55 protein-coding genes (2 of these 55 only partly in view) are annotated in these 56228 nt (G+C 71.7%); 18 read left to right on the plus strand and 37 right to left on the minus strand.

The genetic code is table 11. The features are described 5' to 3' along the window. Both gltB and ACFCXS_RS12965 read right to left on the minus strand, forming a co-directional pair. Positions 1-582, minus strand: the 5' portion of a protein-coding gene (gltB, locus tag ACFCXS_RS12960; RefSeq protein WP_376643300.1) for a glutamate synthase large subunit. It extends 4026 nt beyond the left edge of the window; 582 of the gene's 4608 nt are visible here — the first part of the coding sequence; the start codon lies at positions 580-582; the stop codon falls past the left edge of the window. A 384-nt stretch (positions 583-966) separates the two neighbouring features. Further along, the gene (locus ACFCXS_RS12965; protein WP_376643301.1) at positions 967-1698 is read right to left on the minus strand and encodes a VIT1/CCC1 transporter family protein; all 732 of its coding nucleotides are present in this window, start codon (positions 1696-1698) and stop codon (positions 967-969) included. 240 nt (positions 1699-1938) lie between these two features. Between ACFCXS_RS12965 and ACFCXS_RS12970 the strand changes: the two genes are divergently transcribed. The 6 genes from ACFCXS_RS12970 to ACFCXS_RS12995 are packed head-to-tail and all read left to right on the plus strand — an operon-like array spanning position 1939 to position 9051. Further along, positions 1939-2961 carry an ADP-ribosylglycohydrolase family protein gene (locus ACFCXS_RS12970; RefSeq protein ID WP_376643302.1) on the plus strand — a complete coding sequence of 341 codons (1023 nt, stop codon included), beginning with the start codon at positions 1939-1941 and terminating at the stop codon, positions 2959-2961. Further along, positions 2958-4478, plus strand: coding sequence for an ADP-ribosylglycohydrolase family protein (locus ACFCXS_RS12975; RefSeq protein WP_376643303.1), 1521 nt, complete (start codon positions 2958-2960; stop codon positions 4476-4478). The genes ACFCXS_RS12970 and ACFCXS_RS12975 overlap by 4 nt, the downstream gene beginning before the upstream one ends. A 7-nt stretch (positions 4479-4485) precedes the next feature. Continuing rightward, positions 4486-5673 (plus strand): ADP-ribosylglycohydrolase family protein, encoded by a 1188-nt coding sequence (locus tag ACFCXS_RS12980; RefSeq protein WP_376643304.1) that lies wholly within the window; start codon positions 4486-4488, stop codon positions 5671-5673. Next, positions 5661-7022, plus strand: coding sequence for an ADP-ribosylglycohydrolase family protein (locus tag ACFCXS_RS12985; RefSeq protein ID WP_376643305.1), 1362 nt, complete (start codon positions 5661-5663; stop codon positions 7020-7022). Before ACFCXS_RS12980 ends, ACFCXS_RS12985 begins: the two co-directional genes overlap by 13 nt. Further along, entirely contained in the window at positions 7019-8242 is a 1224-nt protein-coding gene (locus ACFCXS_RS12990) for a CaiB/BaiF CoA transferase family protein (RefSeq protein WP_376643306.1), read from the plus strand. The genes ACFCXS_RS12985 and ACFCXS_RS12990 overlap by 4 nt, the downstream gene beginning before the upstream one ends. Then, positions 8239-9051, plus strand: coding sequence for an HpcH/HpaI aldolase/citrate lyase family protein (locus ACFCXS_RS12995; protein ID WP_376643307.1), 813 nt, complete (start codon positions 8239-8241; stop codon positions 9049-9051). The genes ACFCXS_RS12990 and ACFCXS_RS12995 overlap by 4 nt, the downstream gene beginning before the upstream one ends. A 346-nt stretch (positions 9052-9397) precedes the next feature. On the opposite strand, the gene lgt is transcribed toward ACFCXS_RS12995, so the two are convergent. The 11 genes from lgt to hisI form a co-directional block, all read right to left on the minus strand. Continuing rightward, a complete protein-coding gene (gene lgt, locus ACFCXS_RS13000) occupies positions 9398-10381 on the minus strand; it encodes a prolipoprotein diacylglyceryl transferase (protein ID WP_376643308.1) in 984 nt (327 codons plus the stop codon). Between the two features lie 84 nt (positions 10382-10465). After that, entirely contained in the window at positions 10466-11248 is a 783-nt protein-coding gene (locus ACFCXS_RS13005) for a DsbA family protein (protein ID WP_376643309.1), read from the minus strand. A gap of 86 nt (positions 11249-11334) precedes the next feature. Further along, on the minus strand, positions 11335-12153 hold the full coding sequence (gene trpA / locus ACFCXS_RS13010; protein ID WP_376643310.1) for a tryptophan synthase subunit alpha: 819 nt from the start codon (positions 12151-12153) through the stop codon (positions 11335-11337). Further along, positions 12150-13436 carry a tryptophan synthase subunit beta gene (trpB, locus tag ACFCXS_RS13015; protein ID WP_376643311.1) on the minus strand — a complete coding sequence of 429 codons (1287 nt, stop codon included), beginning with the start codon at positions 13434-13436 and terminating at the stop codon, positions 12150-12152. Before trpB ends, trpA begins: the two co-directional genes overlap by 4 nt. A gap of 79 nt (positions 13437-13515) precedes the next feature. Continuing rightward, the gene (trpM, locus tag ACFCXS_RS13020) at positions 13516-13716 is read right to left on the minus strand and encodes a tryptophan biosynthesis modulator TrpM (protein ID WP_376643312.1); all 201 of its coding nucleotides are present in this window, start codon (positions 13714-13716) and stop codon (positions 13516-13518) included. 20 nt (positions 13717-13736) lie between these two features. Continuing rightward, positions 13737-14546 carry an indole-3-glycerol phosphate synthase TrpC gene (gene trpC, locus ACFCXS_RS13025; protein WP_376643313.1) on the minus strand — a complete coding sequence of 270 codons (810 nt, stop codon included), beginning with the start codon at positions 14544-14546 and terminating at the stop codon, positions 13737-13739. A 139-nt stretch (positions 14547-14685) separates the two neighbouring features. Beyond that, positions 14686-15120: a DUF2752 domain-containing protein gene (locus ACFCXS_RS13030; protein ID WP_376643314.1), complete on the minus strand. Its 435-nt coding sequence runs from the start codon at positions 15118-15120 to the stop codon at positions 14686-14688. A 37-nt stretch (positions 15121-15157) separates the two neighbouring features. Further along, complete coding sequence (locus tag ACFCXS_RS13035) at positions 15158-15409, minus strand: HGxxPAAW family protein (protein ID WP_053671860.1); 252 nt, start codon at positions 15407-15409, stop codon at positions 15158-15160. A gap of 118 nt (positions 15410-15527) precedes the next feature. Beyond that, positions 15528-16160 (minus strand): TIGR02234 family membrane protein, encoded by a 633-nt coding sequence (locus ACFCXS_RS13040; protein WP_376643315.1) that lies wholly within the window; start codon positions 16158-16160, stop codon positions 15528-15530. 7 nt (positions 16161-16167) lie between these two features. Continuing rightward, positions 16168-17691, minus strand: a complete 1524-nt coding sequence (locus ACFCXS_RS13045; protein ID WP_376643316.1) for an anthranilate synthase component I — start codon at positions 17689-17691, stop codon at positions 16168-16170. Positions 17692-17702: 11 nt separating this feature from the next. Continuing rightward, complete coding sequence (hisI, locus tag ACFCXS_RS13050) at positions 17703-18089, minus strand: phosphoribosyl-AMP cyclohydrolase (protein ID WP_376643317.1); 387 nt, start codon at positions 18087-18089, stop codon at positions 17703-17705. Between the two features lie 81 nt (positions 18090-18170). Here hisI and ACFCXS_RS13055 point away from each other — a divergent pair, with 81 nt between their 5' ends. Continuing rightward, on the plus strand, positions 18171-18806 hold the full coding sequence (locus tag ACFCXS_RS13055; RefSeq protein WP_376643318.1) for a TIGR03085 family metal-binding protein: 636 nt from the start codon (positions 18171-18173) through the stop codon (positions 18804-18806). Between the two features lie 79 nt (positions 18807-18885). Here the strand turns inward: ACFCXS_RS13055 and hisF are convergent, their stop codons facing one another. From hisF to hisD, 8 genes are read right to left on the minus strand one after another with little or no spacing between them, the layout of a single operon-like run. Beyond that, the gene (gene hisF / locus ACFCXS_RS13060; protein ID WP_376643319.1) at positions 18886-19641 is read right to left on the minus strand and encodes an imidazole glycerol phosphate synthase subunit HisF; all 756 of its coding nucleotides are present in this window, start codon (positions 19639-19641) and stop codon (positions 18886-18888) included. 13 nt (positions 19642-19654) lie between these two features. Continuing rightward, positions 19655-20056, minus strand: a complete 402-nt coding sequence (locus ACFCXS_RS13065) for a RidA family protein (protein WP_376643320.1) — start codon at positions 20054-20056, stop codon at positions 19655-19657. After that, on the minus strand, positions 20053-20778 hold the full coding sequence (priA, locus tag ACFCXS_RS13070; RefSeq protein ID WP_376643321.1) for a bifunctional 1-(5-phosphoribosyl)-5-((5-phosphoribosylamino)methylideneamino)imidazole-4-carboxamide isomerase/phosphoribosylanthranilate isomerase PriA: 726 nt from the start codon (positions 20776-20778) through the stop codon (positions 20053-20055). Before priA ends, ACFCXS_RS13065 begins: the two co-directional genes overlap by 4 nt. Beyond that, positions 20775-21419 (minus strand): imidazole glycerol phosphate synthase subunit HisH, encoded by a 645-nt coding sequence (gene hisH / locus ACFCXS_RS13075; protein ID WP_376643322.1) that lies wholly within the window; start codon positions 21417-21419, stop codon positions 20775-20777. Before hisH ends, priA begins: the two co-directional genes overlap by 4 nt. After that, positions 21416-21580 (minus strand): hypothetical protein, encoded by a 165-nt coding sequence (locus ACFCXS_RS13080; protein WP_003989585.1) that lies wholly within the window; start codon positions 21578-21580, stop codon positions 21416-21418. Before ACFCXS_RS13080 ends, hisH begins: the two co-directional genes overlap by 4 nt. Then, the gene (gene hisB, locus ACFCXS_RS13085; RefSeq protein WP_376643323.1) at positions 21577-22170 is read right to left on the minus strand and encodes an imidazoleglycerol-phosphate dehydratase HisB; all 594 of its coding nucleotides are present in this window, start codon (positions 22168-22170) and stop codon (positions 21577-21579) included. The genes ACFCXS_RS13080 and hisB overlap by 4 nt, the downstream gene beginning before the upstream one ends. Continuing rightward, positions 22167-23279 (minus strand): histidinol-phosphate transaminase, encoded by a 1113-nt coding sequence (locus ACFCXS_RS13090; RefSeq protein WP_376643324.1) that lies wholly within the window; start codon positions 23277-23279, stop codon positions 22167-22169. Before ACFCXS_RS13090 ends, hisB begins: the two co-directional genes overlap by 4 nt. Further along, entirely contained in the window at positions 23276-24601 is a 1326-nt protein-coding gene (hisD, locus tag ACFCXS_RS13095) for a histidinol dehydrogenase (RefSeq protein ID WP_376643325.1), read from the minus strand. Before hisD ends, ACFCXS_RS13090 begins: the two co-directional genes overlap by 4 nt. Positions 24602-24779: 178 nt before the next feature. Between hisD and ACFCXS_RS13100 the strand changes: the two genes are divergently transcribed. The 4 genes from ACFCXS_RS13100 (at position 24780) to ybaK (ending at position 28782) form a co-directional block, all read left to right on the plus strand. Then, complete coding sequence (locus tag ACFCXS_RS13100; RefSeq protein ID WP_376643326.1) at positions 24780-26357, plus strand: oxidoreductase; 1578 nt, start codon at positions 24780-24782, stop codon at positions 26355-26357. A 121-nt stretch (positions 26358-26478) separates the two neighbouring features. Further along, positions 26479-27519, plus strand: a complete 1041-nt coding sequence (locus ACFCXS_RS13105) for a hypothetical protein (RefSeq protein WP_376643412.1) — start codon at positions 26479-26481, stop codon at positions 27517-27519. Positions 27520-27530: 11 nt separating this feature from the next. Next, positions 27531-28271, plus strand: a complete 741-nt coding sequence (locus ACFCXS_RS13110) for an LON peptidase substrate-binding domain-containing protein (protein ID WP_376643327.1) — start codon at positions 27531-27533, stop codon at positions 28269-28271. Between the two features lie 10 nt (positions 28272-28281). Further along, complete coding sequence (gene ybaK / locus ACFCXS_RS13115; protein ID WP_376643328.1) at positions 28282-28782, plus strand: Cys-tRNA(Pro) deacylase; 501 nt, start codon at positions 28282-28284, stop codon at positions 28780-28782. A gap of 66 nt (positions 28783-28848) precedes the next feature. Here the strand turns inward: ybaK and ACFCXS_RS13120 are convergent, their stop codons facing one another. From ACFCXS_RS13120 to ACFCXS_RS13135, 4 genes are all read right to left on the minus strand, one after another. Next, positions 28849-29538, minus strand: coding sequence for an AAA family ATPase (locus ACFCXS_RS13120; protein ID WP_376643329.1), 690 nt, complete (start codon positions 29536-29538; stop codon positions 28849-28851). A 56-nt stretch (positions 29539-29594) separates the two neighbouring features. Then, the gene (locus tag ACFCXS_RS13125; protein ID WP_376643330.1) at positions 29595-30416 is read right to left on the minus strand and encodes an ABC transporter permease; all 822 of its coding nucleotides are present in this window, start codon (positions 30414-30416) and stop codon (positions 29595-29597) included. Positions 30417-30519: 103 nt separating this feature from the next. After that, complete coding sequence (locus ACFCXS_RS13130) at positions 30520-31494, minus strand: ABC transporter ATP-binding protein (protein ID WP_376643331.1); 975 nt, start codon at positions 31492-31494, stop codon at positions 30520-30522. 123 nt (positions 31495-31617) lie between these two features. After that, positions 31618-32829 carry an NYN domain-containing protein gene (locus ACFCXS_RS13135; RefSeq protein ID WP_376643332.1) on the minus strand — a complete coding sequence of 404 codons (1212 nt, stop codon included), beginning with the start codon at positions 32827-32829 and terminating at the stop codon, positions 31618-31620. A 221-nt stretch (positions 32830-33050) separates the two neighbouring features. Between ACFCXS_RS13135 and ACFCXS_RS13140 the strand changes: the two genes are divergently transcribed. Continuing rightward, positions 33051-33215 carry a hypothetical protein gene (locus ACFCXS_RS13140; protein WP_376643333.1) on the plus strand — a complete coding sequence of 55 codons (165 nt, stop codon included), beginning with the start codon at positions 33051-33053 and terminating at the stop codon, positions 33213-33215. 90 nt (positions 33216-33305) lie between these two features. Here the strand turns inward: ACFCXS_RS13140 and dnaE are convergent, their stop codons facing one another. Further along, entirely contained in the window at positions 33306-36845 is a 3540-nt protein-coding gene (gene dnaE, locus ACFCXS_RS13145; protein WP_376643334.1) for a DNA polymerase III subunit alpha, read from the minus strand. 216 nt (positions 36846-37061) lie between these two features. On the opposite strand from dnaE, the gene ACFCXS_RS13150 reads away from it, so the two are divergent. The 4 genes from ACFCXS_RS13150 (at position 37062) to ACFCXS_RS13165 (ending at position 41900) form a co-directional block, all read left to right on the plus strand. Further along, on the plus strand, positions 37062-38411 hold the full coding sequence (locus ACFCXS_RS13150) for a DUF2252 domain-containing protein (RefSeq protein ID WP_376643335.1): 1350 nt from the start codon (positions 37062-37064) through the stop codon (positions 38409-38411). Between the two features lie 68 nt (positions 38412-38479). Then, positions 38480-39175: a hypothetical protein gene (locus ACFCXS_RS13155; protein WP_376643336.1), complete on the plus strand. Its 696-nt coding sequence runs from the start codon at positions 38480-38482 to the stop codon at positions 39173-39175. Positions 39176-39327: 152 nt separating this feature from the next. Then, positions 39328-40137 (plus strand): thioredoxin domain-containing protein, encoded by an 810-nt coding sequence (locus ACFCXS_RS13160; RefSeq protein WP_376643337.1) that lies wholly within the window; start codon positions 39328-39330, stop codon positions 40135-40137. Positions 40138-40229: 92 nt separating this feature from the next. Further along, a complete protein-coding gene (locus tag ACFCXS_RS13165; RefSeq protein ID WP_376643338.1) occupies positions 40230-41900 on the plus strand; it encodes an alkaline phosphatase D family protein in 1671 nt (556 codons plus the stop codon). A 6-nt stretch (positions 41901-41906) separates the two neighbouring features. Here ACFCXS_RS13165 and ACFCXS_RS13170 read toward each other — a convergent pair whose 3' ends face one another. Further along, positions 41907-42545 carry a dienelactone hydrolase family protein gene (locus ACFCXS_RS13170; protein WP_376643339.1) on the minus strand — a complete coding sequence of 213 codons (639 nt, stop codon included), beginning with the start codon at positions 42543-42545 and terminating at the stop codon, positions 41907-41909. A gap of 38 nt (positions 42546-42583) precedes the next feature. Here ACFCXS_RS13170 and ACFCXS_RS13175 point away from each other — a divergent pair, with 38 nt between their 5' ends. After that, positions 42584-43720, plus strand: a complete 1137-nt coding sequence (locus ACFCXS_RS13175; protein ID WP_376643340.1) for a mechanosensitive ion channel family protein — start codon at positions 42584-42586, stop codon at positions 43718-43720. Positions 43721-43797: 77 nt separating this feature from the next. Here the strand turns inward: ACFCXS_RS13175 and ACFCXS_RS13180 are convergent, their stop codons facing one another. From ACFCXS_RS13180 to ACFCXS_RS13205, 6 genes are all read right to left on the minus strand, one after another. Next, on the minus strand, positions 43798-44538 hold the full coding sequence (locus tag ACFCXS_RS13180) for an SDR family NAD(P)-dependent oxidoreductase (RefSeq protein WP_376643341.1): 741 nt from the start codon (positions 44536-44538) through the stop codon (positions 43798-43800). A gap of 63 nt (positions 44539-44601) precedes the next feature. Continuing rightward, positions 44602-46188, minus strand: a complete 1587-nt coding sequence (locus ACFCXS_RS13185) for a Na+/H+ antiporter (RefSeq protein ID WP_376643342.1) — start codon at positions 46186-46188, stop codon at positions 44602-44604. Positions 46189-46284: 96 nt separating this feature from the next. Further along, positions 46285-46752, minus strand: coding sequence for a GNAT family N-acetyltransferase (locus ACFCXS_RS13190; protein WP_376643343.1), 468 nt, complete (start codon positions 46750-46752; stop codon positions 46285-46287). Beyond that, the gene (locus ACFCXS_RS13195) at positions 46749-47693 is read right to left on the minus strand and encodes an RluA family pseudouridine synthase (protein WP_376643344.1); all 945 of its coding nucleotides are present in this window, start codon (positions 47691-47693) and stop codon (positions 46749-46751) included. Before ACFCXS_RS13195 ends, ACFCXS_RS13190 begins: the two co-directional genes overlap by 4 nt. A gap of 43 nt (positions 47694-47736) precedes the next feature. Continuing rightward, positions 47737-48396 (minus strand): signal peptidase II, encoded by a 660-nt coding sequence (gene lspA, locus ACFCXS_RS13200; RefSeq protein WP_376643345.1) that lies wholly within the window; start codon positions 48394-48396, stop codon positions 47737-47739. Positions 48397-48484: 88 nt separating this feature from the next. After that, a complete protein-coding gene (locus ACFCXS_RS13205) occupies positions 48485-49660 on the minus strand; it encodes a TraR/DksA C4-type zinc finger protein (protein ID WP_376643346.1) in 1176 nt (391 codons plus the stop codon). A gap of 613 nt (positions 49661-50273) precedes the next feature. On the opposite strand from ACFCXS_RS13205, the gene ileS reads away from it, so the two are divergent. Next, positions 50274-53450, plus strand: coding sequence for an isoleucine--tRNA ligase (gene ileS, locus ACFCXS_RS13210; protein WP_376643347.1), 3177 nt, complete (start codon positions 50274-50276; stop codon positions 53448-53450). Positions 53451-53647: 197 nt separating this feature from the next. On the opposite strand, the gene ACFCXS_RS13215 is transcribed toward ileS, so the two are convergent. From ACFCXS_RS13215 to ACFCXS_RS13230, 4 genes are all read right to left on the minus strand, one after another. Then, positions 53648-54769: a DivIVA domain-containing protein gene (locus ACFCXS_RS13215; protein WP_104779359.1), complete on the minus strand. Its 1122-nt coding sequence runs from the start codon at positions 54767-54769 to the stop codon at positions 53648-53650. A gap of 55 nt (positions 54770-54824) precedes the next feature. Further along, positions 54825-55112 carry a YggT family protein gene (locus tag ACFCXS_RS13220; RefSeq protein WP_062926337.1) on the minus strand — a complete coding sequence of 96 codons (288 nt, stop codon included), beginning with the start codon at positions 55110-55112 and terminating at the stop codon, positions 54825-54827. 59 nt (positions 55113-55171) lie between these two features. Next, positions 55172-55813, minus strand: coding sequence for a cell division protein SepF (locus ACFCXS_RS13225; RefSeq protein ID WP_102907744.1), 642 nt, complete (start codon positions 55811-55813; stop codon positions 55172-55174). A gap of 129 nt (positions 55814-55942) precedes the next feature. Continuing rightward, positions 55943-56228, minus strand: the 3' portion of a protein-coding gene (locus tag ACFCXS_RS13230) for a YggS family pyridoxal phosphate-dependent enzyme (protein ID WP_376643348.1). The gene runs 434 nt beyond the window's last position; the window shows 286 of its 720 coding nt (coding positions 435-720); its start codon lies beyond the right edge, outside the window; the stop codon is at positions 55943-55945.

Here is a 56228-nt window from a genome sequence, read left to right on the forward strand (position 1 = left end):
GGCCTCGCGCTCGGCGCGCTTGCGCAGCACGAAGGCCTTGCGGTCGAGGGCGATACCCGTGGGGGGCACTGCCGTGCCGTCAGCGACGAAGATCTGGCGGAAGACCGGCATGGTCGACCGGGCGGTGGCACCCAGCAGCTGGGGCGCGACCGGCACCTCGCGCCAGCCGAGGACGGTGAGGCCCTCGTCGGCGGCGATCGCCTCGATCTGCGAGACGGCGTCGGCGGTGGAGTCCTCCGGCAGGAAGGCGATGCCGACGGCGTAGGAGCCCGCGGCGGGCAGTTCGAATCCGGCCACGTCACGGAAGAAGGCGTCCGGGACCTGCGACAGGATGCCGGCGCCGTCACCGGAGTCGGGCTCGGAGCCGGTGGCGCCGCGGTGTTCGAGGTTGCGCAGGACGGTCAGAGCCTGTTCAACCAGGGTGTGGGACGCCTCGCCGGTGAGGGTGGCGACGAAGCCGACGCCGCAGGCGTCGTGCTCGTTGCGGGGGTCGTACATACCCTGCGCAGCAGGGCGAGCATCCATGAAGGACCAGTTCTGGCCATTCGCGGAATGCTGGGACGGCTGGCGCGGCGTACGCATCGGCTCTCCCGTCGTCGTCTGTGGCATATGCAAAAAGTGCCGAGGGACGACGTTGGCCCTCGCGTGATCGCAAAATTTCGTGCAGGTTACATGATGGAGCGGTTCTCGGGAACCGGGATAATCCGTTCCAGCATGCGGACACTGCGGGTTGGCGGCGGGGGTACCGCACCAGCAGTGGAAGCTGTGGAGGGACCGCACGAAACGATCGGGTCAGATCGGTTTGCGTCGGCCCGGGGAGCGGAGCGGGCGTCTTCACCCGACCCGCTGAGGGTGCGCGGCGAGCGTCGTTGCCCGCAGCGCTTACGGCTCATGCCCGGCCGTCGCACATCCGAAACCAACGAGTAACGACTACTTATGCAGCCCCTTGCATAAGTCCGAGCCGCGCTATCCTACGGCCGTTCCGAACACGGTGCCCAGGGCGTACGTCACACCGGCCGCCGCGCCACCCAGGAGCAGCTGCCGCAGCCCGCTGTACCACCAGCTGCGCGCCGTCACCTTGGCCACCACCGCGCCGCACAGGAAGAGACCCAGCAGCGCCAGCAACACCGCCGGCCACATGCTGCTCGCGCCGAGCAGGTAGGGCGCGACGGGAATCAGCGCACCCAGCGCGAACGAGCCGAAGCTCGACACCGCCGCCACGGTCGGCGAGGGCAGATCGCCGGGGTCGATCCCCAGCTCCTCCCGGGCGTGGATCTCCAGCGCCTGCTCGGGATCCCTCGACAGCTGCCGGGCCACCTCCTGGGCCAGCCGCGGCTCGACACCCCTCGACTCGTAGAGCGCGGCCAGCTCGGCCTCCTCGTCCTTGGGGTGCTTGCGCAGCTGGCGGCGCTCCACGTCCAGCTCGGCCTCGACCAGCTCGCGCTGCGAGGCGACGGAGGTGTACTCGCCGGCGGCCATGGAGAAGGCACCGGCGGCCAGGCCCGCGAGTCCGCTGAGGACGACGGTGTGCTGACTGACCGCACCGCCCGCCACACCGGTCATCAGAGCGAGGTTGGAGACGAGGCCGTCCATCGCGCCGAACACCGCGGGACGCAGCCAGCCGCCGTTCACGTCCCGGTGCGTGTGATTGTCCCGGTGCGCCTCGTGCAGCGTCGCCTCGGTCTCGATGATGGCCATGAGAAGAACCCCACTCCCCGTCCACGGACTGTCTCCGGAACACGCTCTTTGGACATGTTCCAGAGTTTTACAACGCCAAAACTACGTCGCGAATTCCGTCCCCGCCAGCAAGGAAAGGCTGGGCTAACCTGCAGGTTTACCCTTTTTCGCTCACCTGATCATCAGTGTGCGCAGATGTCGACCGGGTGATGCTGTGGCTGGTGAGGCTCGCCGGGGTCACCGGAGTGGGACACATCCCCCATGGCATCGATCGGGCTCCGGGCACGGGCACGGGGCGCACTGCTGGGCCTGGCCGTCGGTGACGCGCTCGGGGCCCCCGCCGAGAACATGAAGCCCTCCGAGATCCGCACCCGGTGGGGCCGCATCACCGGGTACGTCTCTGATAACCCGTCCGGCACGGATGACACCGAGTACGCGATCTTCTCCGGCCTGCTGCTGGCCCGGCACGGCTCCGCACTCACCCCGGGCCATGTGGAAGCGGCCTGGCACGAGTGGATCGCCGACCGCGACGAGGGGCCCTTCCGGGGTGCCGGGTTCAGCGAACGCGGCACCCTGGAGAACCTCCGCCGCGGCCTGGCCGCCCCGATCTCCGCCCAGCACCGGCACGCCTGGAGCGACGGCCTGGCCATGCGCGCGGCACCCTTCGGGGTGTTCGCGGCGGGCCGCCCGGTGGAGGCGGCCCGGCTCGTCGCGATCGACGGCTCGGTGAGCCACGACGGCGAGGGCATCCACGGCGGCCAGGCGGTGGCCGCGGGCGTGGCGGCGGCGATGGCCGGCGCACCCCCGACCGCGGTCGTGGCCGCGGCCCTGGCGGTCGTCCCCGACGACTCCTGGACGGCCCGCAGCCTGCGCCGCGCGGTGGCCGTCGCCCACCGCGGCGAACGCGCGGTCCGCTCCGCGGTCGTCATCGGCGGCTACCCCTGGACCGACCTGGCGCCCGAGGCCGTCGCCCTCGCCTTCGGCGCGTACGCGGCGGCCGACGGCGACTTCGAGCAGTCGGTCCTGACCGCGGTGAACATGGGCCGCGACGCGGACACGACGGCGGCGGTGGCGGGGGCACTGGCGGGCGCGACACGGGGCGTGTTGGCGATCCCGCAGGCCTGGGCGACCCCCATCGGCCCGGTCCACGGCAGATGCCTCCCGGCGATGGCCGGCTACCACGTCCTGGACGTGGCGGACCTGCTGACACCGGCGCCCGGCGACGCAGAGCCGGAACCGACGGACTTCGTCCTGGCAGCCGACGGAACGGAGGCCCCCTCATGACGACCCACGACGCGCCCGCACACGAGGTGACGACCCACGACGCGCCGGCGCACGGGGGGACGACCCACGACGCAACGGCACACGCCATGACGGCACCCAGCGGGCCGGTACACGACGTGACGGCGCCCGACGTGACGGCACACGACACGCCGGCACACGACACGACGGCACCCGGCGGGTCGGCACACGACGTGACGGCGCCCGACGTGACGGCACACGACACGCCGGCACACGACACGACGGCACCCGGCGGGTCGGCACACGACGTGACGACACTCGGCGTGAAGGCACTCGGCGTGAAGGCACCCGCGCCCGCGGCCGCCGACCGCGAGGGCGACGGCGAGGGCGCCCCACGGGAGACCAGGACCCCTCGGGTGACGGTCACGGGCGGTGCGCGGGTGGGGGACAGAAGGGCCGAAGGCCTCCTGCTCGGCCTGGCCGCCGGCGACGCCGCAGGCTGGCCCGCGGCCCGCCACCGAGCCGCCCGCATGCCCGACTGGACCCGCCGCCTCACCCGCGAACTGGACACCTTCGCCGAACACAACGCCACCACCACCCTCCCCGTCCCCATCGCCCTGAACCAGCCCCCCGAGCCTCTCCGCCTCGGCCCCTCCGACGACGCCGAATGGGCGGCCTTCGCCGCCGAAGCCCTCCTGCGCGCGGGCGACGACACCGTCCGAGACGACCTCAGCCGCGAACGCCGCACCCGAGCCGCCATCGACCTCACCTGGAACGCCCTCGCCGCCGAGGTCGCCGCCGCGGCGGACCGCGCCCCCGAGATCGAGTCCGCCGTACTCCCCCTGCGTGCCCGCATCTCCGTCCGCGCCGGCCTGGGCAACCTCGCCACCGGCCTGCGCCCGCCCGCCACCGGCCACGACAACCCGCACTACTTCGACGACGCCGCCTGCGTACGCGCCTGCGTCCTGGCCGTGGCCCACCCCGGCGACCCCCGCAGCGCCGCCGGCCTCGCGGAGTTCGATGCCCGCTACACCCAGGACGGCGACGGTGTCCACGGCGCCCGGGCGATGGCGGCCGCACTCGCCCTCGCCCTGGCCGGCGCGGACGTCGACGCGTGTGTCACCGCGGCTCTCGCCGAACTCCCCGAGCAGACGGAGATCGGCCGCAACGCCCGGCACGCCCTGCGGCTCGCCGCCGCAGCGGACAGCGCCTTCGCCCTGGTCCCGCCCCTGGAGCACCAGATCGTCGACCACGTCTACAGCTACGGCATCGCCGCCGCCGAGACGGTCCCGGTCGCCCTCGCCCTGGCCACAGCCGCCCGCGGCCGCCTGGCGGAGGCGATCCCCGCGGCGGCCTGTCTGTCCCGCGTCGCGGACTCCGCCCCGGCCCTGGCGGGCGCCCTCACCGGCGCGCTGGGCGGCGGCGCCTCCGTCCCCGAGCCCTGGCGGGAGACCTGCCGCACCCTCTCCGGCTGTGTCCTGCCCCGCCTCACCGGCACGGACCTCGTGGAACTCGCCGAACTCCTGGAAGCCGTACAACCGGTCCGCCCGGGTGGATGATGCGGCCATGCAGCCCAAACCCCCCATGTGCCCCAGACCTCCCCAAAGCACCCCACTGGACGAGCGGATCACCGGTGCCCTGGTCGGGGCGGCGGTCGGCGACGCGCTCGGCGGTCCCGTCGAGGGCTACTCGCCCGAGCAGATCCTCGAACGCCACGGCGGCCGCGTCCACGGCATCGTCGGCCCCTGGCACGGCGACGACTGGCGCACCGCCCGTCCCCTCGCCCCGTACCACAAGGGCGACGGCCACGTCACCGACGACACGTTGATGACCCACGCCCTGGTCCGCGTCTACGCCCGGGTCCGCGACCACCTCGACGCCTACGCGATCGCCGGCCACCTGGTCCCGGACCTGATGACCGAGCCCCGCTGGATCCCGGAGCTGGAGAGCGAGGCCCTCCCCCTCCAGCGGATCTTCCTGGCGGAGAAATGGCTGGTGACGAGGATCCACTACGGCCATGCCGACCCGCGCGAGGCCGGCACCGGCAACATCGTCAACTGCGGGGCGGCGATGTACATGGCCCCGGTCGGGCTGGTCAACGCGGCCGACCCGCGTGCGGCCTATGCCGAGGCCCTCGATATCGCCGGCGCGCACCAGTCGTCGTACGGCCGTGAGGCGGCGGGTGTCCTGGCCGCGGCCGTGGCGGCGGCGTGCACGCCCGGCGCGACCCCGGAGTCGGTCGTCTCCTCGTGTCTCTCCCTCGCGAAGGACGGCACCCGGGCCGCGATCGAGCGGGTCTGCGAGGAGGCCTCCCGCCACACGGACTTCGAGTCGGCCCTGCGGCCGCTGCGCGAGGCGGTGACCCCCTACGACACGGTGGGCCCCGACTACCGCTCCCCCTCGCTCGGCGCCCGCCGCCCCTCCCGCCTGCACGCGATCGAGGAACTGCCCGTCGCGCTGGGCATGCTGCTGGTGGCACGCGGCGACTACCGCCACGCGGTCCTCGGCGCGGTGAACTACGGCCGCGACTGCGATTCCATCGCCACGATGGCCGGCGCCCTCGCGGGAGCCCTGGGCTCACCGGTCCCGGAGGACTGGGCCAAGACGGTCGCGGAGGCCAGCCGCCTGGACCTCTGGGAACCGGCCGCCACCCTCGCGGCCGTGACCCGCGAGATCTTCGACCGGGACGTGGCCCGCCGCCGCGCCCACGAGCAGGCCTTCGCGTCCCTCGGAGGCCGGGAATGCTCCGACTGACCTGGGTCCAGCCGGAGGACCTCATCGGCCACGAACTGCGCCAGGCGGCCCAGGACGGCCGCGAGCCCAGGGCGGTCGCGGCCCGCTGGCGCGCGGCGGGCGGCCCGGACGCCCCGGCCGCGGCGGGCGCCTCCCCCACCCCCGCGTCCCGCTACCTGCGCCGGCTGGCCGCGGACCTCCTCGACGAACTCGCGGACCTCCCCAGCCACTTGACCGACGACGAACCCACGGACCTGGAGAGGATCAAGGCGGCGTGCCCCGACTGGCCCGGGCCCCTGGGCACCCCGGCCACCACCCCGCACCGCCTGGAAGCCGCCTGGCTCGGCCGCGCCGCCGGATGCCTCCTGGGCAAGCCGGTCGAGAAGCTCCCCCTGGATGCCATCCGCCGGCTCGCCGGCTCCACCGGCAACTGGCCCCTCACCACGTACTTCACCGCCCGGGGCGTCCCGGCGGAACTCCTCGAACGGCATCCCTGGAACCGCCGCTCGGCAGCCACCTCCCTCGCCGAGAACATCGACGGCATGCCCGAGGACGACGACCTCGACTACCCCCTGCTCAACCTCGTCCTCCTGCAACGCCACGGCAGGGAATTCACCACCACGGACGTGGCCCGCACCTGGCTCGACGAGCTCCCCGCCGGCCGCACCTTCACCGCGGAACGCGTCGCCTACCGCAACCTCCTGACCGGCCTGGAGCCCCCGCACACCGCCCGCCACCGCAACCCGTTCCGCGAATGGATCGGCGCCCTGATCCGCGCCGACGTACACGGCTGGACCAACCCCGGCGACCCGGCCGCGGCGGCCGAGCAGGCCCACCGGGACGCCACCCTCACGCACACCGCCAACGGCGTCTTCGCCGCGATGTTCGCGGCAGCCACCATGGCGACGGCCGCGACCGGCGACCACGACATCCACACCTGTCTGCGCACCGGCCTCGCCGTCGTCCCGCCCCGCTCCCGCCTCGCCCGAGCCGTCCGCGAGGCCGTCCGGCTCGCACAGGAGCACGAGGACTTCGACACCGTCGTCGACGCACTCCACGCCACCCACGCCACGACCTACCACTGGGTGCACGCCGTCCCCAACACCGCCCTGATCGCCGCCGCCCTCACCCACGCGCACGGCGACTTCGCCGGCTCCGTCTGCCGTGCCGTCGGCGGCGGTTGGGACACCGACTCGAACGGCGCCACGGCCGGCTCGGTCGCCGGGCTGCTGGCCGGGCACCCCGCCGCGCTCCCCGGCCGCTGGACGGCACCCCTGAAGAACCGGCTGGCCACATCCGTCGGCGACTTCAACGGCATCGGCTTCGACACCCTCGCCCACCTCACGCACCGGGAGACCCGCCGCCCATGACCGCGCCCACGACCGCGTCCCCGAACGAGCCCACGACCGCGCCCCTCGCCGGCCTGCGCGTCCTCGACCTCGCCACCCTCTTCGCCGGCCCGATGGCCGCCACCCTGCTCGGCGACTTCGGCGCCGAGGTCGTCAAGGTCGAGCACCCGGGCAAGCCGGACCCCTCCCGCGGCCACGGCCCGTCGAAGGACGGCGTGGGCCTGTGGTGGAAGATGCTCGGCCGCAACAAGCGGACCATGACCCTGGACCTGTCGAAGCCCGGCGGCCGCGCCATCCTCCTGCGCCTGGCCGCCACCACCGACGTGATCATCGAGAACTTCCGCCCCGGCACTCTGGAGAAGTGGGATCTGGGCTGGCCGGAGCTGTCGGCCGTCAACCCCCGCCTGGTCCTGGCCCGGGTCACCGGCTTCGGCCAGTTCGGCCCCTACGCGCACCGCCCCGGCTTCGGCACCCTCGCCGAGGCGATGAGCGGCTTCGCCGCGATCACCGGCGAACCGGACTCGCCCCCGACCCTCCCGCCGTTCGGCCTGGCCGACTCCATCGCGGGCCTGACGACGGCGTACGCGGTGATGACGGCGCTCGCCGCCCGCGAACGCACCGGTGAGGGCCAGGTCGTCGACCTGGCCCTGATCGAGCCGATCCTGGCCGCCCTCGGCCCCCAGCCCCTCTGGTACGACCAGCTCGGTCATGTCCAGCCCCGCACCGGCAACCGCTCCCCCAACAACGCCCCGCGCGGCGTCTACCGCACCGCGGACGGCACCTGGGTCGCGGTCTCCACCTCGGCGCAGTCGGTCGCGGAACGCGTGATGCACCTGGTCGGCCGCCCGGAACTGATCAACGAGCCCTGGTTCGCCTCGGGCGCCGACCGCGCCCGGCACGCGGACGTCCTGGACGAGGCGGTCGGCGGCTGGATCGCCGCGCGCACCCGCACCGACGTCATGGCCGCCTTCGAGAAGGCCGAGGCGGCGATCGCCCCGGTCCAGGACGTCCGGGACGTGATGGCCGACCCGCAGTACCAGGCCCTGGGCACCATCACCACCGTCGACGACCCCGAACTCGGCCCGCTGCGCATGCAGAACGTCCTCTTCCGGCTCTCCGCCACGCCCGGCGCGATCCGCTGGGCCGGCCGCCCGCACGGCGCCGACACCGAGGAGGTCCTGACCGAGCTGGGCCTGACCCCGGACGACGTCACGGCGCTGCGCGCGGAGGGCGCCCTGTGACGGCGTACCCGCTCACCTGGCTCTACGCCCCGGGCGACCGCCCCCACGTGGTGGCGAAGGCCCTCACCAGCGGCGCCGACGTCGTCGTCGTCGACCTGGAGGACGCGGTCCCCCCGGACCGCAAGGCCTACGCCCGCGCCGCCACCGCGGAGCTGCTCACGGACCGGCCCGCGGTGCCCGTCCACGTCCGCGTCAACGCGCTGGGCGGCCGGGGCGGGCAGGACATCGCCGCCCTGGTGGGAGCACCGGGCCTGTCCGGGCTGCGGCTGCCCAAGGTGACCTCGGCCGCCGAGATCGTCGACGTGGCCCGCCGCACGGCCCGGACCGATCTGTACGCGCTCCTGGAGACCGCCCTCGGTGTGGAGCAGGCGTACGCGGTCGCGACCGCCCACCCGCGTCTGCGGGGCATCTCCCTGGGGGAGGCCGACCTCTGTGCCGACCTCGGCGTGCGGGACGGCACGGGCCTGGACTGGTCCCGCTCCCGGGTGGTCGTGGCCGCCCGGGCGGCGGGCCTGCCGCCGCCGGCCCAGTCGGTCCACCCGGACGTCCACGACCAGGAGGGCCTGGCCGCGTCCTGCGCGCACGGCCGTGCCCTGGGCTTTCTGGGCAGGGCCGCGATCCACCCCCGTCAGCTGCCGGTCATCGAGCGGGCCTATCTGCCCGGTGAGAAGGAGATCGAGCAGGCGGCAGCGGTTCTCAAGGCGGCCGCCGTCGAGCAGGGCGCCCAGGCCCTGCCGGACGGCCGCTTCATCGACGCGGCGATGGTCACGGCAGCCCGCCGCACCCTGTCCCTGACCCGCCACCGCTGACGCCCGGAAGACAACGGCCCGACACCCCACACCCCGCCGCACCAACGCGCCGGAGGCCACGCCCGACACCCCTCACGCCCGCCGCCCTTCACGCGCCGAAGGCCACGGCGCCACCCCTCACGCCCCGTCGCCATCCCGTGCGGAAGGCCACGCCCCGACACCCCTCACACCCCGCCGCCACTCTCACGCCGAAGGCCACGCCCGCCAGATCCTGCCCACCGTCCGCCGCCACCCACGCGCCGAGGACCACGACCCGGCACCTCTTGCCCACGACCGCGCCGCTGACGCGCCGAGGGCGCCCGGGGAGAGTCCCGGGCGCCCTCGGCGCGTCACATGCGGCGGACCGTCAGGTCTTCTTCCCCGACCCGGCCCCGTTCCTGGCACCGTCGGCCTCGGCCTCGGTTTCGTCTGCCTCGCCCGCGGGCGCGTCGTCCTCACCCGCGTCCTCGGCCCGGTCGGTGCTGCCCGCCGCGTCGGCCGGCTCGGCACCGTCGGTCTCGCCGCCGGCGGCATCCGCGCCCGGCTCCACGACGGCCTCGCGGCCGGGCCGCTTCTTCGACGACACCACCAGGTACGTCACCGCGAGCAGGAACACGAGGATCGCGGTCCAGACGTTCAGCCGGACACCCAGGATGTGGTGGGCGTCGTCGACGCGCATGTACTCGATCCAGCCACGCCCCGCGCAGTACGCGGCGACGTACAGCGCGAACGCCCGGCCGTGTCCGAGCCGGAAGCGGCGGTCGGCCCAGATGACCAGCAGCGCCACACCGATGCACCACAGCGACTCGTACAGGAACGTCGGGTGGTAGGTGCCCGGCACCCGCCCGTCCGACGAGGACGTGATCTCCAGGGCCCAGGGCAGATCGGTGGGCTTGCCGTACAGCTCCTGGTTGAACCAGTTGCCCCAGCGGCCGATCGCCTGGGCGAAGGCGATGCCCGGCGCGACGGCGTCGGCGTAGGCGGGCATCGGGATGCCGCGGCGACGGCAGCCGATCCACGCGCCCAGCGCGCCCAGCGCGATCGCGCCCCAGATCCCGAGGCCGCCCTCCCAGATCTTGAAGGCGTCCACCCAGTCACGGCCCTCGCTGAAGTACAGCTCGTAGTCCGTGATCACGTGGTAGAGCCGGCCGCCGACCAGGCCGAACGGCACGGCCCAGACAGCGATGTCGGCCACCGTGCCGGCCCGCCCGCCCCGGGCGATCCAGCGCTTGTTACCGAGCCAGACCGCGACGAAGACGCCGATGATGATGCAGAACGCGTAGCCGCGCAGCGGAATGGGGCCGAGGTACAGCACCCCGCGCGACGGGCTGGGAATGAAGGCAAGTTCCATGGCAAGGTCGACGCTACCGTGCCGCACCGGGCCCACGGCAAGCAGCCCGGCTACGGGTCCATAACAGGGGCGTGAGAATGGCCCTTACCCCTTGTTCGCCTTCTGCACCATCTGCTTCAGCTTGGCCGGGGTCATCGTCCGGTCCTGGTAGATGTTCTCGCCGTCGAACAGCACGGTCGGCGTGCCCGAGAAGCCGCCCTTGTTGAACGCCTGGTGGGACTTGGCGACCCAGCCGTTGTGCGTGCCCTTCTCGACACAGGTGCGGAAGGCGGGGATGTCCAGACCGTCGACCTTGCCGGCCAGCTCGATCAGCTTGGCGTTGTCCGCGTAGGCGTCGTCGACCTCCGAGGGCTGGTTGTCGAAGAGCACGTCGTGGTAGGCGGGGAACTTCCCGGCGTCCTGGGCGCAGGCCGCCGCGTTGGCGGCGTTGCGCGAGCCGGTGCCGCGCATGTTGCCGTCGATCAGGGTGACCAGGTGGTACTCGACCTTCAGCTCGCCGGCGTTCGTCAGCTCGTGGATCACCGGCCGGTACGCCGTCTCGAAGGACTTGCAGGCGGGGCAGCGGAAGTCCTCCCACACCGTGAGCGTGGACTTGGCGCTGTCCTTGCCGACCGGGAGGGCGAGGCTGTCCTTGCCCTGGGCTCCGGAGGGCACCACGACCGGGCCCGAGGCCTCGGCCTTGCCGCCGTCGTCCTTGCCGGCGTTGGCCGCGACGACGCCGATCACCGCCGCGAGTCCCAGGACGGCGACGACGGCCCCGCCCACCACCAGCGCGCGCCGGCGCTTGTCCGCGGACTTCTGCTTCTCGCGCTCGACCGCCAGCTTCTCCCGGGCGGTGCGCTTTCCCTCACGGTTCTTCTCGCTCACACCCCGGAAACGAACCGGGGAGGCGCACCGCGCCTCCCCGGCCCCAGGTCCACCCGTACGAGGGACCTGTATGACTTCCCGCCTTCTTACGCCTGTCGGCGCACGCCCTTGGCGAGGTCGCCCGCGAGCGCGCGCACGGCTTCCAGACCGGCCGCTTCGTCCGGGGCGTCCAGCATCGCCTTGACGAAGGCCGAGCCGACGATCACGCCGTCGGCGAAGCCGGCGACCTCGGCCGCCTGGGTGGCGTTGGAGACGCCGAGCCCGACGCAGACGGGCAGGTCGGCGCGCGTGGCCCGGGTGCGTTCCACCAGGCCCTGGGCCTGCGAGCTGACCGTGGCGCGGGTGCCCGTGACGCCCATCAGGGAGGCGGCGTAGACGAAGCCGCTGCCCGCCGCGGTGATCTGCGCGAGCCGCTCGTCCTTGCTGCTGGGCGCGACGACGAAGACGGTTGCCAGACCGTGCTTCTCCGCGTGCTCCCGCCACAGCGCCGCCTCCTGCACGGGCAGGTCGGGCAGGATGCACCCGGCGCCGCCCGCCTCGGCGAGCTCGGCGGTGAACCGCTCGACGCCGTAGCGGTCGATGGGGTTCCAGTACGTCATGACGAGGATCGGCTTGCCGGTGGCGGCGTGGGCCTCGCGGACCGTGCGCATCACGTCGGCGATCTTCACGCCGCCCCGCAGGGCGATGTCGTCGGCGGTCTGGATGACGGGGCCGTCGAGGACGGGGTCGCTGTGCGGCAGGCCCACCTCGACGATGTCCGCGCCGCCCTCGATGACGGCCTTGATCGCCTCGATGCCGCCGTCCACGGTCGGGAACCCGGCCGGGAGGTAGGCGATCAGGGCGGAGCGCCCTTCGGACTTGGCCGCTGCGAGGGTGTCGCTCAACAGCTGGATGTTCCCGCTCACTTGGCGTCCCCCTCGATCTCGGCGTTGGCGGTGTCCGCGTCGGCGGCGACCTCGGCGTCGGTGTCGTAGAGGCCGAAGTAGCGGGCGGCGGTGTCCATGTCCTTGTCGCCGCGCCCGGACAGGTTGACCACGATCAGCCCGTCCTTGCCCAGCTCCTTGCCGACCTCCAGGGCGCCGGCCAGGGCGTGGGCGCTCTCGATGGCCGGGATGATGCCCTCGGTGCGCGACAGCAGGCGCAGGGCCTGCATCGCCGCGTCGTCGGTGACCGCGCGGTACTCGCCGCGGCCGGAGTCCTTCAGGTAGGAGTGCTCCGGGCCGATGCCCGGGTAGTCCAGGCCGGCTGAGATCGAGTACGGCTCGGTGATCTGACCCTCGTCGTCCTGGAGGACGTAGGAGCGCGAGCCGTGCAGGATGCCGGGCTCGCCCGCGGTGAGGGTCGCGGCGTGCTCGCCGGTCTCGACGCCGTGCCCGGCCGGTTCGCAGCCGATGAGGCGGACGCCGGTGTCGGGGATGAAGGCGTGGAAGAGGCCGATGGCGTTGGAGCCGCCGCCGACGCAGGCGACGGCCGCGTCGGGCAGGCGTCCGGCGCGCTCCAGGAGCTGGCGGCGGGCCTCGACGCCGATGACCCGGTGGAAGTCGCGGACCATCGCGGGGAAGGGGTGCGGTCCGGCGACGGTGCCGAAGAGGTAGTGGGTGTGGTCGACGTTGGCGACCCAGTCGCGGAAGGCCTCGTTGATGGCGTCCTTCAGCGTGCGGCTGCCGGACTTCACGGCGATGACCTCGGCGCCGAGCATGCGCATGCGGGCCACGTTGAGGGCCTGGCGCCGGGTGTCGATCTCGCCCATGTAGATCGTGCAGTCGAGGCCGAAGAGCGCACAGGCGGTGGCCGTGGCCACGCCGTGCTGTCCGGCGCCCGTCTCGGCGATGACCCGGGTCTTGCCCATGCGCTTGGTGAGCAGGGCCTGGCCGAGGACGTTGTTGATCTTGTGTGAGCCGGTGTGGTTGAGGTCTTCCCGCTTCAGGAAGATCCGTGCGCCGCCCGCTTCCGCGGCGAAGCGGGGGACCTCGGTGAGGGACGAGGGGCGGCCGGTGTAGTTGACCAGCAGGTCGTCGAGTTCCTTGGCGAACTCGGGGTCGTGCTTGGCCTTGTCGTACTCGACGGCCACCTCGTCGACTGCGGCGACGAGGGCTTCGGGGATGAACTTGCCGCCGAAGGCCCCGAAGTAGCCTTCGGGGCTCGGGGTTTGACCCTCGGGGTCGGGAATGAAGAACTGACTGGGCATGCGAATACCTTCACGGTGAGTTGTGTGTGGAATGCACTAATCGCCGTGGGGGCGGGGATCTGTTGCCGGCCGCGGGCCGTCAGTGGCTTGTCGCGCAGTTCCCCGCGCCCCTTACGGGGCGCTGCTGCCATCGCATGCCGTTGACCTGCCCGGGTTCGTCACCGATGACGTACCGGACGCGGCGGCCGTGGACCCGGCGGGCGGGCGCACGGCAGCCGCGGGGGCGGCAGCCGCGCGCGAGGCGGGCGTACCGGTCCACGGTCGTCAGGGTGAGAGTCATCGGGACCAGCCTAGCGGTGATCAGCTCCGGCCGTGCCGGAGTGCGGGATGCTCGCCGGCCGCGACCAGGTCCGAGACGGCCGTCCTGGGGTCCTTGCCGGTGACCAGGGACTCGCCGACCAGCACCGCGTCGGCACCCGCGTTGGCGTAGGCGATGAGGTCGTGCGGGCCGCGGACGCCGGACTCGGCGATCTTGATGATGTGGTCGGGGATCTCCGGCGCCACCCGCTCGAAGGTGCCGCGGTCGACCTCGAGGGTCTTGAGGTTGCGCGCGTTGACGCCGATCACGCGGGCGCCGGCGTCGACCGCGCGCTCGACCTCGTCCTCGTCGTGCACCTCGACGAGCGGGGTGAGCCCGATGGACCCGGCGCGCTCGATGAGGGACTCCAGGGCGGGCTGGTCGAGGGCGGCCACGATCAGCAGCACGACGTCGGCGCCGTACGCCCGGGCCTCCCACAGCTGGTACGAGGTGACGATGAAGTCCTTGCGGAGGACCGGGATGTCCACCCGGGCGCGGACCGCCTCCAGGTCGGCGAGCGAGCCGCCGAAGCGGCGCTCCTCGGTGAGGACGGAGATGACGGCAGCGCCGCCCGCCTCGTAGTCCGCGGCGAGACCGGCCGGGTCGGCGATCGCGGCCAGCGCGCCCTTGGACGGGCTGGAGCGCTTGACCTCGCAGATGACCTTGACACCGTCGCCGCGCAGTGCGGCCACGCCGTCCTTGGCCGCGGGCGCCTTCGCCGCGCGCTCCTTGAGCTCGTCGAGGCTGACGCGCGCCTGCCGCTCCGCGAGGTCGGCACGGACTCCGTCGATGATCTCGTCGAGCACACTCACGCGAGCGGCCCCCTTCCAGACTCTTGACAGTTCCAGCGACCGATCGGGAAAACGATGGTCACTGCGATGGTATCCGCAGCAGGGCGAAGGCTTCGCATCCGGTTGACGCCGGTCCCAGTACCTGGACATACGCCGTCGATCAAGGATGGAGCCAGCCGCCGAAGGGCAGGTTCCGGACGACGGAGAAGACCAGCAGCAACGCCCCCAGGCTCCACACCAGCTTCGGGTGGGGGTCGATCCGCAGCGGGCGCCCGCGGAGCGCGTGGACCACCCAAACGGCCCACAGCACGGCGAAGCCCAGATAGCCGAGGGTCGCGAGCGCGTTGGCGTGCAGCGCCGTGAGGACGTCCCCGTGGACGAAGGCGTGCGCGCTGCGCAGTCCGCCGCAGCCGGGGCAGTAGAGGCCCGTGTAGCGCAGCAGCGGGCACGCGGGGTAGTGACCGGGTTCGTTGGGGTCCACGGTGCCCACGTAGGCGAAGGCGGCGGCGACGGCAGCGAGCACCCCGGCGGGGACGGCCAGACGGCTCGGGACGCTCGGCGTCACCCTTCGGCTCTCGGCGTTCACGGTAGGCATTGTGCCCCGCACGCGCGTGCGGGATGTGCCTCGGGGGTCAGCCCTCGGCGCGTGCCGGCTCGCGGTCGCCCGTCATCCGGTGCGGCTGGTGCAGGTCCTTGGGCTGGCCCAGGCCCATCATCCGCATGATGCCGCCGACGACACCGCCGAGCAGCACGACCACCATGCCGGCCCAGAAGCCCACCGGCTGGTCCAGCACCATGAACGCGCCCGAGACGCAGAAACCGATGAAGGCGATCGTGACACCGGTCCAGGCGGCCGGGGTGTGACCGTGGCTGCTGCCCGCCATTGCTTGCTCCTCGTTGCTGTGTGCGTGTCTGAGCAGGACGCTCGGGCCCATTGTCCCGCACGCGCGCTTGCCGGGTGAGCGGGGGTACTCCCCCGGTCGCCGCGGTCGCCGTGTGGGCTCAGGCCCCGGTCGGGTCCTCGCCGCGGTCGAGCGCCTTCCACAGGTCCTCGGGCCGGTCGGGGTCGACGGCGGGGGCCTTGCGGCGCGGCTGGGGCGTGCCGGACCGCTCGTAGCGGCCGGACATGCCGGGCCACAGCCGGCCGTACCGCAGGGCGAGCAGCCCGGCCAGGAGGATCAGGACGCCGCCGACGACCGCGACGTAGGGCCAGGCGGTGTGGCTGAGGGTGTCGACGGAGGCCGAGGTGTCGCCGGAGGCCTGCGCGGCCTGCTCGTCGAGCGCGGAGCTGTCGGAGGCGCCGAGCAGGGCCGCGGCGACGATGCCGACGCCGGAGAGCGCCAGCAGCGCGGCGACGGCCAGGCGGCCGGCGCGGCGGACCGCGAACACGGCGACGAGCGCGGCGAGGCCCACTATGGCGAGCGCCGCGGGAACGCCCGTGACGTCGCTGCCCTTGGCGGTCAGGGGGAAGGCGCCGCCGGCCACCGTCGCGGTGCCCTGCGACCATTGCTGCCGGGTGGCGAGCAGCGCCACGGCGGCGCCGAGGGCGCCGCTCAGCAGCGCCACGGCGAGGCTCAGGCGGCCGGCCCGGGCGGATCCGGGGGCTTCGGAACGGGGGTGCGGTACAGCAGTCACGTACCCACTATCGCCTGAAGCCCGGGCGAAACGTCACCCGGGGTTCGTCTCGGACGCTGCCGAGCCGGTTCGCCGTGTGGACGGCCCGCAGCACCGCGGCCGCCTTGTTGCGGCACTCGGTGTCCTCGGCGACCGGGTCGGAGTCGGCGACGATGCCCGCGCCGGCCTGGACGTAGGCGGTGCCGTCGCGCAGGAGGGCCGTGCGGATGGCGATGGCGGTGTCGGAGTCGCCGGCGAAGTCGAGGTAGCCGACGCAGCCGCCGTAGAGGCCGCGGCGGGACGGTTCGAGTTCGTCGATGATCTGCATGGCGCGGGGCTTGGGGGCGCCGGAGAGGGTGCCGGCCGGGAAGCAGGCGGTGAGGACGTCGAACGCCGTGCGTCCGGCGGCCACGCGGCCCGTCACCGTCGAGACGATGTGCATGACGTGCGAGTACCGCTCGACGGACATGAAGTCGACGACCTCGACCGAGCCGGGCTCGCAGACCCGCCCGAGGTCGTTGCGCCCCAGATCGACGAGCATGAGGTGCTCGGCGCGTTCCTTGGGGTCGGCGAGCAGCTCGTCGGCGAGGGCCTGGTCCTCCTGGGGGGTGGCGCCGCGCCAGCGGGTGCCGGCGATGGGGTGCACCATGGCCCGGCCGTCCTCGACCTTGACCAGGGCCTCGGGGGACGAACCGACGACGTCGAACCCGTCGAAACGGAACAGGTACATGTACGGGGACGGGTTGGTGGCCCGCAGGACCCGGTAGACGTCCAGCGCGCTCGCCGTGCACGGCGTCTCGAAGCGCTGCGAGGGGACCACCTGGAAGGCCTCACCGGCCCGGATGCGCTCCTTGATGTCCTCGACGGCCACCTGGAAGTCGGGGCCGCCCCACAGCGCGGTGTACTCGGGGAGCTCGGAGGGCGGGAGGACCGCCGGGGGCTGGGCGACCGGGCGGGAGAGGTCGGCCTCCATCGCGTCGAGTCGGGCGACGGCGTCGGCGTGGGCCTCGTCGACGCCGGTCTCCAGGTCGTTGTGGTTGATCGCGTTGGCGATCAGCAGGACCGAGCCCTCCCAATGGTCCATGACGGCCAGGTCGCTGGTGAGGAGCATGGTCAGCTCGGGCAGCTTGAGGTCGTCGCGCTCGCCGGGGCCGATCTTCTCCAGGCGGCGGACGATGTCGTAGCCGAGGTAGCCGACCATGCCGCCGGTGAAGGGCGGCATGCCCTCCTGGTGGGGCGTGTGCAGGGTTTCGATGGTGGCGCGCAGGGCGGCGAGGGGGTCGCCGTCGGTGGGGACGCCGACGGGCGGGGTCCCGAGCCAGTGGGCCTGTCCGTCGCGTGCGGTCAGCGTCGCGGCGGACCGCACGCCGACGAAGGAGTAGCGGGACCACGAGCGGCCGTTCTCCGCGGACTCCAGCAGGAAGGTGCCGGGCCGCTCGGCGGCGAGCTTGCGGTAGAGCGCGACCGGGGTGTCGCCGTCGGCGAGCAGCTTGCGGGTGACGGGGACGACCCGCCGGTCGGTGGCGAGCTTGCGGAAGGTCTCGAGGTCCATGGCCGCTGACCTTACTGATCCGTGGCGGAGCCGGCGGAACCGCCGTCCTCGAGGAGTACGTCCTCGTCGAAACAGGTGCGGGCTCCGGTGTGGCAGGCGGCGCCGACCTGGTCGACCTTGACGAGCACGGTGTCGGCGTCGCAGTCCAGGGCGACGGACTTCACCCACTGGAAGTGGCCGGAGGTGTCGCCCTTGACCCAGTACTCCCGGCGGCTGCGCGACCAGTACGTGCACCGGCCGGTGGTGAGGGTGCGGTGCAGCGCCTCGTCGTCCATCCAGCCGAGCATGAGCACCTCTCCGGTGTCGTACTGCTGGGCGATGGCGGGCAGGAGACCGTCGGGGCTGCGCTTGAGGCGCGCGGCGATCTCCGGGTCCAGGAGGCTGGGCGTGCTGGTCATGGTGACCATTGTGCCGCGCCACTGGCGTGCCTGATGGAGTGTCCACTGGGCGGACCGGGGGGCCGGTCGTAGGCTGGCCGCATGTCGACCCATGCCAAGCGTGAACGACTCCTCCTCGCCGATCTGTTGGAGACCGCGGGCCCGGAAGCGCCCACCCTGTGCGAGGGCTGGAGGACCCGGGACCTCGCCGCGCACGTGGTGGTGCGCGAGCGCCGTCCGGACGCCGCCGGCGGGATGCTGATCAAGCAGCTCGCGCCGCGTCTGGACAAGGTGATGGCGGAGTACACCGACAAGCCGTACGAGGAGCTGATCCAGCTGATCCGTACGGGCCCGCCGCGCTTCTCGCCCTTCTCCCTCAAGCCGGTCGACGAGGCGTCGAACATCATCGAGTTCTACGTCCACACCGAGGACGTCCGGCGTGCCCAGCCCGACTGGTCGCCGCGTGATCTCGACCCGGTCTTCCAGGACGCCCTGTGGTCCCGCCTGGAGCGCACCGCCCGCCTCATGGGCCGCGGCGTCCCGACGGGCCTGGTCCTGCGCCGCCCCGACGGCCAGACGGCGGTGGCCCACCGCGGCACCCCGGTGGTCACGGTGACCGGCGAGCCGTCCGAGCTGGTGTTGTTCTCCTACGGCCGGCAGAGCGCGGCCAAGGTCGATCTGGACGGCGACGAGAACGCGATCGCGAAACTCAACGAGAGCAAGCAGCTCGGGATCTGAGCAGTTCTGAATCCGGGCAGATACGCCGAGAGCCCCGGTCGCGCCACGCGGCCGGGGCTCTCGGCGGGCGGGGGCGGCCTCACCGCACCGGGTGGCCCGCCTCCCGCAGCGTCTCCTTGACCTGGCCGATGCGCAGGTCCCCGAAGTGGAACACCGACGCGGCCAGGACCGCGTCCGCGCCGGCCTCGACGGCCGGGGGGAAGTCGCCCAGCCGGCCCGCGCCGCCCGAGGCGATGACGGGGACCGTGACGTGCTTGCGGACGGCCCGGATCATCTCCAGGTCGTAGCCGTCCTTGGTGCCGTCCGCGTCCATCGAGTTGAGCAGGATCTCGCCCGCGCCCAGTTCCGCGGCCCGGTGGGCCCACTCGACGGCGTCGATGCCGGTGCCCTTGCGGCCGCCGTGGGTGGTCACCTCGAAGGAGCCCGATTCGGTGCGGCGGGCGTCCACCGACAGGACCAGGACCTGCCGGCCGAAGCGTTCGGCGATCTCGCGGATGAGTTCCGGGCGGGCGATGGCGGCGGTGTTGACGCCGACCTTGTCCGCTCCGGCCCGCAGCAGCTTGTCCACGTCCTCGGCGGTACGGACGCCGCCGCCGACCGTGAGCGGGATGAACACCTGCTCGGCCGTGCGGCGCACGACGTCGTAGGTGGTCTCGCGGTTGCCCGACGAGGCCGTGATGTCCAGGAACGTCAGCTCGTCGGCGCCCTCGGCGTCGTACACCTTGGCCATCTCGACGGGGTCGCCCGCGTCGCGCAGGTTCTGGAAGTTGACGCCCTTGACGACCCGGCCGTTGTCCACGTCCAGGCAGGGGATGACTCGGACCGCCAGGGTCATGAATCGTGCTCCTCTAGTGCTCTTCGGAGGGGGTTCCTCTGAATGCTTCCACTTCCACCGACACCAGGACCCGGGAGTCGATGAAGCCCTGCACGATCAGCAGGGTCGTGACCGGGCGCACGGAGTCGAACAGTTCCTTGTGGGCCCGGCCCACCGCGTCGACATCGCGGGCGTGTGCCAGATACACCCGGGTGCGGATCACGGACTCGGGTGCGAGCCCGAGCTCGGCGATCGCCTCCAGGGCGCTGGTGAAGGCCACCTTGGCCTGCTCGTAGGGGTCGCCCTCGCCGTAGAGCACGTCGCCCTTGAAGGCGGTCGTGCCCGCGACCAGCACACGGTCGCCCGCCTCGACGGCGCGTGCAAAGCCGACGGACTCTTCCCAGGGACTTCCGCTCTGCACACGCCGCACGGTCATGACGACACAGCCTCCAAGGCCTCTTCAAGGGTGAACGCCTTCGCGTACAGCGCCTTCCCGACGATGGCCCCTTCGACACCGAGCGGGACGAGGTCGGCGATGGCCCTCAGGTCGTCGAGCGAGGAGACCCCGCCGGAGGCCACGACCGGGCGGTCGGTGGCGGCGCACACGTTGCGCAGCAGCTCCAGATTGGGGCCCTGGAGCGTGCCGTCCTTGGCGATGTCGGTGACGACGTACCGCGCGCAGCCCTCCTTGTCGAGGCGCTCCAGCGTCTCGTAGAGGTCGCCGCCGTCGCGGGTCCAGCCGCGGCCGCGCAGGGTCGTGCCGCGGACGTCGAGACCGACGGCGATCTTGTCCCCGTGCTGGGCGATGACCTTGGCGACCCACTCCGGCGTCTCCAGGGCGGCGGTGCCGAGGTTGACGCGCCTGCAGCCGGTGGCGAGGGCGGCGGCGAGGGTGTCGTCGTCGCGGATGCCGCCGGACAGCTCCACCTTGATGTCCATGGCCCGGGCGACCTCGGCGATCAGCTCGCGGTTGTCGCCGGTGCCGAACGCGGCGTCCAGGTCGACCAGGTGCAGCCACTCGGCGCCGGAGCGCTGCCAGGCGAGGGCGGCCTCCAGCGGGGAGCCGTAGGAGGTCTCCGAGCCGGACTCGCCGTGCACCAGACGGACGGCCTGGCCGTCCCGGACGTCGACGGCGGGGAGGAGTTCGAGCTTGCTCACAGTGTTCCGATCCAGTTGGTGAGGAGCTGGGCTCCGGCGTCGCCGGACTTCTCGGGGTGGAACTGCGTGGCCCACAGGGCGCCGTTCTCGACGGCCGCGACGAACGGCTTGCCGTGCGTGGACCAGGTGACCTTGGGCGCCTCGATCGTCGGGTTGTGCGTCTGAAGCGACCAGTCGTGGACGGCGTAGGAGTGCACGAAGTAGAAGCGGGCGTCCGCGTCGAGGCCGGCGAACAGCTGGGACCCGGGCGCCGCCTCCACGGTGTTCCAGCCCATGTGGGGCACGATCTCGGCCTGGAGCGGCTCGACGGAGCCGGGCCACTCGTCGAGGCCCTCGCTCTCCACGCCGTGCTCGATGCCGCGCGCGAAGAGGATCTGCATTCCGACGCAGATGCCCATGACCGGGCGGCCGCCGGAGAGCCTGCGGTCGACGATCCAGTCGCCGCGTGCCTCGCGCAGGCCCGTCATGCAGGAGGCGAAGGCGCCGACGCCGGGCACCAGCAGGCCGTCGGCGTTCATGGCCTTGTCGTAGTCACGGGTGATCTCGACGTCGGCTCCCGCGCGCGCGAGGGCGCGTTCGGCGGAGCGGACGTTGCCGAAGCCGTAGTCGAAGACCACCACCTTCTTCTGCGGGGCGCTCAATTCCACACCTCCAGCCTCACCACACCGGCCGCAAGGCACATCGCGGCGCCGATCGACAGCAGCACGATCAGGCCCTTGGGCATCTTCTGCTTGACGAAGGAGTAGATCCCGCCGACGAGGAACAGGCCGACGACGATCAGCAGGGTCGAGGTGCCGTTCACAGGGCGCCCTTCGTGGAGGGGAGGATGCCGGCCGCGCGCGGGTCGTGCTCGGACGCGTAGCGCAGGGCCCGGGCCAGCGCCTTGAACTGGCACTCCACGATGTGGTGCGCGTTGCGCCCGTAGGGCACGTGCACGTGCAGCGCGATCTGCGCCTGGGCCACGAAGGACTCCAGGATGTGCCGGGTCATGGTGGTGTCGTACTCGCCGATCATCGGCGCCATCTTCTCGGGCTCGGTGTGCACGAGGTAGGGGCGGCCGGACAGGTCGACGGTGACCTGGGCGAGGGACTCGTCCAGCGGGACCGTGCAGTTGCCGAAGCGGTAGATGCCGACCTTGTCGCCGAGGGCCTGCTTGAAGGCGGCGCCGAGGGCGAGGGCGGTGTCCTCGATGGTGTGGTGCGAGTCGATGTGCAGATCGCCCTCGGTCTTCACCGTCAGGTCGAACAGACCGTGGCGGCCGAGCTGGTCGAGCATGTGGTCGTAGAAGCCGACGCCGGTCTTGATGTCGGTCTTGCCGGTGCCGTCGAGGTCGATCTCGACGAGGACCGAGGTCTCCTTGGTCACCCGCTCTGTGCGGCCTACGCGGCTCATGTGCTCTGCTCCTTCTTCAACTCACGTACCGCGTCGAGGAACGCGTCGTTCTCTTCGGGGGTCCCTGCGGTGACCCGGAGCCAGCCGGGCACGCCGTTGTCCCGGACCAGGACGCCCCGGTCGAGGATCTTCCGCCAGGTCTCGTGGGAGTCCTCGAACCGGCCGAACTGCACGAAGTTCGCGTCCGACGCGGTCACCTCGTAGCCGAGGGCGAGCAGTTCGGTGACCAGGCGGTCCCGTTCGGTCTTGAGCTGCTCGACGTAGCCCAGCAGGGTGGCGGTGTGCTCCAGGGCGGCCAGGGCGGTCGCCTGGGTCACGGCCGACAGGTGGTAGGGCAGCCGGACCAGCTGGACGGCGTCGACGACGGCCGGGTGCGCCGCGAGGTAGCCCAGGCGCAGGCCCGCCGCGCCGAACGCCTTCGACATGGTGCGGGAGACGACGAGGTTCGGGCGGCCCGCCAGCAGCGGCAGCAGCGAGTCGCCGTGGCTGAACTCGATGTACGCCTCGTCGACCACCACCATCGACGGCTTCGCCGCCTGCGCGGCCTCGTACAGCGCGAGGACCGTCTCGGGCGGGACGGCGGTGCCGGTGGGGTTGTTGGGGGTGGTGATGAAGACGACGTCCGGCTGGTTCTCGGCGATGGCCTTCTCGGCGGCGGCGAGGTCGATCGTGAAGTCCTCGTTGCGGGGGCCGGAGATCCAGCCCGTGCCCGTGCCGCGCGCGATGAGGCCGTGCATCGAGTACGACGGCTCGAAGCCGATGGCGGTGCGGCCCGGTCCGCCGAAGGTCTGCAGCAGCTGCTGGATGACCTCGTTGGAGCCGTTGGCCGCCCAGACGTTGGCCACGCTGACCTCGTAGCCTGAGGTGTCGGTGAGGTACTCCGCCAGCCGCGTGCGCAGCTCGACCGCGTCCCGGTCCGGGTAGCGGTTGAGGTTCCGGGCGGCTTCCCGGACCCGCTCGGCGATGCGTTCGACCAGCGGCTCGGGCAGCGGGTAGGGGTTCTCGTTGGTGTTCAGCCGTACGGGGACGTCCAGCTGGGGCGCGCCGTAGGGGGACTTACCGCGCAGCTCGTCCCGTACGGGGAGATCGTCGATGCGTACGTCGCTCACTTGCCCTGGGGAACCTTCCAGTCGAACCTCGCCTTGATCGCCGCGCCGTGTGCCGGCAGGTCCTCCGCCTCCGCCAGCGTGACCACGTGGTGGGCGACCTCGGCCAGCGCGTCCTGCGTGTAGTCGACGATGTGGATGCCGCGCAGGAAGGACTGCACGGACAGGCCCGAGGAGTGGCAGGCGCAGCCGCCGGTGGGCAGGACGTGGTTGGAGCCGGCCGCGTAGTCGCCCAGCGACACCGGCGCCCAGGGGCCGATGAAGATGGCGCCGGCGTTGCGGACGCGGTCGGCCACGGCGGCGGCGTCGGCGGTCTGGATCTCCAGGTGCTCGGCACCGTACGCGTCGACCACCTTGAGGCCTTCGTCGACGCCGTCGACCAGCACGATCGCGGACTGCCTGCCCGACAGGGCCGGAACGATCCGGTCGTCGACGTGCTTGGTGGCGGCGACCTGCGGCTCCAGTTCCTTCTCGACCGCGTCGGCGAGGTCGACCGAGTCGGTGACCAGGACGGCGGCGGCCAGCGGGTCGTGCTCGGCTTGGCTGATGAGGTCGGAGGCGACGTGCACCGGGTCGGCCGTGTCGTCGGCGAGGACCGCGATCTCGGTGGGTCCGGCCTCGGCGTCGATGCCGATCCTGCCGGTGAAGTAGCGCTTGGCGGCGGCGACCCAGATGTTGCCGGGGCCGGTGACCATGTTCGCGGGCGCGCAGGACTCGGTGCCGTAGGCGAACATCGCGACGGCCGTGGCCCCGCCGGCCGCGTAGACCTCGTCGACGCCGAGCAGGGCGCAGGCGGCGAGGATCGTCGGGTGCGGCAGGCCGCCGAAGCCGGCCTGGGCGGGCGAGGCGAGCGCGACGGACCCGACGCCGGCCTCCTGCGCGGGCACCACGTTCATGATCACGGAGGACGGGTACACGGACCGGCCACCGGGCGCGTACAGCCCGACGCGGTCGACCGGAACCCACTTCTCGGTCACGGTGCCGCCGGGCACCACCTGGGTGGTGTGCGTCTGGCGGCGCTGCTCGCGGTGGACGATCCTGGCGCGGCGGATGGACTCCTCCAGGGCCGCGCGCACGGCCGGGTCGAGCTCCTCCAGCGCACGGGTGAGCGCGGCGGCCGGCACGCGCACCTGGTCGAGCCTGACCCCGTCGAACCGCTCGGCGGCGTCGATCAGCGCCGCGTCGCCCCGATGATGCACGTCCTCGCAGATCGGACGCACCTTCTCCAGGGCGGCCGCAACGTCGAAGTCGGCTCGGGGCAGCAGGTCGCGCAGGGCGGGGCCCTCGACGAGGGCGTCGCCGCGCAGATCGATTCGGGAGATCACGTGCTCAATTCTCTCAGACCTGGGTGAGGCGTCGTTCGCGCGTATCAATGGCTGATACAGAACCCCGAGGGAAGACGGAAGATCACCCTTACGTGGTGTGTTCGGGGGGTCACGCAGCGGGCATGAACAGGTGTACGAAGAAGTGACCCGCGAGTACCCGGGGAGGGAGGAAAGCGCTGTGACCGAGGGGGCCGGTGTGCGTGCCGGGGAGCTGCCCGAGGACCTGACCGCGGCCGAGGCCGGCATGTGGCAGGCCTTCCGCAACGGCACCGTGTACGACCTGAGCAGCGGCGACGCCGTGGTGGACGACCCGCACGGCGGCCACCCCTGGGGTGCGGAGCGGACCGTGCGGGCCAGGATCGTGTGCTGGCTGCTGCTCGACGGCCCGCCCGCCCTGGCCGGCCGCGTGTCGTCGCTGAAGCTGATGGGTGTGCAGATCAGCGGCTCCCTGGACCTCGCGGGTGGCACGGTCGTGCCGTACGTGGAGATGCGCCGGTGCCGATTCGAGCAGGACGTGCTGCTGCCGGAGGCCCGCTTCACGACCCTGCGGATGGTGGACTGCTCGGTGCCCCGGCTGGAGGCGGCCCGGGTGCACACCGAGGGCGATCTGCACCTGCCGCGCTGCCGCTTCCACCACGGCATCCGGCTCACGGACGCGCAGATCGGCACGGACCTGATGCTCAACCAGGCGATCGTGCACCGGGACCACAGCGGCCGGTCGATCGCCGCGGACGGCATGACCGTCGGCCAGGACTTACAGGCCGAGCTGCTGGCGTCGCACGGCGAGCTGAGCCTGCGCGCCGCCACCGTCGGCGTCTCCCTGAGCCTGCGCGGGGCGCGCCTGTCCAACCCCTACGAGCGGCTCGCGCTGAACGCCCCGCAGCTGACCGTCGAGCGCAGCCTCTATCTGACACCGGCGGGGGTCGGCGCCCAGGCGATGAGCGGTATGACCCCGGCGCAGGGGACGCGGATCCAGCGCTTCGCCTGCGAGGGCGGCATCCGGCTGGACGACGGCCGGTTCGGCGACGCCGTCGACTTCGAGGGGGCCCGGTTCACCCTCACGGATGACCAGGAGCTGTCGCTGCGCCGGGTGCAGACGCCGGAGCTGCGGTTCCTCGGGGAGCAGCCGGTGCGCGGGCGGGTGGTGCTGTCCGGGGCGAAGGTCGTCAACCTGATGGACCGGGCGGACGCCTGGCCGGGCCCGGGGCGGCTGCACATGGGCGGCTTCGCCTACGAGAACCTGGTGCCGCGCGGGCCGTTCCCCCTGCCCGAGCGGCTGGACTGGGTGGCCGCGGCGACCGCCGAGTACAACCCGGAGCCGTACGAGCGTCTCGCCTCCGTGCTGCGGGCCGGCGGGGAGGACGAGGACGCCCGCGAGGTGCTGCTCGCCAAGCAGCGCCGGCATCGCGAGAGCCTGCCGATGGCGGCCAAGCTGTGGGGCTACGCGCAGGACTGGACGGTCGCCTACGGATACCGGCCGGGCCGGGCCGCGGTGTGGATGGCGGTGCTGTGGGCGGCGGGCTCCTTCGCCTTCGCACAGGCCGGCCACCCCCCGATGAAGCGGGGCGAGCACCCGGAGTGGAGCCCCACGCTCTTCACCCTCGATCTGCTGCTGCCGGTCATCGACCTGGGCCAGGTGGGTTTCTGGCAGCTGCGGGGGGCCTGGCAGTGGCTGGCGACGGCGATGATCCTGCTGGGCTGGATCCTGGCGACGACGGTGGCGGCGGGGGCGACGCGGCTGTTGCGCCGCAACTGACGGTGCTTGTGTGACCACAGTTATTGAACTGTCACGGTTTTACGTTCTCTTGACCATCGAATGTACAACTTTCCGTAGGTTCCATGAACAGTCTGGCGCCGTCATGACCAGCCGACTTTCAATGGTCGGCACCATGGCAATGCAGCTCCCGTTCATCCGCGCGAGCCGGATGGCAAGGACCTCCCCCCACCTCGTCGGCGAGCCGTGCGCCGACGACGAGGTGCTGCTCGACGCGCCCGACGCCCGGCTGAGTCCGGCGCTGGTCGCCGCCGCCCGGGGCGAGCACGGGCCCGCCGCGACCCTGCTCTTCGCCACCCGCGCGTCCGCCGAGTGGGAGCGGCGCGACCGGTACGTGACCCGGCTGGCCGCGTTCGCCCGCTCACGGCCCGAGTGGCTGGACGCCTGGCTCGCCATCGCCCCGCAGGACCCCGACGCGCTGCTGGTCGGGGCCCAGCTGGCGGTGGACCGTGCCTGGCGGTCGCCGGCCCGGGCCGAGCTGCTGCGCGAGGTGAGCCCGCTGATCACCGCGGCCGCCCGGTGCGACCAGCGGGACCCCGTGCCGTGGCGGCTCGCGCTCGACCACGCCCGGGGCGCACAGGCCGGGCACACGTACTTCGAGGAGCTGTGGGCGGCGGCCGTGCGCCGTGCCCCGCACCACTACGGCTGCCATGTGGCGGCCCTGCGCTACCTGGCCACCTACTGGCACGGCTCGCACCACGAGTGCTTCGACTTCGCCGACCGGGCCGCCCAGGACGCCCCCACCGACGCGCTGGTGCAGGCCCTGCCGCTGCGGGCGGCCTTCGGCTACCTCACCGACCGGTGCGGGCCCGAGGTCCCGCGCGAGCGACTGGACACGGCGGCGGACCGGGCGATCGCGCTGTCCCCGCTGCTACCGGCGGACGACCCCTGGCCGGCCCGGATGCGGAACCTGCTGATCTTCGTCCTGGCGCGCCTGGAGCGCTGGGCCGACGCCGCCGAGCAGTTGCGCCTGAACGGCCCGTACGCCACCTCCTTCCCCTGGGACCAGGTGTCGGACGACCCGCTCGGTCACTTCCTGCGGGTTCGCGAGGACATCCGGGCCGGGGCGGCAGAGGCGGCCGGAAGCCGGTCCGGGCATCCACGGAGTGAACGGGGCGGACGAGTCCGTCCCGGCGACCATTAGGCTTTTGCGTCGTGACCACCGTCCGGCTCCCCCTCTTCCCCCTGAACTCGGTGCTGTTCCCGGGGCTCGTGCTGCCGCTCAACGTCTTCGAGGAGCGGTATCGCGCCATGATGCGCGAACTGCTGAAGACGCCCGAGGACGAGCCGCGCCGGTTCGCCGTCGTGGCGATCCGCGACGGCCACGAGGTGGCCCCGAGCGCCCCCGGCATGCCCGACCCGACGGCCGTGCCCGAGCGGGGGCCGGCGGCCGGTTTCGGCACGGACCCGGTGAAGGCGTTCCACAAGGTGGGCTGTATCGCGGACGCCGCGACGATCCGGGAGCGCACCGACGGTTCCTTCGAGGTGCTGGCGACCGGCACGACCCGGGTGAAGCTGCTGTCGGTCGAGGCGTCCGGGCCCTTCCTCACAGCCGAGCTGGAGCCGCTGGAGGAGGAACCGGGCGACGAGGCCGCGCCCCTGGCGGAGGGGGTGCTGCGGTCCTTCCGCCAGTACCAGAAGCGGCTGGCCGGGGCGCGGGAGCGGTCCCTGGCGACCGGGGCCGACCTGCCGGACGAGCCGGGCGTGGTGTCCTACCTCGTGGCGGCCGCCATGATGCTGGACACCCCGACCAAACAGCGTCTCCTCCAGTGCCCGGACACCGCGTCACGCCTGCGCGACGAGCTCAAACTCCTTCGCTCCGAGACGGCGATCATCCGTAATCTGCCGTCGTTGCCGGCGTCGGAGCTGACGCGCGGCCCGATGAGCCTCAACTGAGCGGATCGGCATGGCGAAGAAGTCGAAGAAGCAGCAGCCGGGCGGCACTCCGGCGACGGTGGCCCTCACGGCGGCGGGCGCGGCCTACACGGTCCACTCCTACGACCACGACCCGGCGCACCCCTCCTACGGCGAGGAGGCGGCCGAGGCCATGGGCGTCTCCCCCGACCGCGTCTTCAAGACCCTGGTAGCGGACGTCGACGGCACCCTGACGGTCGCGGTGGTCCCGGTGGCCGGCCAGCTGGACCTGAAGGCGCTGGCGGCGGCCGTGGGCGGCAAGCGCGCGGCGATGGCCGACCCGGCGCTCGCGGAACGCACGACGGGCTACGTCCGCGGCGGTATCTCCCCGCTGGGCCAGCGCAAGAGGCTGCCGACGGTCCTCGACACCTCGGCGTCGGCCCACGCGACGATCTGCGTGTCGGCGGGCCGGAGGGGCCTCGAGGTGGAACTGGCGCCGGAAGACCTGGCCGAGCTGACGGAGGCGGTACTCGCACCCGTCAGCCGGGCCTAAGGCCTGTCGTTCGGATCATGCCGGCGTCGCAGGCCGGGCTCGGCCGCGGGCCCCGGCGTCCGGCACCTACGCGGCGGGCGGTTCCTGATGGGGACCGTGGGGGAACTCCGGTTCCGGATCGCGGGGGCCGAACAGGGCCATGAGGCCGAGGTGCAGCACCAGTGCGGCCAGCGGCCAGGCCAGGAGTGCCCCCTTCGCGCCCAGCTTCAGCGGCGCGTCGAAGGTCACGCCCCGCCCGGCTTCCCGCGCGTGCGCGATCACGTCCTCGGCGGGTCCGAGCCACACCCCGACCCGCCAGGCGAGCAGCGACCCGAGCAGCCCTCCGAGGGCCAGCCCCACCACGAGCGGCACGCCACCGCGCCTCCGCAGCAGGAAGACGACCACCGCGCTGACCGCCCCGAAGGCCAGCCCGAGCAGTGTGAACGTGCCGTCCACGCCGATGGCCTGCTCCCCCTCGGTGTCCTTGAGGTAGACGACCCAGCTCTTCTCCACCACGTCGCCGACCAGCGGCACGTGCGGCGCGAGCCACCACCACAGCACTCCGAGCAGCACCCCGCCGAGCGCCACGGCCACGGCGATCACCGCGGCCTCCCGCAGTTCCGTCTTCATCCCGGGGCCGTCCTGTCCGTACCAGCCGGGGCCGGCGTACTCGGCGTGCTGGGATCCGGGCGCCACGGGCCCGGCGTCCGGCGGCTGCCACGAACCCTGTGCGGAGTGTCCGTGCGGCGGCGGGGGCGGAGTCAGTGGTGCGGTCACCCTGCCATCGTGCCAGGCCCGCCTGTGTGCCGCGTCACCGGACGACCCCTCCGCGCTCAACGGACGGCCGCCCGGCGGTACGCCCAGGTCGCCACGGCCAGCGAGACGACGCCCACGGCCCCGCACACCGCGAGGTCCCCGAGCACGAAGGCCCAGTCGGGACGCGGCCCGAACGTGCGCGCGAAGGCCTCCACACCGTAGGTCGACGGCAGCAGGTCCCGCGCGAAGCGCACGACCTCCGGCATCCGGTCCGCCGGCAGCACCCCCAGCAGCAACGCCGCCGACATGCCCAGCTGCCCGAGCAGCGTGGCCAGTTCCGGCCGGGGCGCGAGCAGCCCCAGTGCCGCGCCGAGGCCGGCGAGAGCGGCGCCCGCGAGCGGGATCACGGCCATGAGGACCCACAGATGGGCCATCGGCAGCCCGAACAGCACACAGCCGAACACCGCCGTCACGACCGTCCCGGGCACCGTGAAGGACGCGTACGCGCCCGCCGCGCCCAGCACCACCGCCGCCGGCGGCACGGGCAGCGTCGCGTAGTGGTCGAGCCCCCCACTGGCCCGCAGCTGCCCGAAGTACTGGGCGAGCAGGTTCAGCGCCACGAAGGCGACCACCAGGACCGAGGACCCCGCGACGACGGCCTGCGCCTCCGCCCCGTCGTCCACGACCCCGCGCATCAGGATCATGATCCCGACCGACTGGAAGGTCGCCACGAACAGCAGCGGGATCCGCGCCACCCTCGCCCGGGACAGCTGGGCCCGGTAGACGGCCGCCAGCGACGGCCACAGCCGCGCCCGGGGCCCGAGCTCGGCCGCGCCCGCGGCGGGCTTGTCAGCGGCCAGGGCACTGCCCGGCAGGACATCGGCGGGTACGACACTCACGTCGCGCTGCTCCCCTTCGCTCGGGTCCACTGCGGCAGTCGCCTGTTCGGTACGGATCCGGCGGCCGGTGTGCTCACGGCCCGCTCGTCCGGCGCCCTGGTGTTCACACCTTCACCAGCCCCTGCTGCACGGCACCGCCGAGGGCGAGGTACACGTCCTCCAGGCTCGGCGTGGCCAGGGTGAAGTCGTCCAGAGCGGCGAAGGCGGCTCCGCCGGTGACGGTCGCGACGACCGCCCGGGCCTCCTCGGGCCCCAGCCGGAGCGTCCAGCGGCGGCCCGACTCCACGACGCGGTCCTTCAGCGCGGCCACCTCGGGCACGTGCAGCGGAGCCGCGTCCCGCCACACCAGGTCGACGCGCACCTCGCCGGCGACCTGCTCCTTGAGCCCGGCGGGGGTGTCGCAGGCGATCACCCGACCCCGGTCGAGGACGGCCACCCGGTCCAGCACCGTCTCGGCCTCGATGACGTTGTGCGTCACGAGCAGCACGGTCGTCCCGCGCTCGGCCCTGCGCCGGTCGACGGCGGACCACACGGCCCGCCGCGCCACCGGGTCCATGCCGGTGGTCGGCTCGTCGAGGACCAGCAGCGGCCGCTCCCCCACGAGGGCCGCCGCGAAGCACGCCAGACGCCGCTGGCCCCCGGAGAGCTTCCTCAGCGGCCGCCCGGCGAGCGGCGCGAGGCCCAGCTCGTCGAGGACGGCGTCCCGCTCGGCCCGCGCCTGCCGTACGTCCAGGCCGCGCAGCCGTCCGGTGGTCTCGGCGGCGAGCGACACGGTCAGCTCGTCGAGGGCGGTCGACTCCTGCCCGAGGTAGGCGAGGATCCGCGCCGCCCGCTCGGGGTGGCGCACGATGTCGTGGCCCAGGGTCTCCACGCTGCCGCGGTCGGGCCGCATGAGCCCGGTCAGCTGGCGTACGAGGGTGGACTTGCCGGCGCCGTTCGGGCCGAGCAGGCCGAAGATCTCGCCGCGGCGGATGTCCAGCGTCACGTCGTCCGTGGCCCGGACCTCGGGCGCCGCGGGAGTGCCGCGCCGGCCCCGGACCGCCGGATAGGTCTTGGTCAGCCCGCGCACCGCGCACACGACGTCACCATCGTGCCGAAATGCCTGTGCCGCGCGCTTACTCACAAGGGACGAGACTACGGGGTCGGCGACCCAGGTCCGCTCTCGGGTCGGTCCGTACCGGGAAATCCGTCGGCAAAGAACTCAGGCCTCGACGGGCGGGTGCTCCACGCCCGTGCGCACGCTGATCTCCCGCCAGAAACCGGCCCGGATGGCGTATCGGTCCCGCTCGTCGATCTGGTCGTCCTTGTGGGCGAGCAGGCCGAAGCGGGCCGCGTAGCGCAGCAGCTCCCCGTCGACGCGGTGCGGGATGCGCGGGTACATCCCGGACAGTTTCGGCAGGTGGGTCTGGTCGCCGAGGCGCTCCACCCAGCGCCGGGCGAAGACCTGCCCCACCTCGAAGGGGTCACCGCCGACGGTGGTGATGTCCTCCTCGCGGTCGGCCCACCGCTGCTCGGCCGTGGTCAGCTGGGCGAGCGTCGGCATCGAGGCGGCCTCGGGGGGCTCGGCCGTGGGCCGGTCGACCCAGCCCTTGTCGGAGGACCACCGGAGGGTGGCGGAGGCGGGGTGCTGGGCGGACTGGGTGCCGGGGGCGCGCAGGGCGGCCAGGTCCTTGGGCGTGGGCACGCCTTTGGGGGCGGGCACCCGCTCCTCGGTGCCGTTCTGCCCGGGGCCCGGCTCCTGGTGCCGGGGCTGTGGGGCGGACCGGTCGGTCGCGGCGCCCAGCGCGGATTCCGGCAGCGGCGCGGAGAGGATGGCGGCGATCTCGGGCCGGGGCGCGGGCTGCGGCGCGCACACCCCGGTGAAGTCCTTGGCACGGACGGCCTTGGTGATCCACGTGCGGTCCAGGACGCGCCGCTCGTCGGCTTCGGCGACCAGGTCCTCGGACTGGTTGTAGTCGCCGTCGGCGGCCTGGACGGCCCACAGGTGGACGGCGACGCCGTGTTCCTTGGCGGCCATCATGCCGGGCAGCAGATCACCGTCGCCGGTGACGAGGACGATGTCGGAGCAGGCGCGGTTGCGGGCCAGTTCGGTGAGCTCGGCGTGCATCGCCGCGTCGACGCCCTTCTGCGCCCAGCGGCCGTCGCTGCGGGTCAGGGCACCGAGCCGGACGGTGACCCGGGGCATCACGCGCAGCCTGCGGTGCTCGGGCTGCGGGACGCGGTCGGGGGCGCCGTCGAACCAGTAGATGCGCAGCAGCGGCTGCTGTGTGTCGGACTCGGCGCGCTCGCGCAGCCCCTGGATGAGGGCGGTGTGGTCGACGGTGATGCGGGACCGCGAGGGCTCCCCGGCGAGGAGACTCGCCGCGGCTCCCAGCAGATATCCAGCGTCCACAAGGACGATGCAGCGGTCCACGCGACTCACCCTCTTCCCAGGAGGTTTGCTTCGGGCTCGCTTCGAGTCTGCCCGACGGCGCGGAGGTTAACGGCCGGAACTCGATCTTCGGCGTGGCGTTTCGGGCCGTCCCGCTCCGACCACCCCTGTCACGCACGGTAATTGTCCGACATGCGATCGTTGTCGGCCTGTGTGAATCTGGTCCCGGCCCTGGCCCCTAGTCCCCCACAGGAGGCATCACCATGGCCAAGAACAAGAACCGTGACCGTAAGCAGCAGCGTCCGACCGAGCGTGGCCAGCGGGCCGACCGCAGCCCCGCCTCGCAGTCGGAGCCCCAGCCCGAGGTCGAGGCGACCCCCGGCGAGATGGCGTCGGGCAAGCGAAAGCGCAGCTTCGGCCACAACTGACGTCGGTGTGACGGGTTTCGACCCCACGCACCCACACGAGGGGCGTACCCGGTGGCGGGTACGCCCCTCGATCGCGTCAAGAGCCCTGTCTCACCCGGCCAGGCAGGACGGGCCGAGCAGCACCTTCAGGTCGCCGAAGAGCGCCGGGTCCGGCTTCACCCGGTGCCGGTCCAGCCGCAGCACGGTCGTCCTGGTCGGCCCCTGGAGCCTGATCCGGACCTCGCTGTCGCCCTTGTGGTGGCTCAGGACCTCGCCGAGGCGGCTGACCAGCGGCGGGGTGACCCGGGTGGCCGGGATGGTGAGGACCACGGGTGCGTTGGTGCCCGCGTTCGACAGGTCCGGGATCATCAGCTCCATCGCGACCAGCCGCGGGATGTCCTCGCGCTTGTCGAGGCGGCCCTTGACGAACACCACGGCGTCCTCGACGAGTTGCGTCGAGACGAGCTGGTAGGTCGCGGGGAAGAACATGCACTCGATCGAACCGGCGAGGTCCTCGACGGTGGCGATGGCCCAGGCGTTGCCCTGCTTGGTCATCTTGCGCTGGAGGCCGGAGATGATGCCGCCGATGGTGACCACGGAGCCGTCGGAGTAGTCACCGCCGGTCAGCTGGGAGATACCCGCGTCCGCCTTGTCGGACAGGATGTGCTCAAGCCCGAACAGCGGGTGGTCGGAGACGTACAGACCGAGCATCTCCCGCTCCTGGGCGAGCAGGTAGGTCTTGTCCCACTCGTCGGGCGAGAACTCCACGTCGAGCCCGAAGCCCGGCTCGCTGGTCTCGGCCTCGCCCATGCCGCCGAAGAGGTCGAACTGCCCCTCGGCCTCCTTGCGCTTGACCGCGACCACGTTGTCGATCATCGGTTCGTAGTGCGCGGTGAGGCCCTTGCGGGTGTGGCCCATCGCGTCGAAGGCGCCGGCCTTGATCAGCGATTCGGTGGTGCGCTTGTTGCAGACCACCGCCTCGACCTTGTCGAGGTAGTCCGGGAAGGAGACGTACTTCCCCTTGGACGTGCGGCAGCGGATGATCGACTCGACCACGTTCGTGCCGACGTTGCGGACGGCGGAGAGGCCGAAGAGGATCACGTCGTCGCCCTGGGCCGCGAAGTTGGACATCGACTCGTTGACGTCCGGCGGGAGGACCTTGATGCCCATGCGCCGGCACTCGTTGAGGTAGACGGCCGACTTGTCCTTGTCGTCCTTCACGGACGTGAGCAGCGCGGCCATGTACTCGGCGGGGTGGTTCGCCTTGAGGTAGGCAGTCCAGTAGGAGACGAGTCCGTACGCGGCGGAGTGCGCCTTGTTGAACGCGTAGCCGGCGAAGGGGACCAGCACGTCCCACAGCGCCTGGATGGCCTCGTCGCTGAAGCCCTTCTTGCGGGCGCCCGCCTGGAAGAGGACGAAGTTCTTCGCCAGCTCCTCGGGCTTCTTCTTGCCCATGACGCGGCGCAGGATGTCGGCCTCGCCGAGCGAGTAGCCGGCGATGATCTGGGCGGCCTTCTGCACCTGCTCCTGGTAGACGATCAGGCCGTGCGTGACGTCCAGGACCTCCCTGAGCGGCTCCTCCAGCTCGGGGTGGATGGGCGTGATGTCCTGCTGGCCGTTCTTGCGCAGCGCGTAGTTCGTGTGGGAGTTCATGCCCATGGGGCCCGGGCGGTACAGGGCCGACACGGCGGAGATGTCTTCGAAGTTGTCCGGCTTCATCAGCCGGAGCAGGGAGCGCATGGGGCCGCCGTCGAACTGGAAGACGCCGAGGGTGTCGCCGCGCTGGAGCAGTTCGAAGGTCGTGGGGTCGTCGAGCGGAAGGCTCAGGAGGTCGATCTCGACCCCCTTGTTGGACTTCACCATCTTGACGGCGTCGTCCATGATCGTCAGGTTGCGCAGGCCGAGGAAGTCCATCTTCAGCAGGCCGAGCGACTCGCAGCTCGGGTAGTCCCACTGGGTGATGGTGACCTTGTCCGTGTGCCTGACCCAGACGGGCACGTGGTCGGTGATGGTCTCGCTGGACATGATCACGCCGGCGGCGTGCACGCCCATCTGCCGGACCAGGCCCTCGACGCCCTTGGCGGTGTCGATGACCTTCTTCACGTCCGGCTCGTTCTCGTACATCGCCCGGATCTCGCCCGCCTCCGAATAGCGGGGGTGCTCGGGGTTGGTGATGCCGTCGAGGTTGATGCCCTTGCCGAGGACGTCGGCGGGCATGGCCTTGGTGAGGCGGTCGCCCATCGCGTACGGGTAGCCCAGGACGCGCGCGGAGTCCTTGATCGCGTTCTTGGCCTTGATGGTGCCGTAGGTGCCGATCATGGCGACCTTGTCGGCGCCGTACTTCTCCGTCACGTAGCGGATCACCTCGACGCGCCGGCGCTCGTCGAAGTCGATGTCGACATCGGGCATGGAGATGCGCTCGGGGTTGAGGAACCGCTCGAAGATCAGGCCGTGCGGGATGGGGTCGAGGTCGGTGATGCCGAGGGCGTAGGCGACGATCGAGCCGGCCGCGGAGCCTCGGCCGGGGCCGACCGCGATGCCCTGCTTCTTGGCCCACATGATGAAGTCGGCGACCACGAGGAAGTAGCCCGGGAAGCCCATCGAGATGATGGTGTCCATCTCGTACTCGACCTGCTTCATGCGGTCGTCCGGGATGCCGTCCGGGAAACGGCGGTGCATGCCGCGCAGGGTCTCCTCGCGGAACCAGCTGACCTCCGTGTACCCCTCGGGGATGTCGAACTTCGGCATGAGGTCGCGCTTCTCGAACATGCCCGTGGTGTCGACCATCTCGGCGATCAGGCGGGTGTTGGCGCAGCCCTCCTGCCAGGCGTCCGAGGAGTCGATGGCGTACATCTCGTCCGTGGACTTCAGGTAGTAGCCGGTGCCGTCGAAGCGGAAGCGGTCGGGGTCGGAGAGGTTCTTGCCGGTCTGGATGCACAGCAGGGCGTCGTGGGCGGTCGCCTCGTGCGAGTACGTGTAGTGCGAGTCGTTGGTGACCAGCGGGGGGATGCCGAGCTTCTTGCCGACCCGCAGCAGGTCCTCGCGCACCCGGTGCTCGATGTCGATGCCGTGGTCCATCAGCTCCAGGAAGTAGCGGTCCTTGCCGAAGATGTCCTGGTAGTCGGCGGCGGCCTTCACGGCCTCGTCGAAGTGTCCGAGGCGCAGCCGGGTCTGGACCTCGCCGGAGGGGCAGCCGGTGGAGGCGACGATCCCCTCGGACCACTGGGCGATGGTCTCCTTGTCCATCCGGGGCCACTTCTGCAGCCAGCCCTCGGCGTAGGCGTCGGAGGACAGCCGGAAGATGTTGTGCAGGCCGGTGCTGTTCACGGCCCACATCGTCTTGTGGGTGTAACCGCCGGAACCGGAGACGTCGTCGCGCTTCTGGTGCGGCTGGCCCCACTGGATCTTGCGCTTGTTGCGCCGGGACTCCGGCGCGACATAGGCCTCGATCCCGATGATCGGGGTCACACCGGACTTCTGGGCCGTGTGGAAGAAGTCGTACGCGCCGTGGAGGTTGCCGTGGTCGGACATGGCGATGTGCGTCATGCCCATCTCGTTGCACGCGTTGAACATGTCCTTCAGCCGCGCGGCACCGTCCAGCAGCGAGTACTGGGTGTGGACGTGCAGGTGCGTGAACGGCGGCTTTGACACGGCTGCGGCCTCCAGAGGAAACATACGACACATGGGGCCCGGCAGGCTGCGAACAGTCTGGGGGCAGCGTCGAAGTCTATGCCTCGGCAGTGACACCCGGAGGGCCGACCCGCGTACCTTCTGGCGAGGACCGTGGGCACTCCCGCGGGCCGCCGCACGTTAGCCATCGGGGCGGACCTGCCGCCCTGACACGCATGTACCAGGAGGCACCCAGCGATGTCGTTCCCGCAGCTCAGCGACGAGCACCGCGGTGAGGAGATCCTCGCCGTCTTCGACACCGCCTTCGGCCAGCTCCTGGCCGCCGACCCGGCCGCGTTCCGCGTGAAGTTCCGGAAGATGGCGGCCTCGGCCTTCGCGTTCTACCGCGGCACGGCCGGCCTCTTCTACCACGACCTCGACGAGGAGAACGCCGGGCGGGGTGCCGGGAGGACGCTCAGTGGCCCCTACCTGGACGAGCGCACCTCGCGCGTGTGGATCCACGGCGACCTGCACGCGGAGAACTTCGGCACGTACATGGACGCCAACGGCCGCCTGATCTTCAACGTCAACGACTTCGACGAGGCCTACGTCGGCCCCTTCACCTGGGACCTCAAGCGCCTGGCCGCCTCCCTCGCACTGATCGGCTACGCGAAGGCGCTCAGCGACGAGCAGATCTCCGAGCTGGTGACGATCTACGCGGTGGCCTACCGCGAGCGGATCCACGCCCTGGCGACGGGCGCGAAGAGCGACGAGGTGCCGCCGTTCACCCTGGACACGGCGCAGGGCCCGCTGCTGGACGCGCTGCGTGACGCCCGCTCGCTGACCCGCTTCGGCCTGCTGGACTCGATGACGGAGATCCGCGACTTCGAGCGGCGTTTCGCCGCAGGAGGCGGTTCGGTCGAGCTGGACGCGGCCACGCGCTACAAGGTGCTCGCCGCTTTCGACGGCTACCTGGAGACGCTGCCGGACAGCTCGCTGACCCGCCCCGACTCCTACCGCGTGAAGGACGTCGTCGGCCGGCGCGGCATCGGCATCGGCTCGGCGGGGCTGCCGTCATACAACATCCTGCTGGAGGGGCACAGCGACGCCCTGGAGAACGATGTCGTGATCTACGTCAAGCAGGCCCAGACCCCGGCGGTCTCCCGGCACATCACGGACCGGGCGATCCGCGACTACTTCCAGCACGAGGGGCACCGCACGGTCATCTCCCAGCGCGCCCTCCAGGCGCACGCCGACCCGTGGCTGGGCTGGACCGAGCTGGACGGCTCGGGCCAGCTGGTCGCCGAGGTCTCGCCGTACGCGGTCGACCTCGACTGGGGCGACATCGACGACCCGGAGGAGATCGCCCAGGTGGTGGCCGACCTCGGCCGCGCGACCGCCACCATGCACGCGGCGGCGGACGACCAGTCCGGTGAGTCCCTGGTGCCCTTCTCCACGGAGCGGGCCATCGACGCGGCGATCGCGGCCGACGAGGAGGGCTTCGCACCCCTGCTGGTCGACTTCGCACACGGCTACGGCGCCCGCGCGCGTGCCGACCACCAGACCTTCGTGGACCTGTTCCGCAACGGACGGATCCCGGGGCTGTGACGTAAGGCCTCTCACAGGCATCCTTTAGGGGTCCCTTACCGGCCCACGTGACACACTCTCCTATCGCTATGGACATATCCGGGATCCAGCTCAGAGCCGTACGCGCGGCGCTGTTCACGGCCGTGGTCGTGACGCTCAGCACCGCGTCGCACGTCCTGCTGTCCCGGGCCCCGCTGCCGATGGGCACGGTGGCGGCGGTCAGCACCGCCGTGTTCGTGATCGCCTTCGCTCTGGCGGGCCGCGAGCGCTCCTTCGGGAGGATCGCGGCCCTGCTGATCCCGCTGGAACTGGCCGCCGACACGGTGTTCACCACGGGCCAGCACGCCTGTTACGGCCGGGCGGGCGGTCCGGTCACCGGCCCGCTGCGCTCGGTCGGCCTGGACGTGCTGTGCGGCGGCGGCGAGGTCGGCACGCCGCTGGCCCGGATGGCCGGCGCCACCGGTACGGAGCGGCTCGCGGCCGCGGTCGCCCATGCCGACCCGACCACCGCCTGGCTGCTCCTCGGCGCGCACATCGGGGTCGGCCTCCTGGCCGCCGTGTGGCTGCGCCGCGGCGAGCGGGCCCTGGCCCAGCTGCTGCGGGCGGTGACGGCGACCACCTTCCGGCCGCTGCTGCTGGCGGTCGCCGCGGTCGCCGTGGAGCGGGCCCCGGCCGGGCGGCGCCTGCCGGCGCGAGCCGCCGACCGCACGCCCACCGCCCGCGACCGGATCCTCGCGTACTCCCTGGGACGGCGTGGACCGCCGTGCTCACCCGCCTTCGCGTAAGGCACCGGCCCTGCCCGTGAGGCACCCGCCTTCGGGTGAGGCACCGCCGACGCGGGAGGCACCTTCGCCCCCTGAGGCACTTTCGAGCACCAGCAGTCCCCCTACGTATCCCGCACACACAGATGTGCGCGTCCCCTACGGAGAACATCACCATGAGCAAGCGCAACAGCCAGTCGGCGAAGACGGCGGCCCGGGAGCGGCTGCGCATCGAGCGCGAGCGCGAGGCCAAGCGGGCGAAGACGAAGCGGCAGGTCATCGTCGCCTGCTCCATCGTCGGCGTCCTGGCGATAGCCGGCGGCATCGGGTACGCGGTCGTCCAGGCCAACAAGCCCACCCACTGGGAGGCGGTGAAGGACGAGAAGGTCGTCACCCCCGCCAACACCACGGGCACCGACGGCACCACGGTCGTCATCGGCAAGGCCTCGGCCAAGAAGACGCTGAAGATCTACGAGGACCCGCGCTGTCCCATCTGCGCCCAGTTCGAGCAGACCGTCGGTCCGACCGTGAAGAAGGACATCGACGACGGCAAGTTCAAGATGCAGTTCGTCGGCGCCACGTTCATCGACAACAAGGACAACGGCGAGGGCTCCAAGAACGCGCTGAGCGCCCTGGGCGCCGCGCTGAACGTGAGCGACCAGGCGTTCCTCGACTACAAGGCCGCGCTCTACTCGGCGAAGTACCACCCGGACGAGACGACCGACAAGTTCAAGGACGACAGCTACCTCATCAAGGTCGCGGACAGCGTCCCCGAGCTGAAGGGGAACAAGAAGTTCCAGGACGCGGTCGAGAAGGGCACCTACGACGCCTGGGCGATGGCCATGTCGAAGACCTTCGACGACAACAAGGAAGGCGTGCAGGGCACCCCGGGCTTCGTGATGGACGGCAAGGAGCTGAACGGCGGCAACCCGCTGATGACGGTGGACGACTTCAACAAGGTCGTGGGCGAGGCCCTCAAGAAGTGACGGCAGGTCAGGGGCCGGTCACCACATGAAGAGCGGGCGAACTTTCCGAGTTCGCCCGCTCTGGTGCATACCGATCAGTAACCTGATCGGTCGTGACCAGTCGATACAGATCATCGAAGACGTCAGAGGGCCTCAACTCCCTCACCCCGCGCCGCCGTACGGTCGTCAAGGCCGCGGCGGCGACCGCTGTCCTGGCCGGGCCGCTGGCGGCGACCCTGCCCGCGCGCGCCGTCGACCAGGCACCCGCCTTCCTGCACGGCGTCGCCTCCGGTGACCCGCTGCCGGACGGCATCCTGCTGTGGACCCGCCTCACTCCGGTGCCGGAGGCCATACCCGGCTCCGGAGTCGGCCCGGACACCGAGGTGAGCTGGGTCGTCGCCAGGGACAAGGCGTTCACCACCGTCGTCGCCAAGGGCTCCACGACCGCGACGGCGGCCTCCGACCACACCGTGAAGGCCGACATCCGCGGCCTGGAGCCGGGCACCGACTACTGGTTCCGCTTCTCCGCCGGCGGCACCGACTCCCCCGCGGCGCGCACCCGCACCGCACCCGCGCACGACGCGGCCGTCACGGGCCTGCGCTTCGGCGTGGTCTCCTGCGCCAACTGGGAGGCCGGCTGGTTCTCCTCGTACCGGCACCTCGCGGCCCGCGGCGACCTGGACGCCTGGCTGCACCTCGGCGACTACATCTACGAGTACGGCACCGGCGAGTACGCCACCCGCGGCACGGTCGTACGCCCGCACGCCCCGGCGCACGAGATCGTCACGCTCGCCGACTACCGCATCCGGCACGCGCGCTACAAGACCGACCCGGACCTCCAGGCGCTGCACGCGACGGCCCCGGTCGTGGCGATCTGGGACGACCACGAGTTCGCCAACGACACCTGGTCGGGCGGCGCCGAGAACCACACCGAGGGCGCGGAGGGCGCCTGGTCGGCCCGCCAGGCCGCCGCCAAGCAGGCCTACTTCGAGTGGATGCCGGTGCGCCCGGCGATCGCGGGCACCACCTACCGCCGGCTGCGCTTCGGCAAGCTGGTGGACCTCTCGCTGCTGGACCTGCGGTCCTTCCGCTCGCAGCAGGTGAAGGTCGGCAACGGCGAGGTCGACGACCCGGACCGCACGCTCACCGGCCGTGCGCAGCTGGACTGGCTCAAGGCGGGGCTGAAGTCCTCCGACACCACCTGGCGGTTGGTCGGCAACTCGGTGATGATCTCGCCGTTCGCGATCGGCTCGCTCTCCGCCGACCTGCTGAAGCCGCTGGCCAAGCTGCTGGGCCTGCCGCAGGAAGGCCTCGCCCTCAACACCGACCAGTGGGACGGCTACACCGACGACCGTCGCGAGATCCTGGCGCACCTGCGCACGAACGCGATCCGCAACACCGTCTTCCTCACCGGCGACATCCACATGGCCTGGGCCAACGACGTGCCGGTGGACGCCGGTACGTATCCGCTGTCCCCCTCGGCCGCCACGGAGTTCGTCGTCACGTCGGTCACCTCCGACAACCTCGACGACATCGTGAAGGTCCCGGAGGGCACGGTCTCCGCGGTCGCCTCACCGGTCATCCGGGCCGCCAACCGCCATGTCCACTGGGTCGACACCGACCGGCACGGCTTCGGGGTCCTGGACATCACGCCCGAGCGCGCGCAGATGGACTTCTACGTCGTCTCCGACCGCACGAAGCGCGACGCGACCGCCAAGTGGTCCCGCTCCTACCGCACCCGCAGCGGCACACAGAAGGTGGAGCGCACCTACGACCCGGTGTAACCGCCGCTACAGCGTGTCGAGGAAGCCGAGGGCCACCCGCCAGGTGGCCTCGGCAGCCTGCTCGTCGTAGTCCGGCAGGCCGGGGTCGGTGTAGAGGTGGCCGGCCCCGGCGTACCGGTACACCTCGACGTCGGCGCCGGTGCGGCCCATCTGGAGGTACCAGGCGCTCAGCCAGTCGTCCGTCTCGAACGGGTCCGGCTCCGCCACGTGCAACTGGACCGGCAGGTCCTGGGCCGTGACGTCCGGCGCGATGTCCGACGTGCCGTGCAGGAGGAGCAGGCCGCGCGCCTTCTCGTCGCCGAGGGCGAGGGTCTGTGCGACGGAGGCGCCGAGCGAGAACCCGGCGTACACCAGCCCGCGCTCGGAATAGGGCGCGGCGGCCAGCACGGCCCGCTTCAGCAGCTCCTCCTTGCCGATCTTCTCCTTGTGCTCCATGCCCTTCTCGACCTCCTCGAAGGTGCGTCCCCCGAAGAGGTCGGGCGTCCACACCTCGTGTCCGGCCGAGCGCAGTCGGTCAGCGGCCTGGAGCACCGCGGGCCGCAGCCCGAAGGTCGAGTGAAAGAGCATGATGTTCATGAGGCCATGGTGCCAGCCGGGTGTGACGAGCCGGGATCGCGGCACTACCCGGGACGCAGCGGAAGTCACATGTTCATGCCCCCCGTGAGCCGGTTAGGTTCGGTGGCATGGAGAACCTGCTACGACCGCTGATCGTGGTCGGTGGCTCGGTCGTGCTCACGCTGGTGATCGGCTGGGCGACCGACTTCCTGCTGCGCAAGGCCGACGCACGGCATCACGAGACCCCCCTGTGGGGGTCCCTCCGCCGTGGCCGCATCCCCTACCAGCTCGTGCTGTTCGCGGCCCTGCTGAGAGGGTCGTACGACGAGGCGCGACTGCTGGAGAACCACCGCGAGGGCATCGGTCAGACACTGACACTGCTGCTGATCGGTTCCGCCGCCTGGCTGGTCATCCGGATCGCCGCCGCGGTCGTCGAGACGTCCTACAGCCGCTACGCCAACGCGCACTCCCAGCGCGATCCGGCCCGGGTGCGCCGGGTGCGCACCCAGGTGACGCTCATCATGCGGGTGGTCTCCGCGATCGTCGCCGTGGTGGCCGCGGCCACGATGCTGCTGACGTTCCCGGCGTTCAAGGCCGCGGGCGCCTCGCTCCTGGCCTCGGCCGGCATCCTCGGCATCGTCGCCGGTGTCGCCGCCCAGTCCACGCTGGGCAACCTGTTCGCCGGGCTGCAGATCGCCTTCGGCGACATGGTGCGCATCGGCGACACCGTGGTCGTGGACGGTGAGTGGGGCACGGTCGAGGAGATCACGCTGACGTTCCTGACCGTCCGCACCTGGGACGAGCGCCGCATCACCATGCCGGTGTCGTACTTCACGTCCAAGCCGTTCGAGAACTGGTCGCGCGGCACACCGCAGATGACCGGCACCGTCTTCTGGCACGTCGATCACTCCGCTCCGCTGGAGGCGATGCGCGAGAAGCTGCGCGACATCCTGCGCGAGTGCCCGGCCTGGGACGGCCGCGCCTACAACCTGACCGTCACGGACAGCACCCCGAGCACCATGGAGGTGCGGGCCCTGGTGACGGGCAAGGACGCGGACGACATCTGGACGGTGCGGGTCACGGTCCGCGAGCAGATGATCGGCTGGCTGGCTGATGAGCACCCGTACGCGCTGCCCCGGGTCAACACGGCGGACGCGGTCCTCCCGCCGTCCTCCCGCAGCAACGGCCACCGCCCGGCCCCGGAGGCCGTCCCGGCCCAGCAGCGCCGCTACCACGGAAACGGCTCCGGACGACCGGGGCACTGACAGCACGCACCGACGCCCGTACGGACGACAGGGAGGGCTGCCCGCGACGCGGGCAGCCCTCCTGTCGTGCTGTCGGGTCAGTGGCCGCGCTCGGCACCGCCGTTGACCTGGATGATCTGGGAGGTGATGTGACCGGCGCCGCCGGAGGCCAGCCAGTGCAGGGTCGCGGCGACGTCCCCCGGGGTCCCGGCCCGCCCGTTCGACGTCTCGCCGATGCGCTGGTTGCGGCGGTCCTCGGTCATCGCGTCACCGAAGAACTCGGTGTCCTCGATGTACCCGGGCGCGACCACGTTCACGGTGACGCCGCGCGGCCCGAGCTGCCGGGCCAGATCATGGGCGTAGGGGTGCAGCCCCGCCTTGGCCGCCGCGTACGCCCCGCTTCCCGATCCGCGGTAGGCGGCGATGGAGCCGAGGAACAGCACCCGGCCGCCGGGCTCGGCGAGCCGCGGCTTCAGCGCCTCGGTGAGCAGGACCGCGGTCAGGGTGTTGATCCTGAAGTTCACGTTCCAGCTGTGCGCGACGGCCGCGAGCGGATCCTCACCCGGGGCGTCCGGTTCGAGCAGCCCGCTGCCCCCCGCGCTGTGCACGAGCACGTCCACGGTCCCCAACTCGCGCTCCACGAAGGCGGCGACGCCGTGTACGTCCGCCGGCTCGGCGAGATCGGCCGCGTACGTCAGCGCGCCGGGCACCCCGGCCTTCTCCAGTACGTCGGCCCGCCGCCCGAGCAGCACCACCTGGTCCCCGTCGGCGGCGAACACCCGGGCCGCCGCGAGCCCGATTCCCGTACCTCCACCACTGATCACCACGTTGCGTGCCATACGGACGACCCTACGGCGCCCCGGCCGCACGCCGTCAAACCGGCATGCCGGGCCGACGCCGCTTCACCGCAGGCTACGGACGTCGAGGTGCCGCAGAACCCGGTCGACCACCTCGGGATCCGCCCCGGGCTCACTGCGCGCCGCCAGCACCTCGTGCCGCGCCGCGCTCAGCATCTCCTGCTGGATGTACCGCACGCGCTTCACCCTCCGGGCCCCCTCCCGGTACGCCTCCCGGCGCTCGTCCTCGGCGAGTTCGGGGCTGATCCGCACGCCGATGTCGTAGGCCCGCCGCAGCATCTGCTCCGACAGCTCCTCCGACACTTCCTCGTTCCCCTCGATCTCCCGCAGCCGCTGCTTCGCCGCCTTGGACGCCCGGAGCGCGAGTGCCTTGGCGAACTCCTTCTCCCGGTCCGTGTCGGCCTTCACCCCGAGCCGCCGTACCAGCCACGGCAACGTCAGGCCCTGCAGCACCAGCGTCGCCATGATCACCCCGAACGCGATGAAGATGATCTCGTCCCGGCTGGGAAACGGCGCCCCCGCGTCGGTCTCCAGCGGAATGGCCAGCACCAGCGCGACCGAGGCCACCCCGCGCATCCCCGACCACCACATCACCACGGTCTCGCGCCAGCTCACCGGGATGTCCTCGTCGTAGTCCCGCCGCTCGTGCAGCCGCTTCGTCAGCCAGGTCGCCGGCAACAGCCACAGCAGCCGGGCGAACACGACGACGACCACCACCACCGCCGCCCACCAGAGCAGCTCTCCCCAACGCCCGGAGGCCGTGCGGATCGCGTTGTGCAGTTCCAGCCCGACCAGCCCGAACGCCACGCCGGTGACGAGGGTGTCGACGATGTTCCAGAAGGTGTGCCCGGCCAGCCGCGTCATGACGTCGTCGGCGTCGGAGCCGTACTCCGCGAGGAACAGCGCGGTGGTGAGCACGGCGAGCACCCCGGACCCGTGCAGTTCCTCGGCCATGACGTACGAGGCGTACGGCACCAGAAGGGTCAGCCCGACCTGGAGGGTCGCGTCGCCGAGCACTTCCATCAGCTTGTTGGCGCCCCAGCCCAGCGCGAGCCCCACCGCCACCGCCACCACGGCCGACAGCACCAGGTCGAGCCCGGCCTTCCAGGGCGAGAACGTCCCGCTGACGGCCGCGGCGATCGCCACGTGGTAGAGGACGATGGCCGTCACGTCGTTGAACAGCCCCTCGCCCTCCAGGATCGACACCAGCCGGCGCGGCAGCCCCAACTGCCCGGCCACGGCGGTCGCCGCGACCGGGTCCGGCGGTGCCACCAGGGCGCCCAGCGCGAACGCCGCCGCGAGCGGCAGGCCCGGCACGATCGCGTCGGCCACCGCGGCCACACAGGCCATGGTGACGAACACCAGCGCCACGGCGAGCAGGAAGATCGGCCTCCTGTTCGCCGCGAACTGCCGCCAGGACGTGCGCCGCACGGCGGCGTACAGCAGGGGCGGCAGCAGCAGCGGCAGGATCAGGTCCGGCGCGATCTCGACGTTCGGCACGAACGGCAGCAGCGCGAGGACTATCCCCAGCAGCGTCATCAGCACCGGGGCGGGCACCTTCAACCGGTCCCCCAAGGGGACGCTGATCACCGCCCCGAGCAGCAGCACGAACAGCAGGGCCAACTGATCCACGGTCAGCGCTCCGGAAAGGTCAAATGTTCACACGACTGACCTCAAGCCTGCCACGCAACTCCCGGGACAAACCGTTTCGGCACCCACCACGTGGTGTCAAAGCGAACGCCGCATCCCCTGGTGCGGAATGCCCGCCTCCCTGTACTCGGGCCCATAGGGCTCGTACCCGAGCCGCTCGTAGAAGCCCAGTGCGTGCGTCTGCGCGTGCAGGTCCACGGCAGCGAGCCCTCGCGCGCGAGCCGCGTCCTCGATGGCCCGCACCAGGGCGGCGCCGACACCGAGTCCGCGCGCCGGGCCCGCCACTGCGAGCCTGCCGAGGGAACCCACGGAGGGGTCCCCGCCGGTCTGCGCGACGGCCGCCTCCCCGTGCAGCAGCCGCCCCGTCCCGAGCGGCACGCCGTCCTCACGGACCGCCAGCACATGGATGGCGCCGGCGTCGTACGCGTCGTACTCGAGGTCCTCCGGCACGCCCTGCTCGCCGACGAAGACCTCCTTGCGCACCGCGAAGCACGCCTCGCGGTCTGCCGGGTCCTCGGCGATCCGCACCACGTACGGGGTGCTCACGCGTAAGTCTCCTCGCGGACCTGGTCCAGGGCCTTCTGCAGGTCCTCCGGGTAGTCGCAGGAGAACTCCACCCACTGCCCGTCCCCGGGGTGTTCGAAGCCGAGCCGCACCGCGTGCAGCCACTGCCGGGTCAGGCCGAGGCGCTTGGCGAGCGTCGGGTCGGCGCCGTAGGTGAGGTCGCCGACGCAGGGGTGCCGGTGTGCTGCCATGTGGACGCGGATCTGGTGCGTGCGGCCGGTCTCCAGCTTCACATCGAGCAGGGAGGCCGCGCGGAACGCCTCCATGAGGTCGTAGTGCGTGACGGACGGCTTGCCCTCGGCGGTGACGGCCCACTTGTAGTCGTGCTGGGGGTGCCGGCCGATGGGCGCGTCGATGGTGCCGCTGGTCGGGTCGGGGTGGCCCTGGACGAGCGTGTGGTACCGCTTGTCGACCGTGCGCTCCTTGAACTGGCGCTTGAGCGAGGTGTACGCCCGCTCCGACTTCGCCACGACCATCAGCCCCGAGGTGCCCACGTCGAGCCGGTGCACGATGCCCTGGCGCTCGGCGGCGCCGGAGGTCGAGATGCGGTACCCGGCGGCGGCGAGCCCGCCGATCACGGTCGTCCCGGTCCAGCCCGGGCTGGGATGCGCGGCGACACCGACCGGCTTGACGATCACGACCACGTCGTCGTCGTCGTGCACGATCTCCATGCCCTCGACCGGCTCGGCGACGATCTGCACCGGCGCGGGCGCCTGCGGCATCTCGACCTCCAGCCAGGCACCGCCGTGCACGCGCTCCGACTTGCCGACCACCGACCCGTCGACCGTGACCTTCCCCGCGGCGGCGAGCTCGGCCGCCTTGGTACGGGAGAAGCCGAACATGCGGGAGATGGCGGCGTCGACGCGCTCGCCCTCCAGGCCGTCGGGCACGGGCAGGGTACGGATCTCGGGAATCGTGCTCACCCGTCGAGTATGCCGGACGGCCACGACGGGGCCGTACGCGCGCTCAGTCCTTGTGGACGGTCCCGTCCGGGTCGAGACCGCGGAAGGACAGCAGCACGATCAGGATGCCACCGCACACGATCGCCGAGTCGGCCAGGTTGAAGACGGCGAAGTGCTTGGGCGCGATGAAGTCCACGACCGCACCCTCGAAGACGCCCGGTGCCCGGAAGATCCGGTCGGTGAGGTTGCCCAGCGCACCGCCGAGCAGCAGGCCGAGCGCGATCGCCCAGGGCAGGCTGTAGAGCTTGCGGGCGAGGCGCGCGATCACCACGATCACCGCTGCCGCGATCATGGTGAAGATCACGGTGAAGGCCTCGCCGAAGCCGAAGGCCGCGCCCGCGTTGCGGATCGCCTCGAACTTCAGCCAGTCCCCGACGATCTCGATGGGCGGGTGGTGCTCCAGCTTGGCGACCACGATCAACTTGCTGATCAGGTCGATCGCGTAGGCGAAGGCGGCGACGGCGAACAGCACCGCGATCCGGCGCCTGCCCCGGGGCCGCTCGGCGGTGGCCTCCGGCTCGCCGGTACCGGACGTTCCCGACCCGGCCGCCGGGTCGGTGCCGGGCCGCCCGGCGGGGGTGCCCTCGGCGTCGGGCCGCTCCTCGCCGCCCCCGGCCGCGTCCGGTGTGTCCGGCGTACCGATGATGCGCTCCGCCTCTGCCACGTGAGTCCCTCAACCTAGGTGCCGACTGAGGACGAGGGTACGACACGCCCCGCGCGTCCCACGTGCTCAGGAGGCATTCGGCTGCCGGTCAGTACCGGCGCTCCTGCTTCTGCTTGCACTCAACGCAGAGCGTGGCCCGCGGGAAGGCCTGCATCCGGGCCTTGCCGATGGGGTTGCCGCAGTTCTCGCACAGGCCGTAGGTGCCCGCGTGCAGGCGTTCCAGGGCGCGCTCGGTCTGGAGGAGCATCTCGCGCGCGTTGGCGGCCAGGGCCAGCTCGTGCTCACGGGTGATGTTCTTGGTGCCGGTGTCCGCCTGGTCGTCGCCCGCGCCGTCCCCGGAGTCCCGCATCAGGCCCGCGAGGGACCGCTCCGACGACGTGATCTCCTCACGCAGCCGGGTCTCCTCGGAGGTCAGCTCGGACCGCGCCTCCTCGACCTCCTCCGCCGTCCAGGGGTCCTCGCCGGGGCGTACCGCGAGCTCGCCGGGCTCCGCCGCGGCGACCCGTGCCTTGGGGACGGCGGTCTTCGCCGCCGTGGCCGGGCCAGGAGTCTTCTTCGCAACCACCGTCGTCGCTCCCGTCTGCTGCGCGGCCTCGGCCGCACCAGCCTTCTTGGCCGTGCTGGTCGCGGCCGTGTCCTGTGTGACCGCGCCGGTCCGGGCAGCGCCCTTCCCGGCCGCGCTCTTCGTGGTGGTGCTCTTGCCCCCGGCGACCTGCTCGCCCGCGGCCTTGTCGACGGCGGACTTCTTGGCGGCGGCCTTCCTCCCGGCCGCCTTGGCGCCTGCCGCCTTCCCGGTGCCGGTCGATTCACCGGCCGCCTTCGTACCCCCGGCCCTGCCCGCCGCCTTCCCTGCGGTGGTCTTCTCGGCCGAGGCCTTCTTCGCGCCCCCGGCCGCCCTCGCGGCGACCGGCTTCCTCCCTGCTGTCTTCTTCCCCGCCGTCTTCTTCCCCGCCGCCGTCTTGGCCACTGCCGTTCCGGCCGGTGCCTTCCTGGTCGCGGCTTGCGGAGCCACCGCTTCACCTGCCACGGCCTTCCCCGCCGTCGCCTTCGTCCCGGTCGCCTTCGTCCCGGTCGCCTTCGTCCCGGTCGCCCTCGTCCCCTCGGCCGCCTTCCCCGCGTCCTGCTTCGCCGCCCGCCCTGCCGCCCGCCCCGCCGAGCGCCCCTGCGTGGACTTCTTCCCGCCCACGTCCTTCGCAGCGCCGCCGGAGGCCTTCGCGGACCTCCCGGACGCCGGCTGCTGTACGGCGGTCTTCTTCGCCACCATGGCCGCGGCCCCTTCACATATTGTGATCTTGCTCGCGAATCGTGCTGGGACGATAAATCGACTCGAGTCCCGCGGCAACGGGGCACACCGCTCGATTCGCCCGCCTCGCGCACGCCGCGCGGCGAACATGCATCCGTTGTGCCCAGCTCCCCGCCCGGTAATCCGCCGAGCCGGACGTCCCAGGATCCGAACACCTATACCGTGTTATTCGGGTCATCAAACCCATATCGCACCCCACGCGGCACCCCGTCCCCGGCCGCCCCGAAAACCGGTCGGCCGCTGTCCGCGCGGCGCCGTACACTGGGCGGAGCGAAAAGCGTGGATGGGGACGAGTAGCGGCGTACGCAGCCCAGAGCGACCCGGGGACGGTGGAAGCCCGGGGGCGAGCGCGACGTGAAGATCACCCCGGAGCCGCCGGAAGAAAGCCGGAGCCAGTGAGCGACGGCCGGTAGACCCGGCATCGCGACCCCAATGAGGGGGCTCGCCGGCGCACACCCCGTGCCGGAGGGCCAAGGAGGGTGGTACCGCGGGAGCGCGCCGAAGGCGGCGCAGGCAGACGTAGCTCTCGTCCCTCCGGACGGAAGGCAGCAAGTCCGCCGGAGGAAGCCCGCTGATGACATCGCCGACGTACCGCCAGGTGCCCGCACAGGTCGACCTGCCCGCCCTCGAGCACGCCGTGCTCGACTTCTGGCGCGAGCAGAAGATCTTCGCCAAGAGCCTGGAGCAGTCCGAGGGCCGCCCCGAGTGGGTGTTCTACGAGGGCCCGCCCACCGCCAACGGCATGCCCGGTGCCCACCACATCGAGGCGCGCGTCTTCAAGGACGTCTTCCCCCGCTTCCGGACCATGCGCGGCTACCACGTCGCCCGCAAGGCCGGCTGGGACTGCCACGGCCTCCCGGTCGAGCTCGCCGTCGAGAAGGAGCTCGGCTTCTCCGGCAAGCAGGACATCGAGGCGTACGGCATCGCCGAGTTCAACGCGAAGTGCCGCGAGTCGGTGACCCGGCACACGGACGCCTTCGAAGAGCTCACGACCCGCATGGGCTACTGGACCGACCTCCAGGACCCGTACCGCACGATGGACCCCGAGTACATCGAGTCGGTCTGGTGGTCGCTGAAGGAGATCTTCGACAAGGGCCTGCTGGTCCAGGACCACCGCGTCGCCCCCTGGTGCCCCCGCTGCGGCACGGGCCTGTCCGACCACGAGCTGGCGCAGGGCTACGAGACGGTCGTCGACCCGTCGGTCTTCGTCCGCTTCCCGCTCACCTCCGGCCCGCTCGCCGACGAGGCCGCCCTCCTGGTGTGGACGACGACCCCGTGGACCCTGGTGTCCAACACCGCCGTCGCCGCGCACCCCGAGGTCACCTACGTCGTCGCGACGAACGGTGAGGAGAAGCTGGTCGTCGCCGAGCCGCTCGTCGCCAAGGCCCTCGGCGAGGGCTGGGAGGCCACCGGCCGGTCCTTCACCGGCGCCGAGATGGAGCGCTGGACGTACCAGCGCCCCTTCGAGCTGGTGGAGTTCCCGAGCGTCAGCGAGGGAACCAATGGTCACAGCCCCGGGGCGGCCCACTTCGTGGTCAACGCCGAGTACGTCACCACCGAGGACGGCACGGGTCTGGTCCACCAGTCCCCCGCCTTCGGTGAGGACGACCTCAAGGTCTGCCGCGCCTACGGCCTTCCGGTCGTGAACCCGGTCCGCCCGGACGGCACCTTCGAGGAGGACGTCCCCCTCGTCGGCGGCGTCTTCTTCAAGAAGGCCGACGAGAAGCTCACCGAGGACCTCGACAGCCGCGGCCTGCTCTTCAAGCACATCCCCTACGAGCACAGCTACCCGCACTGCTGGCGCTGCCACACCGCGCTCCTCTACTACGCGCAGCCCTCCTGGTACATCCGCACCACGGAGCTCAAGGACCGCCTCCTCGCGGAGAACGAGAGCACCAACTGGTTCCCGGAGACGGTCAAGCACGGCCGGTACGGCGACTGGCTGGACAACAACATCGACTGGGCGCTGTCCCGCAACCGCTACTGGGGCACCCCACTGCCCATCTGGCGCTGCGAGGACGACCACCTCACCTGCGCCGGATCCCTCGCGGAGCTGTCCGAGCTGACCGGCACCGACCAGTCGGGCCTGGACCCGCACCGCCCGTTCATCGACGAGGTCACCTTCGCCTGCCCGCAGGGCGGCTGCGGCAAGACGGCCACGCGCGTGCCCGAGGTGATCGACGCCTGGTACGACTCGGGCTCGATGCCGTTCGCGCAGTGGGGCTACCCGTACAAGAACAAGGAACTGTTCGAGGCCCGCTACCCGGCACAGTTCATCTGCGAGGCCATCGACCAGACCCGCGGCTGGTTCTACACGCTGATGGCCGTCGGCACGCTCGTCTTCGACAAGTCCTCGTACGAGAACGTGGTCTGCCTCGGGCACATCCTGGCCGAGGACGGCCGCAAGATGTCCAAGCACCTGGGCAACACCCTGGAACCGATCCCGCTGATGGACCGGCACGGCGCCGACGCGGTCCGCTGGTTCATGGCGGCCGGCGGCTCCCCGTGGGCGGCCCGCCGCGTGGGCCACGGCACGATCCAGGAGGTCGTCCGCAAGACGCTCCTGACGTACTGGAACACGGTCGCCTTCCAGGCCCTCTACGCCCGTACGACAGGCTGGGCCCCCTCCGGGGCCGACCCGGCGCCGGCCGACCGCCCGGTCCTGGACCGCTGGCTGCTGTCCGAACTGCACGCGCTCACCGACCAGGTCACCCAGGCACTGGACGCCTACGACACCCAGCGCGCCGGCAAGCTGCTGTCCGCGTTCGTCGACGACCTGTCCAACTGGTACGTGCGCCGCTCCCGTCGCCGCTTCTGGCAGGGCGACAAGGCGGCCCTGCGCACCCTGCACGAGGTCGTCGAGACGGTCACGCAGCTGATGGCGCCGCTGACCCCGTTCATCGCCGAGCGGGTCTGGCAGGACCTGATCGTCCCGGTCACCCCGGGCGCGCCCGAGTCGGTCCACCTGTCGTCCTGGCCGGAGGCGGACCTCGGCGCCATCGACCCGGAGCTGTCGAAGCAGATGGTGCTGGTGCGCCGACTGGTGGAACTGGGCCGTGCCACGCGTGCGGAGTCGGGCGTCAAGACACGTCAGCCGCTGTCCCGCGCGCTGATCGCGGCGACGGGCTTCGACGCGCTGGGCTCCGAACTGCGCACGCAGATCACGGAGGAGCTGAACGTCGAGTCCCTGGCGACGCTGAGCGAGGTCGGCGGCAGCCTGGTCGACACCACGGCGAAGGCCAACTTCCGCGCGCTGGGCAAGCGGTTCGGCAAGCGCGTCCAGGACGTGGCCAAGGCCGTCGCGAACGCGGACGCGGCCGCCCTGTCCCTGGCCCTGCGCGAGAGCACGGCGTCGGTCGAGGTCGACGGCGAGACGATCACGCTCGCTCCCGATGAGGTCATCATCACGGAGACGCCCCGCGAGGGCTGGTCCGTGGCCTCCGACTCGGGTGCGACGGTCGCCCTGGACCTGGAGATCACCGAGGAGCTGCGCCGGGCCGGCCTGGCACGGGACGCGATCCGCCTGATCCAGGAGGCCCGCAAGAACAGCGGTCTCGACGTGGCCGACCGCATCGCGCTGCGCTGGACGGCGACCGACCCGGCCGTCACCGAGGCCCTGGCCGAGCACGCCGGCCTGATCGCCGACGAGGTCCTGGCAACGGACTTCGCCCAGGGCGAGCCGGACGACTCCTACGGCGAGCCCTTCACCGACGAGGGCCTGTCCCTGACCTTCCGCCTGCGCAAGGCCTAGCACTCAGGCCGAACAGCCCGAAGGCCCGGGCCCGCCGAAGATCTTGGCGGGCCCGGGCCTTCGGCGTTGCGTACGCACGAACACCGGTGCGCGGTGCCGAACGCACGGAGCACAAAAGGGCGAGGCCCCGGGTGGGAACCCGGGGCCTCGCCCTGAACGCTGCCGACGTCTATGCCGTACTACTGGCCATCAGGCCGTCAGTTGTCATCCTCGTCGATCAGGAAGCCCCGCATCGGCGACGGCGCCTGACCCATCGGGGACGGGCCCTGCGGACGGACCGGCGCCATCGGCTGGGTCATCGCCGGCGACATCTGCTGCTGACCGCCATAGGACGGACCGGACGGCGAGGGTGCGCCGCCCATCGTCTGGTTGCCACCGCCGTAGGACGGGGCACTCGCGCCGGCCGGAGCCATGGAAGGCGCCGGGGACGGCGGGAGGGACGCGGCCGCCGGAGTACGCGGCGGGGCCAGCGAGTCGTCGGCCTGGGTCTCCAGCTGGCGCAGCTGCGACTCCAGGTACGACTTCAGGCGCGTGCGGTACTCGCGCTCGAAGCCGCGCAGGTCCTCGACCTTGCGCTCCAGCGTGGCGCGGGCGGACTCCAGGGAGCCCATCGCGACGCGGTGCTTCTCCTGCGCGTCCCGCTCCAGGGCGTCGGCCTTGGCACGGGCGTCACGCTCCAGACCCTCGGCACGCGAACGCGCCTCGCCGACGATCTTGTTGGCCTCGGAACGAGCCTCGGCGATCGCCTGGTCGGCGGTCTGCTGGGCCAGCGAGAGGACACGGGCGGCACTGTCGCCACCGGGGCCTTGCTGACCGGGGCCGCCCATCGGGCCACCCATCGGGCCGGGGCCGCCCATCGGGCCGCCCATCTGCTGCTGCATCGGGGGCTGGCCCATCGGACCCGGACCCTGGCCCATCGGACCGGGACCCTGGGGTCCACCCTGACCGCCGGGACCGGCGGGCAGCTGCGGGGCACCGCTCGGCAGCTGGGGCGGACCACCCATGGGGCCACCCATCTGCTGCTGCGGCGGGCCCGATATGCCGGCGGGGACAGGACCACCCGGACCGCGCATGCCCTGCTGCTGTTGCTGCTGATCCTGCTGCGGCTCCGGCGGCTTGCGCATGTTCTGCTGGTTCTGCGCAGCAGCGCGCGTGGCCGCGGCCAGTTTGGCGCGCAGGTCCTCGTTCTCGCGGAGCAGGCGGGTCAGTTCGGCTTCGACCTCATCGAGGAAGGCATCGACCTCGTCCTCGTCATAGCCTTCTCGGAGGCGGACGGTCGTGAACTGCTTGTTCCGCACGTCCTCGGGGGTCAACGGCATCTCTTCACCTCAACGTAGTCGTCGGCATTCGGCAAGACCGTAACTGTCACATCGCTCACATCGCGTTCCGCACGAGTGTGATCAGGATGTAGACGATGATCATCAGTACGAAGAAGGACAGGTCTAGCGCCACGCCCCCGAGACGCAGCGGCGGAATGACCCGCCGCAGAAGCTTGAGCGGTGGATCGGTGACAGTGTAGGTGGCCTCCAGAACGACCACCATCGCCTTGCCGGGTTGCCATGAGCGGGCGAACTGGAAGACATAGTCCATGACCAGTCGGAAGATCAGCACGATGAGAAAGCACATCAGCGCGATGTAGACGACATCCAAAACCACGCTCATGACCTCGTGCTTCCCTCTCCCCTGTGCCCTGCTCGGTACTGCTGTTCCGGTGGTGCGTCTCAGCTCTGGTTGAAGAACCCGCCCTCTGCGATGCGGGCCTTGTCCTCCGCCGTGACATCGACGTTAGCAGGCGACAACAGGAACACCTTCTGCGTCACCCGCTCGATACTGCCGTGAAGACCAAACACCAGACCTGCCGCAAAGTCGACAAGTCGCTTCGCATCTGTGTCGTCCATCTCAGTCAGATTCATGATCACCGGAGTGCCTTCACGGAAGTGTTCCCCGATGGTACGGGCCTCGTTGTAGGTCCGTGGGTGAAGCGTGGTGATCCGGTAAGGCTCTCGTTCGGACACGACCTTGGGCATGATCACCGGTGCGTTCTTCTCCAGACTTGCGCGTTCTTGTGTGATGGACGCCACGGGCGCGATGCGCGCCGGGCGACTGGATTCCGCGGGTAGCGAAGCGGAGCGGGCGGCCGGTTCGCGAGGCGCGGGCGGCTGCACGACTCGTACCTCTTCGTCCCTTTGGGGCTGATGTGAGACGTGCGGCTGATGGGACGGCTCGTGCCGTCGGTGGTCCCGCTCGGGCTCCGGGTCCAGTTCGGGTTCGAAGTCGTCGTCGGGGTCGAATCCGCGGCCGTCGTACCCATCGTCCTCCACGAGGCCGAGGTAGACCGCCATCTTGCGCATCGCGCCGGCCATGCTCTGAGTCCTCCGCTCTGTGGTGGATCGGCTGACGACTGCCAAGTGCCCGCGATCCACGTGGTCCTTGAATCCGCCTTTCGGCGGCAATGACCATATTTTCTGCTGTGGTCCGACTTCTTGGCGACGTTACCCGAGCCTGGGGCGGACTCCGAGTACCGCGCTGCCGACGCGCACATGTGTCGCTCCGGCCGCCACGGCCTGTTCGAGGTCCGTACTCATCCCTGCCGAGACCATGGTGGCAGCCGGATGACTCGTGCGCAGGTCGGTCGACAAAACCACCAGCCGCTCGAAGGCCTCCAGTTCGCGCCCGGCGTACTCGCCGGTGAGCGGCGCGACGGTCATCAGTCCGTCGAGCCGGAGCCCCGGTGCGCCGGCCACGAGGTCGGCCAACTCCCCGATCCCGCCGGGCGCG

Source organism: Streptomyces sp. NPDC056373 (genome assembly GCF_042262425.1).
Lineage (GTDB): Bacteria > Actinomycetota > Actinomycetes > Streptomycetales > Streptomycetaceae > Streptomyces.

Excerpts from the sequence above, each read along its gene's own strand:
- ACFCXS_RS12965 (WP_376643301.1), bottom strand. The coding sequence starts at position 1,698 with ATGGCCATCATCGAGACCGAGGCGACGCTGCACGAGGCGCACCGGGAC.
- ACFCXS_RS12970 (WP_376643302.1), top strand. The coding sequence starts at position 1,939 with ATGGCATCGATCGGGCTCCGGGCACGGGCACGGGGCGCACTGCTGGGC.
- ACFCXS_RS12975 (WP_376643303.1), top strand. The coding sequence starts at position 2,958 with ATGACGACCCACGACGCGCCCGCACACGAGGTGACGACCCACGACGCG.
- ACFCXS_RS12980 (WP_376643304.1), top strand. The coding sequence starts at position 4,486 with ATGCAGCCCAAACCCCCCATGTGCCCCAGACCTCCCCAAAGCACCCCA.
- ACFCXS_RS12985 (WP_376643305.1), top strand. The coding sequence starts at position 5,661 with ATGCTCCGACTGACCTGGGTCCAGCCGGAGGACCTCATCGGCCACGAA.
- ACFCXS_RS12990 (WP_376643306.1), top strand. The coding sequence starts at position 7,019 with ATGACCGCGCCCACGACCGCGTCCCCGAACGAGCCCACGACCGCGCCC.
- lgt (WP_376643308.1), bottom strand. The coding sequence starts at position 10,381 with ATGGAACTTGCCTTCATTCCCAGCCCGTCGCGCGGGGTGCTGTACCTC.
- trpB (WP_376643311.1), bottom strand. The coding sequence starts at position 13,436 with ATGCCCAGTCAGTTCTTCATTCCCGACCCCGAGGGTCAAACCCCGAGC.
- trpM (WP_376643312.1), bottom strand. The coding sequence starts at position 13,716 with ATGACTCTCACCCTGACGACCGTGGACCGGTACGCCCGCCTCGCGCGC.
- ACFCXS_RS13030 (WP_376643314.1), bottom strand. The coding sequence starts at position 15,120 with ATGCCTACCGTGAACGCCGAGAGCCGAAGGGTGACGCCGAGCGTCCCG.
- ACFCXS_RS13035 (WP_053671860.1), bottom strand. The coding sequence starts at position 15,409 with ATGGCGGGCAGCAGCCACGGTCACACCCCGGCCGCCTGGACCGGTGTC.
- ACFCXS_RS13045 (WP_376643316.1), bottom strand. The coding sequence starts at position 17,691 with ATGGACCTCGAGACCTTCCGCAAGCTCGCCACCGACCGGCGGGTCGTC.
- hisI (WP_376643317.1), bottom strand. The coding sequence starts at position 18,089 with ATGACCAGCACGCCCAGCCTCCTGGACCCGGAGATCGCCGCGCGCCTC.
- ACFCXS_RS13055 (WP_376643318.1), top strand. The coding sequence starts at position 18,171 with ATGTCGACCCATGCCAAGCGTGAACGACTCCTCCTCGCCGATCTGTTG.
- hisF (WP_376643319.1), bottom strand. The coding sequence starts at position 19,641 with ATGACCCTGGCGGTCCGAGTCATCCCCTGCCTGGACGTGGACAACGGC.
- ACFCXS_RS13065 (WP_376643320.1), bottom strand. The coding sequence starts at position 20,056 with ATGACCGTGCGGCGTGTGCAGAGCGGAAGTCCCTGGGAAGAGTCCGTC.
- hisB (WP_376643323.1), bottom strand. The coding sequence starts at position 22,170 with ATGAGCCGCGTAGGCCGCACAGAGCGGGTGACCAAGGAGACCTCGGTC.
- ACFCXS_RS13105 (WP_376643412.1), top strand. The coding sequence starts at position 26,479 with ATGGTCGGCACCATGGCAATGCAGCTCCCGTTCATCCGCGCGAGCCGG.
- ybaK (WP_376643328.1), top strand. The coding sequence starts at position 28,282 with ATGGCGAAGAAGTCGAAGAAGCAGCAGCCGGGCGGCACTCCGGCGACG.
- ACFCXS_RS13140 (WP_376643333.1), top strand. The coding sequence starts at position 33,051 with ATGGCCAAGAACAAGAACCGTGACCGTAAGCAGCAGCGTCCGACCGAG.
- ACFCXS_RS13150 (WP_376643335.1), top strand. The coding sequence starts at position 37,062 with ATGTCGTTCCCGCAGCTCAGCGACGAGCACCGCGGTGAGGAGATCCTC.
- ACFCXS_RS13155 (WP_376643336.1), top strand. The coding sequence starts at position 38,480 with ATGGACATATCCGGGATCCAGCTCAGAGCCGTACGCGCGGCGCTGTTC.
- ACFCXS_RS13160 (WP_376643337.1), top strand. The coding sequence starts at position 39,328 with ATGAGCAAGCGCAACAGCCAGTCGGCGAAGACGGCGGCCCGGGAGCGG.
- ACFCXS_RS13175 (WP_376643340.1), top strand. The coding sequence starts at position 42,584 with ATGGAGAACCTGCTACGACCGCTGATCGTGGTCGGTGGCTCGGTCGTG.
- ACFCXS_RS13180 (WP_376643341.1), bottom strand. The coding sequence starts at position 44,538 with ATGGCACGCAACGTGGTGATCAGTGGTGGAGGTACGGGAATCGGGCTC.
- ACFCXS_RS13205 (WP_376643346.1), bottom strand. The coding sequence starts at position 49,660 with ATGGTGGCGAAGAAGACCGCCGTACAGCAGCCGGCGTCCGGGAGGTCC.
- ileS (WP_376643347.1), top strand. The coding sequence starts at position 50,274 with ATGACATCGCCGACGTACCGCCAGGTGCCCGCACAGGTCGACCTGCCC.
- ACFCXS_RS13215 (WP_104779359.1), bottom strand. The coding sequence starts at position 54,769 with ATGCCGTTGACCCCCGAGGACGTGCGGAACAAGCAGTTCACGACCGTC.
- ACFCXS_RS13220 (WP_062926337.1), bottom strand. The coding sequence starts at position 55,112 with ATGAGCGTGGTTTTGGATGTCGTCTACATCGCGCTGATGTGCTTTCTC.
- ACFCXS_RS13225 (WP_102907744.1), bottom strand. The coding sequence starts at position 55,813 with ATGGCCGGCGCGATGCGCAAGATGGCGGTCTACCTCGGCCTCGTGGAG.